A 55,708-nucleotide genomic window follows, 5' to 3' on the forward strand; every position below is an offset into this window, starting at 1 on the left:
GTGGCGGGGGCGGTGGGGCGCGGGCCGGGCGGGGGGCGGGGGGGGCGGCCCGGCCCCCCCCCCGGGGGGGGGGGGGGCCCGGGGGGCCCGGGGGGGGGGGCCCCCCCCGGGGGGGGGGCGCCCCCCGACGCCGTCTTCGCGTGCGTACGCCGCCCGGTCAGGGCCGTGACAGGCGCAGCGCCGCCGGCTCCACGGACGGGCCGGGAATCGACGGCAGGTACTCCCGCGCCGGCTCCGCCGCGGGGCTCCGTGGCGACCGGGTGAGCACCACGACTCCGTACGCCGCCACCATCGCGCCCGCCACCGCGGCGAGGATCCCGCCGGCGCCGCCCCGCAGCCGCTCGCCGAGCAGGGCCACGCCGATGACCGAGGCGGCCAGCGGGTTGGACAGGGTCACCACGGCGAGCGGTGCGCCGAGGCCGCCGCGGTAGGCGGTCTGCGAGAGCAGCAGACCACCGGCGGCGAACGCCGCGACGAGCAGCGCCACGATCACGACCTGCGGGCCGAGCAGCGGACCCGTACGGTCGGTCACGGCCACCGTCACGGTCTGCGTGAGCGCCGAGGCGACCCCGGAGGCGAAGCCGGACGCGGTCGCGTGCCGCAGCCCCGGCCGCGTGCCGGGGCGGGAGAGCATCCCGATGACCGCCATCGTCGCGGCTGCCACGACCAGCGCCTCGGGCACCGTCAGCGTGTCGTCCGGCGCCGGTCCCGAAGCGGTCAGGAGCAGCGCCCCGAGGCCTATGAGCGTGAGGCCGGTGCCGCGCCACTCCAGACGCGTGACCCGGCGCCCCGCGAGCCGCGCGCCGAGGGGCACGGCGGCCACGAGCGTGAGCGCCCCCAGCGGCTGGACCAGCGTGAGCGGCCCGTACTTCAGGGCGGCCACGTGCAGCAGCGCGGCGGCGGCGTTGAGCCCGACCGAGGACCACCAGACGCCGCTGCCGAGCATCCGCAGGGCCCCGCTCTCGCCCTCGGTGATCCGTGAGGCGAGCCGTTCCTGGGCGACCGCGGCGGCGGCGTAGGCGCCCGCCGAGACGAGGGAGAGCGCGACGGCGAGAAGAGTGGCGTTCACTGACCGGCCCCCGAGGTGATCAGTTCCGGCGTACGGGGGAGGGGGCCCGCCGAGGCCGAGGCCGAGGCCGTGGCCCGGGGCTCCGGCTCGGGACGCGCGTCCCCGGAGCGCCGTACGACCAGCGACCGGGCGGGTCGCGGCAGGCGGATGACCGCGAGCGCGACGCCGAGCAGCGCGGTCGCCACGAAAGCGTCGAGCCAGTAGTGGTTCGCGGTGCCGACGATCACCAACAACGTCAGCAGGGGGTGCAGCAGCCACAGCCAGCGCCACCGCGTCGAGGTGGCGACGATCATGCCGATGGCCAGCATCAGCGCCCAGCCGAAGTGCAGGGAGGGCATGGCCGCGAACTGGTTGGCCATGGTGTCGGTCGCGGGCTTGGCGGCGTACACCGAGGGCCCGTACACCTGCGCCGTGTCCACGAGGTGCGCGGCGTCCAGCATCCGCGGCGGCGCGAGCGGGAAGCCGAGGTGCAGGACGAGCGCGGCGGCGGTCAGTGCGGCGAGGACCCGTCGCGTCCAGACGTAGTGCCGGGGCCGGCGCAGGTACAGCCAGACCAGGAAGAGCAGTGTCGCCGGGAAGTGCACGGTCGCGTAATAGGTGTTCGCGACGTGGATCAGCGTGTCGCCGCTCAGCAGGGCGTCCTGCACGGCGCCCTCGCCGGGCAGGCGCAGCGTCCGCTCGGCGTCCCATACGCGGTGCGCGTTGTGGAACGCCTCGCCGGTGTGGCCGTTGGCGAGCTGCCTGCCGAATTTGTAGACGAGGAAAAGTCCTACGACGAGGAGGAGCTCGCGGACGAGGGGTGGCCGGACAGATGTGTCCGGCTCCCGTTCGGCAGGCTCGGTTCGGGATTCCATCCCCCGGCCCCTTTGCATGATGACTGGGTAGTGCGGTGCGGAGCGAGGAAGCGCCTCACTCATCGATACGCCAGTGTACCGATACGGCGGCGTACCGGTACACTGGCGTATCGATGAGGGCTGATCGAGCTGATCCGGCCGCCGTACCGAGGGGAAGAGCCATGACGTCGACGTCGAGCCGCTCGAAGATCACGCCCGAGCGTGAGCAGGAGTTCTACGACGCCGTCCTCGACCAGCTCCGCGCATGCGGGTACGAGGCTCTGACCATGGAGGGTGTCGCCGCCCGCACCCGGTGCAGCAAGTCCACGCTCTACCGCCAGTGGAAGTCCAAGCCCCAGTTCGTGGCCGCGGCGCTGCGGGCCAACCGCTGCGTGCGGTTCCAGGGCATCGACACCGGAAGCCTCGCCGGGGACCTGCGGGCGGCGGCCCGGGCGGCGGGCGAGCAGTCGGGGCGTGACACGATGCTGCTCCAGGCGCTCAGCCACGCGGTCCTCCAGGACGTGGACCTTCAGCGGGTGCTGCGCGAGACACTGGTCGAGCCGGAGCTCCAGGCCATGGACGCGATCATCCGGCGCGGTGTGGAGCGCGGCGAGATCGCCGAGGGGCACCCGGCGGTGGAGTTCGTCACGGTGCAGCTGTTCGGCGTGCTGCGGGCGAGGCCCATCATCGAGGGCGCCCACGCCGACGAGGAGTATCTGACCCGTTTCGTCGAGGCCTGCGTGCTGCCCGCGCTCGGCCTCACCTGATCGTGGGCCCGAGTCCATTGGATGGGGGACTCGGGCCTGCCCGCGCCGCACCGTGGGGACGGGGGCGGCGCGCACCCCCGGGCCGGACGGGGTTCCTCCTGAGCGGCGAGGAACCCCGCCCGGCCCATCGGGACCGCGTCCCGTCGGCGCTCCCTACACGTCCTGCCCGGCTCCGCCGCCCTCCCCGGCGGGCCCCGCCTTGATGCCCTTCGCGATCTGGTCCATGTAGGACGGCGAAGGCGCCCTGGGGTTGTCGTCGATGCCCATGCGGACGATGACGATCTTCGACTTCTTGGCGGGGGAGGGGAAGGCGAGCGACTCGACGTAGCCGTCGTCGCTCTTCTCCGTGACCGCCTTCCAGCGGACGTAGTAGCCCTTCTGGCCCGCGACGGTGATCGACCTGGAGGCCAGCACCTTGTGCGAGGTGATCTTGCCGTAGGTCTTGCCGCCGTAGCCTTCCTTGGCGTTCTTCTTGATGTCCGCCTTGGCGGCCGCCTCGGGGGTCTTCGCGTCGATGCCCAGTTCCTCGGCGGACTGGGAGTACGCGCTGCCGCGCGTGCACCGCTCGTCCGGGTTGCCCGGGCAGGGGATCGGCTGCGTCTGCACCCCGGCGCCCGCCCGGGTCCTCCCGCCGGTCCAGCCGTCCGGTACGGGGATCTGGATGCCGTTCACCGGATCGCTCACGAAACCGGGCTCCTGGCCCGGCGTCCGGGGTGTGTCCGGCCCGCCCGGGCCGTCCGGCGACCGGGGCGCCTGCGAGTCCCCGGGCTCCCGCGGGGCTCCGGACGACGGCTCCTTGGCCGCGGAGCCGCTCTCGCCACCGCTGTCGTCGTCGGCGGTCAGGGCGTACACCCCGCCGCCGATCCCGGCGAGGACGGCCAGCACCACGCCCGTGGCTATGGCGACGCGCAGTCCGCGCCGTGGCGCGGGCGGCTGCCCCGGGTGGGCCGGAAAGGCCGGCTGGGTCGGGTAGGCATGCGTGCCCGCGGCGGCGCGCACCTGATCCGTCCACACGTTCCCGTCCCACCAACGCTCGGTGGGAGGACCGCCGGCGGCTTGGCCGGGATCGGGGTACCAGCCTGGAGGAGTCATCTGCGTCATGGGCGCCAGCGTATGAGTACAGCGTGAAAGTGGCATGAGAGGGGCCCGGAAAGGAACACCGCCACCCTCCTTCCGGTGGGGCCGTCGCCCCGCCGCCTACCGCGCCCGGCTGCCATGGCCGTTGACGACCAGGCGGGCCGGGGCCTCCTTCTCCGGGAGCGTCTCGGGCCACGGAGTGCCCCGCCGCCCCGGCGTGATGGAGCCCAGCACGCTCGCGTGGCGTGCTCCCGTGCTTGTCGGGGCCGTCCCCGGCAGCCCGTGCAGGGTCAGGAAACCGAGGACGGCGAAGGCGTACGCCTCTTTCGCCGCGGCCGGCATACCGAGCTCGTCGGAGGTGCGCACGGGGATGCCGCCGCCCAACTCCGCCCGCAGGAAGGCCATCAGCACGGGGTTGCGGGTGCCGCCGCCGGAGACGATGACCTCCGAGGCCCGCACCGAGCGGACGGCGTCGGCGGCCGTGCGGGCGGTGAGCCGGGTGAGCGTGGCGACGACATCCTCGGTGGACAGCGCCTCGTACCCCTTCAACGCCGTACGCAGATAGGGCAGATGGAAGAGTTCCTTGCCGGTCGTCTTCGGTGCCGCGAGCGCGTAGTACGGCTCGGCGAGGAGGCGGTCAAGGAGCCCTGGGTGGACCGCGCCGCGGGCGGCCAGCTCGCCGTCCAGGTCGTAGGTGAGGCGGCCGCCGGTGGCCTCGCTCACCGCGGCGTCGATCAGGGCGTTGGCGGGGCCCGTGTCGAAGGCCGTGCCGTCGGCGGCGGTGATGTTGGCGATGCCGCCGAGATTCAGCGCGGCGGGGGCGCCGGGGCGGCCGCGCAGCCACATCCGGTCCACGAGGCTCACCAGGGGTGCGCCCTGGCCGCCCGCCGCGATGTCGCGCGGGCGGAAGTCGGCGACCACCGGCAGCCCCGTCGCCTCGGCGATCCACGCGGGCTGGCCGATCTGGAGCGTGCCGTGCACCTGCCCGTCCGCCACCCAGTGGTAGACCGTCTGGCCGTGCGAGGCGACCAACTCGGCCCGCCCGTCGCACAGCTCGCGGTCCGCCTCCACCGCGGCGGCGGCGAAGGCGCGGCCGATGGCGGTGTCCAGACGGCAGACGTCGGCGAGCGTGGTGGTCGCGGGCGGCAGCGCCGCGGCGAGGCCGGCGCGCAGCCGTTCGTCGTAGCCGCGGCTGATCAGCCCGAGGGGCGTGAGCGTCAGCCGGTCCCCGTCGAGGGCCAGATCGGCCGCGGCGGCGTCGATCGCGTCGTACGAGGTCCCTGACATGAGCCCGATCACGCGCACGTGGGGCCTCCTTCTCGGTCGGCTCGCCAATGATTTTGATCATCGCATCCCGCCGACGGGGGTTGACGCGCCTCCCCGGAAAGCGGCACGGGGTGCGGAGGCATCCCGGCCGGACGGAGACCCGCCGGAGCGTGCGACACGGGCCGTGGAGCGTGTTCCAGCGTCGCACGGAACGCGGCCGTGAGGGCGGGCGAGGCGCGAAGAGAGTCTCCCGCGCGGGGGCCCGGCCGAGCGCCCGGCCTCTGCGCCGCGCGTCCGCCGTGCGCTACGCGCGGCCGCGCGGGGCGGGGCGCGGTGGGGCGCCTCTGGGGTGCGTGTCGCGCCTGCTCGGCGGGGCGGATTGGCGGTGGAGGGCGTTGGTTCGGGCGGTGTTGCCGTGCGTTTGGTGGTGAGGTGGCTCAGGGGGGCATGGCGTTTGGCGAAGCGGGTCCGGCTGGGGTGTTCGCGTTGCGTTGCCGGGCGCTGTGCTCACTTTCCGTGCCACGCTGCCGGGACGCCCTCTCTCCGTGGGGCCCCGGCAACAGCGCGCACCGATCACGCGCCCCCGGTGAGGACCCTCCCCCGCCACACCCCGGGGTCCCCCCACGCACTCCGCAGCGCCCTCGCCTTGGTGAGCCACAGGGAGAGGTCGAACTCCGCGGTGTATCCGATCGCCCCGTGCAACTGGAGTGCGGCGCGGGCCGCTCCGTACGCCGCCTCGCCTGCCGTCACCTTGGCGGCGGCGATGTCCCGGGGGGCCATGGTCAGCGCCGCGCCGAGCACCAGGGGGCGGGCGAACTCCAGCCGCACCAGGACGTCCGCGAGCCGGTGCTTCACGGCCTGGAACGCCCCGATCCGCGTCCCGAACTGAGCGCGCTGCTTCACGTACGCCACGGTCCTGTCGAGCAGCGCCGCCCCAACACCGAGCGCCTGCGCGGCCGTGGCGAGCGCCGCCCAGTCCGTCGCGTGCCGCGCGGCGTCGGCCACGGCCGGGCCCGTGGCGAGTGGTTCACCGCCGGGCAGCGGGGCGGCGAGGCGGCGCGCGGGGTCGAGGGAGCGCCGCACGCGCGCGTGGCCGGGCGCGAGCCGCAGCTCACCGTCCGCCACGGCGAGGACCAGGCCCGCCGTGTCCGCGTCCAGCGCGTACGGCCCCCCGCCGGGGAGCGTCAGCGTCGCGCTCACGGCACCGGAGGCGAGCGAGGGGAGGAACCGCTTGGCCGGCCCGGGCTCGCCCAGCTCGGCGAGGCGTGCCAGCAGCGCCGCCACGGCCACTGTCTCGACGGCCGGGCCAGGCACGGCGTGCCGCCCCAACTCCACGAAGGCGACGGCCGTTTCGACGGACAGCGGGCCCACGCCGTCGTACTCCTGTGGAACCGGCAGCGCGAAGACCCCCGCCTCCGCGAGCCGCCCCCAGACCGCGCGGCCCGGCGCGTGGTCACCGGCGCTCCACGCGCGCGTGGCCGTCACCGTGTCGGCCGCCGCCAGCATCGCGTCGAGGGTCCGCGCGAACTCCCGCTGTTGGGCGTCCAGGAGGAACCTCATCAGCGGCGTCCCTTCGGCAGACCGAGCAGCCGCTCGGCGATGATGTCGCGCTGAATCTCATTGGTGCCGGCGTAGATGGGCCCGGCGAGCGAGAAGACGTACCCCTCCGTCCAGTCGACGTTGTCGGACCGCGAGAGGCCGGCCTCCGCCGTCGCGCGGCCGACCAGCTCGCCGTCCGCGCCCAGGAGATCCAGCGCCGTCTCGTGCAGCGCGATGTCGTACTCCGACCAGAAGACCTTGTTGAGGCTGGTCTCGGCGCCGATCCGCTCCCCGGCCGCGAAGCGCGACGCATTGGCCCACGTGAACAACTCGTACGCGCGCGCCCCGATGACGGCGTCGGCGACACGGTCGCGCAACGCGGTGTCCGCCGGGTCGCCGTGCGTCCGCCAGAGCCGCGTGAGGCGGTCCGCGGAGGCGAGGAAGCGGCCGGGGGAGCGCAGCATCAGGCCGCGTTCGTTGCCCGTGGTGGACATGGCGATGCGCCAGCCCTGCCCCGGCTCGCCGATCACGTCGTCGTCGGGCACGAAGACGTCGTCGAGGAAGAGCTCGGCGAAGGCCGGCTTCCCGTCCAGGCGCCCCACGGGGCGGACCGTCACGCCGTCGGCGTCGAGCGGGAACATCAGGTACGTGAGGCCCTGATGCGGCATGCTCACGGCCTCCGCGCCGGTCTCGCGCGGCTCACTGCGGAAGAGTCCGAACGCGCGATCCGCGAAGGCGGCCCGTGACGACCACGTCTTCTGCCCCTGGAGCAGCCAACCGCCCTCCGTGCGGCGGGCGGTGGAGCGCAGTGACGCGAGGTCCGAGCCCGACTCAGGCTCTGACCAGGCCTGGGCCCAGATCACTTCGCCGGTCGCCATGGAGGGCAGCACCCGCGCGCGCTGCTCGGCGGTGCCGAAGTCGAAGAGGGTCGGGGCGAGCAGGCTGATGCCGTTCTGCGAGACCCTGCCCGGCGCCCCCGCCGCGTAGTACTCCTCCTCGAACACCAGCCACTTGACGATGTCCACGCCCCGACCGCCGTACTCCTCGGGCCAGGAGACCACCGACCAGCGGTCGGCGGCGAGCTCGCGCTCCCACTCCCGGTGGGCCGCGAAACCCTCCTCGGTCTCCAGGGAGGGCAGCGGCACGCCCGGCACATGCTCGGTGAGCCAGTCGCACGCCCGCTGTCTGAATTCGCCCTCCCCGGCGGTGAAGTCGAGATCCATCAGCGCCCCACCTCCTCTTGGCCGTCGTCTACTTATTTCTTCCCTAACAAGTGTTTGGTAGATTACGTGAAGGCGGTGCGGGAGTCGAGAGCCAAAGCCCGTGACAAGCCTGCGACTAGCTCGCGACGACAGGTCGCGCTCCCGAACCAGCACCGAGACGGAGGGCCGCTCATGGACGCACCCGCTTGTCCGCCGGGACATGACCTGCTCGCGGGCCGCACCGCCGTGATCACGGCGGCCGCGGGCGCGGGCATCGGCGGCGCCACCGCGCGGCGCTTCCTGGAAGAGGGCGCGCGCGTCGTCATGGGTGACGCCCACCCGCGCCGCACGAAGGAGACGGCGGCGGCGCTGGCCGAGGAGTTCGGCGTCGACCGGATCGACGGCATTCCGTGCGACGTCACCGATGAGGCACAGGTCCAGAGCCTGTTCGAGCTGGCGGAGCGGCGGCACGGCGGCCTGGACATCGTCGTGAACAACGCGGGACTGGGCGGCATGGCCGAGCTGACGGAGATGACCGACGAGCAGTGGGACAAGGTCATCGACGTGACGCTGAACGGCACGTTCCGCTGCACCCGCGCCGCCCTGCGCCGCATGCGGGCGAGCGTTCGGGCCGACGCCGGCCAGAGCCACGGCGTGATCGTGAACAACGCCTCCGTGCTGGGCTGGCGCGCCCAGGCCGGCCAGGCCCACTACGCCGCGGCGAAGGCGGGCGTCATGGCCCTCACCCGCTGCGCCGCGATCGAGGCCGCCCCCCACGGCATCCGGGTCAACGCGGTCTCACCGAGCCTCGCCATGCACCCCCACCTCGCGAAGGTCACCTCCCCGGAGCTCCTCGAAGAGCTCACGGCCCGCGAGGCCTTCGGACGGTTCGCGCAGCCCTGGGAGATAGCCAACGTCATCGTCTTCCTGGCCAGCGGCTACTCCTCGTACATGACGGGCGAGACCGTCTCGGTCAGCAGCCAGCACGCCTAGGCGGAGAATGACCGTGTGTCGAAACCGAACCAGAGCACCGAGAACCAGAGCACAAAGAACCAGCGCACAAAGAACCAGAGCGCCGAGAACCGGAGCACCGGCGGGCCGAGCGGTACCACCAAGAAGAAGCCCCAGGTGAGCCCCTCGCCCGAGCGGCGCCGCGAACTCCTCGGCATCGCCGCGGAAGTCTTCGCCGAACAGGGGTACAACGCCACCACGGTCCGCAAGATCGCCGATGCCGCGGGAATGCTCGCCGGCAGCCTCTACTACCACTTCGACTCCAAGGAGTCGATGCTCGAAGAGATCCTCCGCACCTTCCTCACCGAGCTATGGGACGGGTACGACACCGTGCTCCAGGCCGGGCTCGACCCCCGCGCGACGCTCGAGGCGCTCGTCACCGAGTCCTTCCGGGAGATCGACCGGCACCGCGCCGCCGTCGCGATCTACCAGAAGGAGTCCAGGCACCTGGCCGCGCAAGAGCGCTTCGAGTACCTGTCCGATTCACAGCAGCGCTTCGAGAAGACGTGGCTGACGACGCTGGAGCGCGGCGTCGCGGATGGCGTCTTCCGTGACGACCTGGACATCCGGCTCGCCTACCGCTTCGTGCGCGACACCGTCTGGGTCGCCGCGTCCTGGTACCGCCCCGGCGGAGGCCACAGCCCCGAGGAGATCGCCCGGCAGTACCTGTCGATGGTCCTGGACGGCATCTCCGTACGTACGTAAGAGGGGCGCCGCCATGCGGCGCCCCACGACCGAGGAGCACGCAGTCATGGCCGAGGCCTACATCGTCGAAGCGGTCCGCACCCCCGTCGGCCGGCGCAAGGGAGGCCTCTCCGGGGTCCACCCCGCCGACCTGGGCGCCCACGTCCTGAAGGAGGTGGTCGAGCGCGCCGGCATCGACCCCGCCGCCGTGGAGGACGTCGTCTTCGGCTGCCTGGACACGGTCGGACCGCAGGCCGGGGACATCGCCCGCACCAGCTGGCTCGCGGCCGGACTCCCCGAAGAGGTGCCCGGCGTGACGATCGACCGGCAGTGCGGATCGTCCCAGCAGGCCGTGCACTTCGCGGTGCAGGGCGTCCTGTCCGGCACCCAGGACCTCGTCGTCGCGGGCGGCACACAGAGCATGTCGATGATCCCCATCGCCTTCGCGTCCCGGCAGGCCGCCGAACCCCTCGGCCTCACCGAAGGCCCCTACGCGGGAAGCGAGGGCTGGCGCGCCCGCTACGGCGACCGGCCCGTGAACCAGTTCCACGGCGCCCAGCTGATCGCCGCCAAGTGGAACATCTCCCGCCGTGACATGGAGGAGTTCGCGCTCCGCTCCCACCGACGCGCCGTGCGCGCCATCGACGAGGGCCGCTTCGACCGCGAAGTCGTCGCGTACGGCGGCGTGACCACCGACGAAGGCCCGCGGCGCGACACGACCCTGGAGAAGATGGCGGGCCTCGCACCCGTCCTCGCGGACGGCACCATCACCGCCGCCTGCTCTTCCCAGGTCTCCGACGGTGCCGCGGCCATGCTCCTCGCGAGCGAACGGGCGGTGCGGGAACACGGGTTGACGCCTCGCGCCCGCGTCCACCACCTCTCCGTACGCGGCGAGGACCCCATCCGGATGCTCTCCGCACCCATCCCCGCCACCGCATACGCCCTCAAGAAGAGCGGCATGCGGATCGACGACATCGATCTCGTCGAGATCAACGAAGCGTTCGCCCCGGTCGTCCTCGCCTGGCTGAAGGAGACCGGCGCGGATCCGGAGAAGGTCAACGTCAACGGCGGTGCGATCGCCCTCGGCCACCCCCTCGGCGCGACCGGCGCGAAGCTCATGACGACGCTCCTGCACGAACTGGAGCGCACAGGCGGCCGGTTCGGCCTCCAGACGATGTGCGAGGGCGGCGGCCAGGCGAACGTGACGATCATCGAACGCCTCTGACATCCCGTCCGTACCGCTCCCGGCAGCCATGCGGAAACCCCTCCGCGTCCACGAAACGGACTCTTCCTCACCCCTTGCGGGAGTACCTGCGCCGACAGCGCTCCACACCGGCCCCGACCCGGCTAGTCTCGACTTCTGTACGTCGATCGAGCGACTCCGGGAGGTAGCGCGATGACGCAGGGACGGCCCGGAGGAGCCGCCTGGGCCCCACTGTGGGAGCGCGACGCCGAACTCGCCGCGGCGACCCAGGCCGTCGAGGAACTCTGCGCGGACGCCATGAGCGCGGGCGGCCTGCTCGTCTTCCGCGGCGAGGCCGGCATCGGCAAGACCGCGCTGCTCGCCGAAGTGCGCCGCATCGCGGAAGCACGCCGCGCCACGGTCTGGTACGCACGCGGCGGTGAAGCCGTCACCTCCGTCCCCTTCAACGTCGTACGCCAGCTCCTCCAGCCCGCACTGGTGTCGTTCACGCCCGAGGAGGAACGCGAATACCTCGGCGACTGGTACGACATCGCGGGCCCGGCCCTCGGCATAGTCGAACCCGGCGGCAGGCAGGCCGATCCCCAAGGTGTCTGTGACGGCCTCGTCGAAGTGGTCTCCCGGCTGGCGCAGCTCAAATGGCCGCTGGTCCTGCTCATCGACGACGCGCACTGGGCCGACCAGGAGACCCTGCACTGGCTGGCCGCCTTCGCCCGCCGCCTGTCCGAGCTGTCCGTGCTCGTCGTGATCGCCCACCGGCCCGGCGAGGCCGGGGGAGACAGCGCACGCCATCTGGCGTCGGTCGCCGCGTCGGCCCGCTCCTTCAGCACGCTGCACGCGCTCACCCCGGACGCCGCCGCGGGGCTGACCCGCGCCACGCTCGGCGAGCACGCCGACGCCCCGTTCTGCCGCGAGGTGTGGGCGGTCACCGGCGGCAACCCCTACGAATCCGTCGAACTGCTCGCCAAGGTGCAGGACAGCGACCTCGAACCGGTGGAGAGCTCGGCGGACACCCTGCGTGCCCTCAACCGCACGGCCAAGGGCCAAGGCCTCATCGCCCGCCTCGAAGACCTCGGCACCGACGCCACCCGCTTCGCCTGGGCGGCCGCCATCCTCGGCACCGCCATCTCCCTGGACATGGCCGCCCGGCTCGCGGGCATGCCCCGCGCCACCGCCGAGCGCTGCGCCGAGCAGCTCTGCGCGGCGCGCATCCTGCTCCGCGACGAGGACGGCCTGGAGTTCGTCCACCCCCAGATCGAGAGCACGATCTACCGCTCCATCCCCTCGGCCACCCGCACCGCCATGCACGGCGTGGCCGCCGCCGTCGTCACGCAGGAGGGCCGGGGCGCCGCGGCCGCCTCCCGGCATCTCCTGGAGGTGCACCCCGAGGACGATCCCGACCTGGTCGAGCAGTTGCGCCAGGCCGCGGCCGAACATCTCGCCGTCGGCGCGCCCGACGCGGCCCGCCGCTGTCTCGAGCGGGCTCTGCGGGAACCACCACTGCCCGAGATCCACGCCCGCGTACTCTACGAACTGGGCTGCGCCACGCTGCTCACCTCGCCCGCCACCACCATCAAGCACCTGCGCGAGGCGCTCTCCATGCGGGGCCTCGACCAGGAGCTGCGCGTCGACGCGGTCTGCCGGCTCTCCCAGGCCCTGGTCCACAACGACCAGCTGGAGGAGGGCCTGCGGGCCATCGCCGAGGAATCGGCACGGCTCGACCAGGGGCCCGCGCTGCTGCGCCTCCAGGCCGTGCACTACATGTGGGAGGGCATCCACGCGGGCGAGGAGGACTCCCCGGCACGGTCGCGGCAGCTGGCCAAGCTCGCGGGCCCGCTGACCGGCCGCGACAACTCCGAGCGCGCCCTGCTGATCCTGCGCGCCTTCGACGCCATGACACGCGGTGAGAACGCGGAACTGGTCGTCGAACTCTGCGACCGCGCCCTCGTCAACGGCCGCCTCGCGCCGGGACTCGGCTGGACCGACACGGAGTGGAGCTTCGAGCTCCGTCTGATGCTCGGCGGTTCCTACGCCTTCGCGGACCGGCTCGACCGCGCGGAGAGCCTGTTCACCGAGGCCGTGCGCGCGTATGAGACGGCGGGCTGGAGCGGCGGGCACCTCGCACTCGCGCACGCCTTCCTCGGCTATGTGTACCGCAGGCGCGGGCGGCTGATCGACGCCGAGCACTCCCTGCGCGAGAGCCTGCGCCTTGCCGACCGCGTCGGCAAGGGCCTGCCCATGCACTGGGAGGCGGCCAGCATGCTCATCGACACGCTCCTCGCGCGCGGGCACATCGGCGAGGCGGGCGCCATCGCCGACCGCTACGGCTTCGCGCCGCCCTCCGCCTCCACGATCTACGTCCCGGACGCCATGACCGTACGCGGCAGACTGCTGCTCGCGCTCGGCCGCACGGACGAGGGGCTGAACGAACTGGAGGCCACCGCGAAGGCGTTGACCGCGCGCGGCCAGTACAACACGGTGCTCGCGCCGTGGGCGTACGACCTCGCCCGCGCCCTGGCGCACGAGGACCCGAAGCGGGCCGCGCACCTCGTCTCCGACGCCCGCATGCAGGCCGAGCGGTTCGGCACGGACACCGCGATCGGCGAGGCCCTGCGGTGTGCGGCCGCCCTGGAGACGGGCCCGCGCTCCATCGCCCTGTACCGCCAGGCGGCGACCTACCTGGAGGCGTCGCCCTGTGCGTACGAACACGCGGTGGCCCGAGTCGAGTACGGCATCGCGGCGGACGCCGTGCCGGAGCTGGAACGCGGTCTCACCCTCGCACGGACCTGCGGAGCCGACGGGCTTGCCGAGCGGGCGCTCGCACACATGTCCCTGGTAAAGGGCTGACGCCTGATCGCACCGCGGGGCAGCTGGGCGTCGGCTTTACCTCGGGGCGGGTCCGGCGCCCGCTGCCCCGGCGCGTGCGGCCTTTGGCGGGACTCCGGAGGCTTGCGCGCCCCTTGAGCCGGCCCCGCCTCGAAAGGCCCCGGAGCTTGATGCCGGGTCCCGACTGCTTCACCCCCTCGCCCCCAGTCGCCCCATCACCTCCCCCGCCTCCACCATCACCCGCTCTATCAACTCCGCACACGACGGCACGTCCTCGATCAGGCCGGCTATCTGGCCCGACGCCATCACCCCCGCGTCCGGGCGGCCGTCGACCATCGCCGACTTCAGCATCATCGGCGTGTTCGCCGCGAGGAGGACCTGGCTCCACGTCAGGTCCTTGCCGTGCCTCATCGCGAGGCCGTCGCGCGCCATCCGGGCCCATCCCAGCCCGGAGAGCCTGCGGAACGCCGCCGCATGCCGCACCGCCCGGGCCAGGGACGCGAGGCCGCCCGCCTTCTCCAGGCCGGCCACCAGCTCCGTGCGCAGCATCCGGTGCGGAAGGCCGTCCACTCGCGTGGTGACCGTGACGTCCTTCACGGAGGCCGCCAGATAGCGCGCCTTGACCGCGTCCGGCACCGGTGAGTCCGAGGTGAGCAGGAAACGCGTGCCCATGGCCACGCCCGCCGCGCCGTAGGCGAGCGCGGCCACCAGGCCCCGCCCGTCATAGAACCCGCCCGCGGCGACCACCGGGATGTCCACCGCGTCCACGACCTGCGGCAGCAGGACCGTGGTGGCCACCTCACCGGTGTGACCGCCGCCCTCGCCGCCTTGCGCGACGACCGCGTCCGCGCCCCACGCGGCGACCTTCTCCGCGTGCCTTCGCGCGCCGACCGAGGGGATCACCACCACGCCCGCGTCCTTGAGCTCGGCGATGAGCTCCCTGGACGGCGCCAGCGCGAAGGACGCCACGCGCACGCCCTCCTCGACGATGACCCCGACACGCTCCCGCGCATCGCCCGCGTCGGCCCGCAGATTGACCCCGAACGGCGCCTCCGTACGGGACCTCACCTCGCGCACGGCCGAGCGCAACTGCTCGACCGTCATGGTCGCGGAGGCCAGGATGCCGAGCGCCCCGGCGTTCGCCGTCGCCGAGACCAGGCGGGGGCCCGCCACCCAGCCCATGCCGGTCTGCACGATCGGATGCCGCACCCCGACCAGCTTCGTCAGCGGCGTCTCGATGACGGGCGGGGCCGCCGTCACGCGCGCACCTCGCGCTCGCGCAGACCCCGCGGGTCCACCACCTCGCGGATCAGCCGCAGTTCCTCGTCCGTCGGCTCGCGGGTGTACGGCAGACCGCCGTCCGGCACGGCGAGCGCGAAACCGGTGGCCTCCCGCACCTGGCCGAGCGTCACCCCCGGATGCAGGGAGACCACCCGCATCGCGTGATCGGGCGTCGCGAAGTCGAAGACGCCGAGGTCGGAGACGACGCGGCGCAGATCGTGGAAGCGGGTCGCGGAGGGACCCGCGGCGGCCGCGCTGTCGTACCCGACACCGCTGATCATGTCGACCTTCTCGACGAAGACTCGCGTCGAATGCCTCGGGATCCAGTAACTCACCGGGTTGTTGATCGTGTTGGCCGGGGCGCCGCGCACACCGAGCAATTGCCGTCGGGGGCGCGCCCAGTCGCCGATGCACGAGATGTTCTGGTTCCCGAAGCGGTCGATCTGGCTCGCGCCCATCATCACGTGCCGCCGCCCGCCCATGACCATCGTCAGGTGCTTGCGGTACGGCAGCCAGCCCTCGGTCACGCCCGACGCGGCGCCCAGTGCCGGGACGTCGCCGATGAGCAGCGCCTCGCCGTCCGTGAGCAGCAGGTCGGGGGAGAAGGTCAGCTTGGCGAGGCGCGCGCCGATGGACGGGATCGTGCCCATGGGGGACGCGAGGATCTCGCCGTCGTCCCGCCAGGCCTCGGCGCAGGCGATGACGCAGTACTCGGCGCGGGTGACGGTCCGCTCGGCGGCCGGGGTCATCGCTGCTCCTTGTGCCAGGTCCGGACGGCCAGGTGGTAGTCCCGCTCGCTGCCGGCCAGGAAGCGGGCGCGGAAGGCCGCCCAGGCCTCCGGGTCCGCGGCGGCGTCGGTGTACGCCTTCTGGAAGGGTTCGTCGCGGTCGTAGTCGGGGACGCAGGACGTGAAGTGCGCGCCGTTCGGCGTCTCGGCCACGCCCGTCACCGTGTGCCGGGAGATCAGCAGGGACTGCGGCGCCGCGTGCTCGGAGAGCCGCCCGGGGTCGACGACCTGCTCACAGGAGACGTACGCGGTGTCGGAGGCCTCGCAGAACAGGTCGTCGAAGTAGGGGTCCGGGCCCAGATAGCGGGCGTTGCCGAACCGGTCGGCGCGGTTCACGTGCACCAGCGCCGCGTCCATCCGCAGGGCGGGCACCGCGACCAGCTCCTCGCCGTCCTCGTACGGCGAAGTGACCGTACGCAGGTGGGGGTTGACCCGCAGCACGTCGGAGCCGAGGCCCGCGCGGATCGGCAGGAACGGCAGCCGCTGGGTGCCCGCGGTGAGGCCCTGCATGAGCATCGCCTCGTCCAGCTCGACGAGTTCGAAGGCGCCACGCTCGCGTGCCGCGCGGAAGTGCGGCTCCAGCGGGATCGAGTCGAGCGTGGTGAATGCCGTGATCAGCTTGCGGATGCGGCCCGCGGCGGCGAGCAGGCCGATGTCCGGGCCGCCGTAGGAGACGACGGTCAGGTCCGTGACGCCGGACCGCAGCAGCGCGCGCACCAGCGCCATCGGTTTGCGGCGCGAGCCCCAGCCGCCGATGCCGAGGGTCATCCCGCTCTCCAGACGCCCCACGATCTCCTCGGGCGTCATGATCTTGCCTGTCCTGTCGCTCATGTCCCGCCTTCCCCTCGCGCCCCGAAGCCCTCGCGGATGCGGTCGGCCAGGCCGCTGAGATTCGCCTCGAAGGTGAAGCCCTGCTCGAAGCGGTAGCTGCGGTGCACGTCGACCGGGTCGATGCCGTTGATGGCGGCCTTCGCGAAGCGCAGCAGCGTGCCGTCCTTGCGGGCGATCTCGCGCGCCAACTCCAGTGCGACATCGCGCAGTTCAGCACGCGGGACGACCTGCCACACGGAGCCGTGGGCGTGCAGTTCGGCTGCCGTCACGGTGCGCGAGGTGTAGTACAGCGCGCGCATCAGATGCTGCGGCACCAGGCGGGCCAGGTGGGTGGCGGCACCCAGCGCGCCCCGGTCCAGCTCGGGCAGGCCGAACGTGGCGTCCTCGCTCGCCACGATCGCGTCCGCGTTGCCCACGAGGCCTATCCCGCCGCCCAGACAGAAGCCCTGCACGGCGGTGACGACCGGCACCTCGCATTCGTACACCGCCGAGAATGCCGCGTAGCAGCCGCGGTTGGCGCCGATCAGCGCGGTGTGGCCGCTGTCGCGCCGCATCTCCTTGATGTCCACGCCGGCGTTGAACCCCCGCCCCTCGGCGGCCAGCACCACGCAGCGTATGGCGGGGTCGCGCCCGGCGGCGCGCACGGCGTCCGCCACGGCATACCACCCCCGCACAGGAAGGGCGTTGACCGGTGGGTAGTCGACGGTGACGACCGCCACGCCCTGCGCGGGCTCCGGGACGGAGGTGGAGACAGACATCAGAGGATCCGCTACCTTTCGACCACACGCCTTCAACCAAACATTTGTTAGTTGGAAAGGTAGCAGCGATGACTGACACCCGACAGGTGGCCGTCGTCACCGGCGGCACCCGCGGCGTCGGCGCCGGAATCGCCCGCGGCTTCCTCGCCGCCGGCGCCCATGTCGTCGTCTGCGCCCGCAGGCCGCCCGACGAGCCCGTCCAAGCCGCGGGCGCCACGGCGGAGTTCCGGCCGCTGGACCTGCGCGACGCACAGGCCGCGTACGCCTTCTTCCGCCAAGTGGCCGCCGACCACGGCTCCGTGGACGCCCTCGTGAACAACGCGGGCGGCACGCCGTTCGGTCTCCTCGCCGACACGGCCCCCGCCCGGCAGGTGAAGATCGTCGAACTGAACCTCCTCGCCCCGCTCTACGCCTCGCTCGCCGCCTACGACGTGATGCGCGCCCAGCGGTCGGGCGGCAGCATCACGATGATCGGCAGTGTCAGTGGCACCCGGCCCTCGCCCGGCAGCGGGGCGTACGGAGCGGCGAAGGCCGGCCTGGAGAACCTCGCCCGGACCATGGCGGTCGAATGGGCCCCGGCCGTGCGCGTGAACACGGTCGTCCTCGGCCTCGCCCGCACCGAGAGCGCCCACCTCCACTACGGCGACGAAGAGGGCGTCGCCAGGGTCGCCGCCACCGTGCCGCTCGGCCGCCTCGCCGACCCCGCGGACGTCGGCGACGCCTGTGTCTTCCTCGCGTCCGAACACGCCCGGTACATCAGCGGCGCCGCCCTCCACCTGCACGGCGGCGGCGAGCGCCCCGCCTTCCTGGACGCCGCCTCAGTCAACCGCTGAACGCCTCAACAGGGAGCTGCCCCATGACTTCAGCCGCCACATCCGGGATCTGCGCGGGCCGCGTCGTGATCGTCACGGGCGCGGGCCGCGGACTGGGCCGCGCCCACGCGCGCGGGTACGCCGCCGAGGGTGCCCGGGTCGTCGTCAACGATCTCGGCGTGGGGCCCGACGGCTCCGGGGGGTCCGGCGGGCCGGCGCACGCCGTCGTCGAGGAGATCCGCGCCTCGGGCGGCGACGCGGTCGCGCACGGCGGTGACATCGCGACATCGGAGGGCGCCGCCTCGCTGGTGCGCACCGCCCTCGACACGTACGGACGCCTCGACACCCTCGTCAACAACGCGGGCTTCCTGCGTGACCGCATGCTGGTCAACCTCGACGAGGACGACTGGGACGCGGTGATGCGGGTCCATCTCAAGGGGCACTTCCTCCCCTTGAAGCACGCGGCGGCCCACTGGCGGGCCGAGGCGAAGGCCGCACGCGTGCCGCACGCGTGCGTGGTCAACACGAGCTCGGGAGCGGGCCTGCTGGGCAGTGTCGGGCAGGGCAACTACAGCGCGGCCAAGGCCGGGATCCTCGGCCTCACCCTGGTCGCCGCCGCCGAACTGGCCGCCTACGGAGTACGCGTGAACGCCATCGCGCCCGCCGCCCGCACCCGGATGACCGAGCAGACGTTCGCCGACACCATGGTCGCCCCGCAGGACGGAGCCTTCGACGCGATGGCCCCGGAGAACGTGTCACCGCTCGTTGTCTGGCTCGGCTCCACCGCCTCCGCGGGGGTCACCGGCCGCGTCTTCGAGGCGGAGGCCGGCCGCATCACCGTCATGGAGGGCTGGCGCCCGGGACCGACCGCGGACAAGGGGGCCCGCTGGACCCCGGCCGAAGCGGGCGGGGCGGCCCGCAAGCTCCTCACCGACGCCGAGCCGCCCCGACCCGTGTACGGGGCACGATGAGCCCCGGCCTGTATGCGGGACACGCTGACCAGGGCTCAGTCACGTCCCTGCGGCCCCGCTTCGTGTTCTTCCTCCGCCAGCACGCGCTGAGCCACGCCGAACGCCGCGTTGGCCGCCGGCACCCCGCAGTAGACCGCCGTCTGGAGCAGGACCGCGCCGATCTCCTCGGGCGTGAGGCCGTTGCGGCGGGCCGCGCGGACGTGCAGGGCCAGCTCGGCGAGGTGGCCGTGGGCCACGAGCGCGGTCAGCGTGATCATGCTGCGCTCGCGGTGCGAGAGCGTGGGATCGGTCCAGATCTCCCCCCACGCGTAGCGGGAGATGAAGTCCTGGAAGCGGGCGGTGAAGGGCGTGGTGGCGGCCTGCGCGCGGTCGACGTGCGCGTCGCCGAGCACCGCGCGGCGCACGGCCGTGCCACCGCCGGCCGCCGGACCGGCGAAGTGGGCGCGCAGCGCGGCGCTCACGGCGGCGGGGCGCTCCGCGGGCGCCAGATGCGAGGCGCCCGCGAGTTCCACCAGGGACGCGCCCGCCACCGCGTCGGCGATCTCCCGGGCGTGGGCGGGCGGTGTCGCAGGATCCTCGCGCCCGGCGAGCACCAGCGTGGGCGCGGTGATCGACGCCACGCCGTCCCGCAGGTCGTACGCGGCCAGGGCGTCGCAGCACGCCGCGTACGCCCCCGGATCGGCGGCCAAGTGGTCGGCCACCAGGGCGGGAACCGTGAATCCGGGCGTGAACCAGCGCCGCGGCGCCGATTCCGCGAGCGCGGCCAGGCCCTCGCGGCGCACGGTCGCGGCCCGCTCCCGCCAGGCGTCCGCGCCGCCGAAGTGCAGCGACGTACAGACGAGGGCGAGGCTCGTCACGCGCTCCGGATGGTGGGCCGCGAGGTGCAGTCCGACGGCACCGCCGAGCGAGACACCGGCGTACGCGAAGCGGTCGATGCCGAGCGCGTCGGCGAGCGCGAGGACGAGTCCGGCGAGGTCGGCGACCGTGGCGCCGGGCCCGATCAGCTCCGCGGGGGAGCGGCCGTGGCCGGGCAGATCCCAGCGCACGACCCGGTGCGCGGTGGCCAGTTCGGGCGCGACGGCGTCCCACAGGGCGGTCGACGTGCCGAGGGACGGGCCGAGGAGGAGCGGGGCAGCGCTGTCCGGGCCCTCGATGGTGTGGTGCGGCAGCTTGCCGGTCGGGTGGGTCGTCAACGTCGCTCCAGGGCGCGGTCGGTGAAGGTGCCGGCGGAGCCGGTGTAGCGGGCGGGGTCGGTGAGTTCGGAGAGGCTGGAGGGGTCACACAGGGCAGCGAGGGCGGCGCGTGCGGAGAGGTCGGTCCCCTCCGGAGCGGGCTCCTCGGCCAGGATCTCGCCGAGCGTCTCTCCGATGACCTCCGCGAGTGTGCGCCCCTCGGCGCGGGTGCGCCGTGCCGTCTCGCCCACGAGTTCCTTCGCGCGGGCCCGGCCGAGCAGCGGGCTGAGGGTGGCGACGAGCCGCTCGGACACGATCAACCCGCCGGTCAGGCCGAGGTGTTCGCGCATGACCTCCGGGTGGACGCGCAGCCCTTCGGCGAGCTCGGCCGCGTGGCGGGCGGCGCCACCGGCCAGGCGAAGCAGGTCGCGCAGGGGTTCCCACTCGGCGTGCCAGGCACCCGCGGGCCGCTCGTCCTCGGCGGCGAGTGAGCCGAGGAGCGTGGCCGCGAGGGCGGGCGCGCGGCGCGCGGCGGCGGTGATGAGCGTGGCACGGACCGGGTTCGCCTTGTGGGGCATGGCGGACGAGCCCCCGCCGGAGCCTTCGGAGAGCTCGCCGATCTCGGTTCTGGAAAGCGTCGCCACGTCCACCGCCGCCTTGCCGAGGGCCCCCGCCGTGAAGGCGAGGGCGGACGCGAGGTCGGCGACGGGCGTGCGCAGGGTGTGCCAGGGCAGCAGCGGCTCGACGAGCGCCAGCTCACGCGCGAAGGCCGCCACGAGCGCTCCGGGCGGCCCTTGCTCGTGCTCCTCGCCGCGCACGGCCGGCTCCCCGCCCCCGTACGCCGAGAAGGCCGCCAGCGTTCCCGCCGCGCCCCCCAGTTGCACGGGCAGCGCCGCCCGCACCCCCGCGAGCCGGTCCCGGGCGTCGAGCACCAGCGAGCGCCACCCCGCGGCCTTCAGCCCGAACGTCGTCGGCACCGCGTGCTGCGTCAGCGTGCGGCCCGGCATCACCGTGTCCCGGTGCCGCGACGCGAGGCGGGCCAGGGCGCGTTCCGTGCGGGACAGGTCCGCGAGGAGCGGGTCCAGCGTGCGTGTGGCGACCAGCATCAGCGCGGTGTCGAGGATGTCCTGGCTCGTCGCGCCCCGGTGGACGTAGGGCGCCGCGTCGGCGGGCACCGCCGCCGTGAGGTCCGCCACCAGGGGGATCACCGGATTGCCGCCCTCCCGCGCGCGGAGCGCGAGGTCGCGCGCGTCGAAGCGGGTCGCGTCCGAAGCCGCCCTGGTGACCGCAGCGGCCGCCTCCGGAGGGGCGAGCCCCACCGCCGCCTGGGCGCGGGTCAGTGCCGCCTCGGTGTCCAGCAGGGCCTGGAGGAGGGCGAGGTCGCCGGTCGCCTCCTCGGCGGCGGAACCGACCCATCCGGGAGAGAACAGGCCGCTCACGGGAACTCCAGGAAGACCGTCTCGTCCGCCCCTTGGAGCCGGACGTCGAACCGGTACGTGCGGGGCGCCTCGCTCCGGGCGATCAGCGTGGCGCGCCGGTCGGCGTCCAGCGAGCCGAGCAGCGCGTCCCCGGGCTCCTCCACGAGGTACGCGCGCGTGTAGAGGTGATGCAGCAGCCCGCGCGCGAAGACGGCGAGCGAGATGTACGAGACACCGCCCGGCGGCAGCGTCCGCACCGCCCAGTGGCCGTCCGCGTCGGTCGGCACCCGGCCGAAGCCGGTGAACGCGACGCCGTCGCGCCCGATGACCCGCCCCGTCACGGGGTCGTGCCGCAGTGAACCGGGCGCGCCCGCGCGCGAACAGTCCGGGGCGGGCTGCCAGGTCTCGATCAGCGCGTCGGGGACGGGCTGCCCCGCGCCGTCGTACACGTACCCGTGCAGCGTGATGGTGTCCGGATGGCCGACGGGGGCGACATCACCGCCGCGCGGGAAGGGCAGCGCGTAACCGTAGAAGGGCCCGACGGTCTGGGAGGGCGTGGGAAGCGGCGTGGCGGCGGACGCGGGCATCAGTGGTGGTCGCCTTCCTCGAAGAGCGTCGCGGACGGGCCGTCCAGGACGATGTCCCAGCGGTATCCGAGCGACCACTCGGGAACGGACAGGGCGTGGTCGTAGGCGCAGACGAGGCGTCGGCGCGCGGACTCGTCGGTCACCGAGCGCAGCACGGGGTCGTACGGGAAGAGCGGGTCCCCGGGGAAGTACATCTGGGTGACGAGGCGCTGGGTGAAGGCCGTGCCGAAGAGCGAGAAGTGGATGTGGGCCGGACGCCAGGCGTTGACGTGATTGCGCCACGGGTAGGCGCCCGGCTTGACGGTCGTGAAGGAGTACGTTCCTTCGTCGTCGGTCAGGCAGCGGCCGAAGCCCGTGAAGTTCGGGTCCAGCGGCGCCGGGTGCTGGTCAAGCTGGTGGGCGTACCGCCCGGAGGCGTTGGCCTGCCACAGCTCGACCAGCTGGCCGCGTACGGGCCGCCCCCGGCGGTCAAGGACCCGTCCGCTGACGGTGATCCGCTCGCCGAGCGGCTCGCCCTGGTGCTGGCGCGTCAGGTCCCGGTCCAGGGCGGTGACGTCCGTGACGCCGAACGCGGGGCCGCTCAGCTCCACCGCCTCGGGGTCGCGCAGCGGGACCAGCGGCTGTTTCGGGTGACGGAAGTGGCTGCTGCGGTAGGGCGGGTAGTCGCGTGGCGGGTGGTGTCCGTCGGCCGACGCGGCCTGCGCCTTCGCGACTTCGGTGTCTATCGCGTCCTGGCTGAGCCCGTCGGGCAGGGGCCCGGCGGACCGCGAAGAGGAGGCGGAAGGGTCGGAGGAGTCGGATGGGGTGGGGGAGGCTGAAGGGGTGGAGGACGTGGTCGTGGTCGTCATGTGTGGCTGCGGCTCCGGAGTAGGGATCGGGTTTTCCGTGCTCACGAGGCGTACCCCGCCGGGAGGCGGACCTCCGCCGCGGTCTTCGCGACGACATCCTCAACCGTGCACCCCGGCGCCAGCTCGGCGAGCTCCAGGCCGGGTCCGCCCCGTTCCGTCACGTCGAGGACGCAGAGGTCGGTGATGATCCGGTCGACGCATCCCTTGCCGGTCAGCGGCAGCCCACACTCCTCGACGATCTTCGGGGAGCCGTCCTTGGCGGTGTGCGTCATGACGACGATGACGGTGCGGGCGCCGTGCACCAGGTCCATCGCCCCGCCGATCCCGGTGATCATCTTGCCGGGGACCGCCCAGTTGGCGAGGTCCCCGCGCGCGGAGACCTGCATCGCGCCGAGCACGGCGACGTCGATGTGGCCGCCGCGGATCATCCCGAAGGAGAGCGCCGAGTCGAAGAAGGAGGCGCCCGGCAGGACGGTCACCGTCTCCTTGCCCGCGTTGATCAGGTCGGGGTCGACCTCGGTCTCCTCGGGGTAGGGGCCCACCCCGAGGAGGCCGTTCTCGGACTCCAGGACCACCTCGACGCCCGGCGGGAGGTGGTTGGGGATCAGAGTGGGCAGGCCGATGCCCAGATTCACGTACTGGCCGTCGCGCAGTTCACGCGCGGCGCGGGCGGCCATCTGCTCACGGGTCCAGGGCATCAGCCGCTCACCGTCCGCTTCTCGATCCGCTTCTCCGCCGCCTGCTCCGGGGTGAGCGCGACCACGCGCTGTACGAAGATCCCCGGCAGGTGCACCGCGTCCGGGTCGATCTCGCCGGGCTCCACCAGCTCCTCCACCTCCGCGACGGTGACGCGGCCCGCCATCGCCGCGAGCGGGTTGAAGTTGCGGGCGGCCTTGCGGAAGACGAGATTGCCGTGCCGGTCGCCCTTGGCCGCCCGCACCAGCGCGAAGTCGGTGCGGATGCCGTGCTCCAGGACGTACGGGGTGCCGTCGAACTCCCGTACCTCCTTGGCCGGTGACGCGAGCGCGACGCCGCCCTGGCCGTCGTAGCGCCACGGCAGGCCGCCCTCGGCGACCTGTGTGCCGACCCCGGCCGGGGTGTAGAACGCCGGGATGCCGGCCCCGCCCGCCCGCAGCCGCTCGGCGAGCGTGCCCTGCGGGATCATCTCGACCTCCAGTTCGCCGCCCAGGTACTGCCGGGCGAACTCCTTGTTGGCGCCGATGTAGGAACCGGTCACGCGGGCGATGCGGCCGGCCGCCAGGAGCACCGCGAGGCCCGAGTCCAGCGCGCCGCAGTTGTTGGACACCACGCGCAGGTCCGAGGCCCCGGAGACGTGCAGCGCCCGTATCAGTTCGTTCGGTACGCCGCTCAGACCGAAGCCGCCGACCGCGAGCGACGCCCCGTCCCGGACATCGGCCACCGCCTCGGCGGCCGTGGCCACCACCTTGTCCATCCGCGCACCCCCCTCTCTTCCCGGCCCGCATCGATCAGGTCGACCAATGGGGCAATTAATCAGGGCACTGAGTAATTCTGCGAGGATAGGAGCCGCCCAACTGCCTGGCAAGAGTGGGCAGCACACAGGGGTGGGGACGGGTATTGTTCAGTGCACCGATGAACAGTCCCGGAGAAGCCAGAGAGCTCGGAGAACCCCCAGAACCCCGAGAAGCCCGAGAAGCGGAGGGCCCCATGGCCGCGGTGGACCTCGCCACCCATCCCGGGCACCTGGCCCGACGTCTCCAGCAGGCGCACTACCTCCTGTGGAACACCATGGTGTCCGAGGAGATCACCTCACCGCAGTTCGCGGTCCTCAACGCCCTCGTCGCCGAGCCCGGCCTCGACCAGCGCACCGTGGGGGAGCGGGTGGGCCTCGACCGGTCCACGGTCGCCGAGGTCATCAGCCGGCTGATCCGCCGTGAGCTGCTCGACAAGGTCCGCGACCCACAGGACGGCCGCCGCTATCTGCTGCGCCTCACGGACGAGGGCAGGAGCACGCACCGCAGACTGACCGTGCGGACCGCGCGGATGAACCAGGTGTTCCTCGCCCCGCTCTCCACCGACGAGCAGAGCGTCTTCTTCGACCTGATCCGGCGGGTCGCGGACGCGGCGGAGAGCCTGCGCAACCCCGCGGAGCCGTCGGCGTCCCGGCAGGCCTGAGCGCGCTCACGCCTGCACGTACACCACCCACACCTGCCCCTTCGCGAAGGGCAGCGGCTTGCCGTCGGGCGTCGTGAACGCCGTGCCGTCCGTGGCCGCCGCGCGCTTCCAGCGGGCGTCGAAGGCGCGCCCGTCCCGCAGGACGCGCGCACTGCCCTCGCCGACCGTCTCGGTGAACGGCGAGATGTTGCCCGAACGGTCGTGGAAGCGGGACTGCCGCACCTTCGTGTACTGCACGACGACCGTGGAAGCGGCCAGTTCCTTGCCGTCGGGGGTACGCGCCCGCTCGCCGTCCATGGTGATGCGCCAACGGCCCTCGTACTCCACCCAGTCGAAGGCGAAGCGGGCCGAAGGGAAGCGGACCGTCCGGTGCGTCTCCGGCGTGCCCCCCGCCGGCGCGGGCCCGAACCGGAAACCGGTGCTCTCCAGGGCGTCCGCGTGCGGGGTGACCTTCAGGGCCTTGGGGCGCAGGAAGAGATCGTGCGGCGCGGCCCTGGCGTCGTCCCGGTAGTAGGCGTCACCGGGTGCCTTGTCCGGCGGCACGGCCCGCAGGGGCGCGTCCGCGATCAGCGGCAGAAGCTTCGACTGCGCCCCGGAGAACGCGAGCACGGGCGCGTCGAACTGGCGCAGCAGTTCGAGATCCGTCTCCCGCGCGCTGCGCACCGGCCCGATCACGGGCGGCAGCCGGGACGCGTATACGGCCATCAGGCGGCTCAGCCCCGCCTCCACCTGTTCGGCGTACACGACGTCCGCGGCGTCCAGGCCCGTCTGCGGGCGCGCCTGAGGAACGTTGTCGATCTTCACGGCGACCGCGGCGGCGCCGGCGGGGCTGCCGCCGGGGCCGCCGCTCGGGCCGCCCAAGGGCGGCTCCGGCTTGTCGGTCTCCACCGTGCAGCCGGCCGCCAGTACGACCAGCACCACCGCCCCGAGCCCTGCGCGCGTCCGCATCAACCGTCTCATGCGTACGTCTTACCCCGAAGACGCCCGCTATCAGCCGAAATCGAGCGCGTTGCGCAGCCCGAGTCGGTAACGGGTGCGGTCGTGGCGCTTGGCGAGTTCGACGGCCGGGGCGCGGTAGAGCGGTCGCACCGTGCACGGCTTCTGGTCGGAGCCCACCCGCTCCAGCAGCGCGTTGACCGCCTGGCGGGCCGCGGCGTTGGCGCCCTCCATGGTCGCGAGGTCGATGTCCACGGATACGTAGTCACCGGAGAGGAAGAGGTTGGGGATCCTCGTCGCGGCTGACGGGCGGTTGTGCAGGGTGCCCACCGGGTGGATGAGGAGTTCGTCCTCGTTCGTGGGGTTCGGCGTGCCGAGGCCGTCGACGCCCGGGTCGAGGAACCACGAGTGCAGCTTGCCGTCGCTCAGGACCGTCTTGCCGGTGTCGTTGAGCGCCGCCTTGAGCTGTGCCCACACCTCCTTGGCGACCTCCTCGCGGGTGCACTGCTTGGCCGTCTTGCCGTACAGCATCCCCGGTTTGTCCCACTCGGAGATGTCCACCGACAGGCAGTCGACCGCCACACCGTCGCCGTAGTCGGCAGGGAAGTCGCGCTCGGGCCAGTGGCCCGCCTGCGCGATGCCGGTCAGCGACCAGGGCGAGTCGACGCAGTTGAAGTGGCCCTTCACCAGGGGCGGGCGCTCGGTCAGATAGAACTGGATGCCCGTCATCCAGTCCGTCTGCAGCTTGTCGCAGCGTGCCAGCTGCGGGTCGGCCGCCTTCATCGCCGCGCTCCACGTCCTGCGCGCGTGCTCCACCGGCATGGCCTGCACGTAGTGGTCGGCGGTGATGTCACGCCGTACGCCGCCCGGGTCCTCGATCACGGTCTTGGTGATGCGGCCGTCACCGAACGCCAGCTCGCGGACCGTCCAGCCGACGCGGAACTCGACGCCGAGCGACTTCAGGTGGGTCACCCAGGGGTCGATCCACGCCTCGTTCGTGGGGGCGTTCAGGATCCGGTCGGGCGGGCCGTCGGCGCCCTGGCCGAGCGCGTTGAAGACGAAGGCCTCGCCGAGGGTGCCCACCGTGCGGGTGCTCGCCTCCTCGGCCTTCGTCGCCACGATGTTGCGGGTGACGCCGATCGCGAGGAGACGCTGGTAGTCCTTCGACATCTTCTCGGCGCGCACGAAGTCCCACCACGGCGTCGACTCCCAGTCGTCGTCGCGGCGCTCGTCACAGCTGGTCAGGAAGACCAGGGCGCGGTTCACGAAGTACGTGACCTCGTGCGCCGGCAGGTTGAAGGCCGTGTCGAGCAGCGCGGTGAGCGCGCGGGCGATGTCGTCGAGGCTGAGCTGCTCCGGCTGACTGCCGGGCCACGGGATCGGCATGCGCAGGTCCTCGCGGCCGGTGCGCGCGAACGACATCTCGCGGGGCGCGACGAGGTTGTCCCATACGCCGTTGGCGTTCCCGGGGAAGGGGATGCGGCGCATGGTGTCCGGGAGGTTGTGGTAGATCCCCGGGATGAAGCGGAAGCCGTGCTCGCCGGGCAGCGGTCTGCGGTTGCCCTTGGCGCTGTTCGGCACGTCCATGCTGCGGGCCTTGCCGCCGAGCGCCCGGCGTTCGTAGACCGTGACGGCGAAGCCGCGCTCGGCCAGTTCGTGGGCGGCCGTCAACCCCGCGACACCGCCGCCGAGTACGGCCACGGAGTGCTTCGCCCGCGGTGCTCCCGCCGCCGCGGCGGCGGGCACCGCGGCCACGCCCACTCCTCCCGCTCCCACGCCCAGCGCGGTCGCCCCGCCGACCGCGGCGGCCCCCGCGACGAATCCCCGCCGCGTGCTTCCCTCGGCACGACTGTGCCCCATGCCCCAGCCCCCCTTACCGTCGGTAACTGACGTGTCAGGCGCAGGAGCCTACGGTCGTGAGGGGTGAGGGGGAAGGTGCGGGGGAGCAGCTTCACACATTGGCGTGATTCCGGTGGCGGGAGGGTTTCCCGTCTCAGTAGTGCCTTGTGGTGAGCCGCCTCGCGGTGTGCCGGCTCAGCGCGGGCGTGCCGAGTGGCGTCCCGTGGGGCGCCGCGCGAGCCGGAGCAGCCGCTGTAGGGGGCCACGTGTCGGGGAGGCGCCTCGCGGAGGCGTTCGCGAAGGGGTGGGGGACACCCGAGGGATGAGTGTGCGGCCGTCCTCCGCTTCCAGGAGGACCGCCGGTCCGCCGTCGGTCGCGGCGGACCAGTCGACCCGGAGCGTGAAGGGCCGTGGCTCGTCGTCGGGCGTCTCGGCCGTCAGTACCGTGACGCCGCGACGGCGCTTCTGGCAGGTGGCGACGACCTTGCCGTCGACCAGGACTTCGACCGGGTCCCGTGCGCCGCCGACGCACACGGTGATCGAGTGTCCGGCCCGGTCGAGGTGAAAGCGGGAGTCGTGCGACATCGGCCACCTCCCCGTCCCCGTCGTCGCGCGTCAGCGGCGCACCCGGCCGGTCTTCCGCTCCCAGCCGCCGCGCGTCCAGACGATGTGCGCGGACTCGGGGACGTACTCCTCGCAGCGCGGATTCTGGCATGGCCCCGCCACCCAGGCAGGGACGAAGACACCGAGGCTCTTGTAACGCACCACCACGGCGTCGACAGGTTGCTTGCACGAGCCGCAGACATGCCCTGACGCGGTCGTCGTCCGGTGTTTCCGCTCGCCGTTCATGACATCACTTTACTATTACTTGGTGTTTTTTGGCATCCTTTTGCGGTCTATTTCGGGCGCAGCAGGCTCAGTCCCACGGAGATGGCCAGGACGACGGAAATGACGGCAAGGCTGATCGGTGACGGAATCTCGGGGATGGCGTCGCTGATCGTCTTGTGCGAGGCCTGCAACACGAGTTTGACGCCGATGAAGGCGAGGATGATGGCCAGGCCCTTGCTGAGGTAATGGAAGCGGTCGAGCAGGCCCGCGAGCATGAAGAACAGGGCGCGCAGACCGAGAATGGCGAAAGCGTTGCTGGTGTAGACGATGAACGCGTCACTGCTGACGGCCAGCACGGCGGGCACGCTGTCCACGGCGAAGACGAGGTCGGCGGCCTCGATCGCGGCGACGACGGCCAGCAGGGGGGTGGCGACGCGTTTCCCGGCCTCCTTCACGAAGAAATGCGTGCCCGCGTATTCGTCCCGGACGGGAATGACCTTGCGGAGCAGGCGTACGGCGATGCTCTTGCCCGGGTCGAAACTGTCCTCCTCCTCTTTGAGGATCTTGTAGGTGCTGTAGAAGAGGATGATCGCGAAGACGAACAGCACGGCCGTGAAGCGGCTGACCACGGCCACGCCCGCGGCGAGAAAGATGCCGCGGAAGACCAGGGCGCCGAGTACGCCGAAGAACAGCACGCGGTGCTGATAAGCGCGCGGCACCTTGAAATAGCCGAAGATCAGCGCGAAGACGAAGAGGTTGTCGACCGACAGGCTCTTCTCCAGGAGCCACGCGGTGGTGTATTCCACCCCGGCGGTCGTGCCCACCACGAGGAAGACGACGGCGCCGAAGGCGATCGCCAGCCCGACCCAGACCCCGCTCCAGGCGGCGGCTTCCCGGAAACCGATGACGTGGGCGTGCCGGTGCGCGAGGAGGTCGACCGCCAAGGACACCAGCACGGTGACGACGAAGACCATCCATAGCCAGAACGGCACACTGTGCATGGCCCCAACCCCTCGGCTGCGACAAACCGGACATCTCTTTCGAGTGTGCGGTGCGCGGCCGTGACTGTCCTCCCGGCGGCGCCACTCCCGCGTGTACTCCTCTAGGCGGCGCTCAGCCCGGCGGCGGGCCCAGCACGTCCGTGAGTGAGTACCGCACTGGTTCCTCCAGTTGGGCGTAGGTGCAGCTCCCCGGGGCACGGTCGGGGCGCCACCTGCGGAACCGCGCCGTGTGGCGAAAGCGCCGCCCGCCCTCCATGTGGTCGTACGCCACTTCGCACACCCACTCGGGGCGTACCGGCACCCACGACAGGTCCTTCTTCCCGGACCAGCGGCTCGGCGCGCCCGGCAGCCGTGCCGTCTCGTGCGCCGCCTCGTCCGCCCAGGCGGCCCACGGGTGCCCCTGCGCGGACTCCATCCGCAGCGGCTCCAGCTCGTCGATCAGCTCCGCCCGTCGCTTCATGGAGAAGGCCGCGGCGACACCCACGTGCTGGAGGGCGCCCCCCTCGTCGTAGAGGCCGAGGAGGAGCGAGCCGACGACGGGGCCGCTCTTGTGGAGGCGGTAGCCCGCGACCACGCAGTCCGCCGTGCGCTCGTGCTTGACCTTGAACATGACGCGTTCGTCCTGGCGGTAGAGCAGATCCAGCGGCTTGGCGATGACCCCGTCGAGACCCGCGCCCTCGAACTGTTCGAACCAGCGCCGCGCCACCTCCGTGTCGGTCGTCGCCGGTGCGACATGGACGGGCGGTGTCACCCCGGACAGCGCCGTCACCAGGCGCTCGCGGCGTTCCGCCATGGGGGTGGCGGTCAGCGACTCGTCCCCGAGGGCGAGCAGGTCGAAGGCGACGAAGGACGAGGGCGTGCGCTCGGCGAGCGTCGCGACGCGCGAGGCCGCGGGGTGGATGCGCTCCGTGAGCGCGTCGAAGTCCAGCCGTCCGTCCCTGGCGATCACGATCTCGCCGTCCATCACGCAGCGCGCCGGAAGCCGCTCCCGCAGCGCGTCCGCCAACTCGGGGAAGTAGCGGGTGAGGGGCTTGCCCGTGCGGCTGCCGATCTCGATCTCGTCACCGTCGCGGAAGACGATCGCACGGAACCCGTCCCACTTGGCCTCGTACTGCATGCCCGGCGGGATCTTCGCCACGGGCTTGGCGAGCATGGGCTTCACGGGCGGCATCACCGGCAGATCCATACTCCGATTCTGCGGTGGTCCACCGCATATCGCCCGGTATGCGGTGAATGACCGGGCCGTTTAGCGTTGCTCCATGGGTGAAACCAAGGGCACGAGCGCGGCCGTGGAGATCGACACGGGGGAGCGGACGGTCCGCCTGTCCAGCCCGGACCGGGTCGTCTTCCCCGAGCGCGGCTACACCAAGCTGGACCTCGCCCAGTACTTCCTGGCCGTCGGTCCCGGCATCCTGCGCGCGCTCAGGAACCGTCCCACCACCTTGCAGCGCTACCCGGACGGGGCGGCCGGCGAGTTCTTCTACCAGAAGCGGGCGCCGAAGAACCACCCCGACTGGATTCCCACCGCCACCATCACCTTCCCCAGCGGCCGCACCGCCGACGAGATGTGCCCCACCGAGGTCGCCGCCGTGATCTGGGCGGCCCAGTACAACACGCTCACCTTCCACCCCTGGCCCGTACGGCGCGACGACATCGACCACCCCGACGAACTCCGCATCGACCTCGACCCGCAGCCCGGCACGGACTACGCCGACGCGGTGCGCGCCGCACATGAACTGCGCGCCGTCCTGGACGAGTTCGGCGGCCTGGCCGGCTGGCCCAAGACCTCCGGCGGCCGGGGACTGCACGTCTTCGTGCCCATCGAACCGCGCTGGACCTTCACGCAGGTGCGGCGGGCCGCGATCGCCTGCGGGCGCGAGCTGGAGCGGCGCATGCCGGAGCAGGTCACGACGGCGTGGTGGAAGGAGGAGCGCGGCGAACGGATCTTCGTCGACTACAACCAGACGGCCAGGGACCGCACCATCGCCTCCGCCTACTCGGTACGGGCCCGCCCGCACGCCCCCGTGTCGGCGCCCCTGCGGTGGGACGAGGTCGACGACGCCGCGCCCGAGGACTTCGACATCGCCACCATGCCGGGACGCTTCGCGGAGGTCGGTGACGTCCACGCGCGCATGGAGGAGCGGGCCTACTCCCTCGAAGCCCTCCTCGAACTCGCCACCAAGGACGAGAAGGACCACGGGCTCGGCGACCTGCCTTACCCGCCGGAGTACCCGAAGATGCCGGGCGAACCGAAACGGGTGCAGCCGAGCCGCGCCAAGCACGAGGACTAGGGCCTGTCTGACAGTTCCCGTCGTCGCCCGGAGGGCGGCCTCGCGGCGTCAGGTGCGTGCTCTCGGCGTGCCGGGCGTAGGGCCTCGTACTGGATGTACTTGGCTCTGCGCCCGGTGCGGCGAGAGTGCGTGCATGGCGTCGCGAGGCAGGCGGGAATTGTCAGACAGGCCCTAGCCCAGAGCAGCTGTCAGGCGGCGGCAGCTGTCCAGCAGGTCCTCGTCCGCGGCGACGTCGTAGCGCATGTTGCTCCGTGTGCCGGTGTTGTCGTGGCGCCGCGCCGACGTCAGCTCCCGGCGGATCAGCGGGAGCGCGGGAGCCGCCGCCCGGCCCATCGAGACAAGGCAGGCGGCCGCGGCGGGGCGGGAGCCCGGGGTCGTCGTCCACTGGTCGAGGAGGACCGGAAGCACCTCCGCCGCGTCCCTCCGTATGTGCCACAGAGTGATCGCCGCCTGCGCCGGGCAGCCCTCGGTCCCCGTGGTCAGCGCACGCACGCGGGGCGCGAGCGGCGCCGCATCGGGGCCGAGCGCGGCCGCGATCAGCAGCGCGCGCTCACGGGCGTACCACCGGTCTCCCGCGAGGGCGTCGCGCAGCACGGGCAGCACATGTGTGGCATCGCCGCTCACCGCCCAGAGGGCCTCCGCCGCGCTCAGCCGGCCGTGCTGGTCGGCCGAGGAGGTGTCGCGGGCCAGCTCCCTCAGCCGGGGCGCCGTGTCCGCCGCGGCGGGGCCGTACCGGGCGAGGGCGCCGAGGGCCGTGCCGTAGTGGTCGCCGTACAAGGCGGTGGTGATCAGGGGCAGCGACGCGGCGGGCGCGCAGACGCCGAGCGCGTCGGTCAGCCGGGCCCGGACCGCCCCGCCCGCGCGGGACCCCATGCGGGCCAGCCTGTCGTGCAGCGCCGGCGCCAGCCGGGCCCGCGCGCGGGGGCCCATGGCCTTGACCCAGCGGTCAAGACGCTCCGGAACGCCGCCTCCGCCGTCCAGGACCGCCGCCAGGCAGGGGACCGCCCGCGCGTCGCCCTGGAGGGCCAACGCCTTGAGTGCGCCGCCGAAGAGCGACCGCTGCCAGTCGGCGGGGTCCCAGTCGTCCTCCCACTCGACCAGGCAGGCCGCCAGGACGTCCGCCGTCACTCCGGCGATCGGGTGGACGTACGCCAGCTCGCTCAGCGCCGCCCGGGACAGGTCCTCGTCGTGTTCGGCCAGTTGCCGGGCGAGCAGTGCCACCGCGAGGTCGTTCGGCGCGCGCCAGCCGGTCAGGAGGCGGCCGGCCTCCTGGACCGCGGCCAGGCGCTGACCCCGGTCCGGAGTGCGCAACTGCGCGTGGAGCAAGCCGAACCGCTCTTCCGTGCGGTCGTCGAGGGCGAGGTGCAGCTCCCGGAGGAGGTCGTGGGCGAGACCCGCGTCGATGCCCGGCTGGTGGGCCGCCTTGAGCTCGCGCAGGTACGACACCATCGTGTCCGTCCGCGGCCGCTCCTGGTGTCCGTCCGTGGCGCCGGGGCCCGCTTCGTGTGCGCGCCGCATCGCGTCGACCGCTGACTCCACGCTGTCCGCGGGCAGCAACTGCGGCGCGCACCGCGCCAGTTGGGTCAATGCCGTCAGGCACACCGCCGGGTCCGCTCCGGCGGAGGCGAGGACGTCGGCGAGGCACCGGCCGGCCTCGGGGCGCAACTCCTCGTGCGCCACGCCCAGCGCGCCGATCGCCTCGGCGAGGGAGCGTACGACGGAGCCGTGCCCCTCGACCGGGACACGGGAGCGCAGCGCGGCGAACGCACGCGCCGGGTCGGAGTGCAGCTGGGCGAGGGCGCCAGGGACGGCGGCGCGCAACTGCGGGTCGGGGTCGGCGAGACGCTCCAGGAAGAAATCGGCGCGGCCCCGTACGAGGGCGGCGGCGGTCACGAAGTTCGCCACCCAGGCCGCGTCCTCATCCTCGTCCTCGAAGAGGCCACCGATCTCGTCCGGGTCCGGCTCCTCCTCGCCCGCGATGCTGCGCAGCAGGCCCACGATCGCGCCCCTGTCCTCGACCGCGGCGTCGCCCGCGAGGGCGAAGAGGAAAGGGACGCAGGCCACTGTCGAGTCGTAGACATCCCCCTGGTGGTGCACCGCCCCGTACAGCCCGTCCAGCGCGATGTCCCGCTCGGCGGGGTCCGCCGAAGCCAGGCCGCGCAGCAGCTCCGGCACGTCCGAAGCGTCGCCGTACGCGTGGCTCAGCGACGCCCAGTCGACGTCCTCGACCCCCGCGAGCATCCCCGTCGCCGTCCCTGCCACCGCCGCACCCCCGTACCCGTGCCACCCATCCACCGCTTGATCACAGCATGCCGCACACCACTGACAACGCACGGCGCCCCCGCCCCGAGCGGGGCGGGGGCGCCGGGGCGCGACGCCTTGCGGCACGACGCCCTACAGCTCCTTGATCCTGATGTCCCGGTACGACACGACGTCCGTCACCCCGTGGACCTGGAGCCCGAGATAGCCGGACGCGTAACGGCGCCCGTCCGTGCCCGGGTCGTCACCGCGCGGCGGCGTGAAGTCCTGGCCGCCGACGTTGTCGAACTCGTTGAGCAGGACGCCGTTGCGGTAGACCGAATAGTGCTGGTCCACCACGCGGATCTCGTAGTCGTTCCACGTGCCCTTCGGGGTGACGCCGGCGCCGGCCAGACCCACCCGGTCGAAGCCGTAGATCGACCCCGTCTTGTACATGTCGCCGTCGGGCCGGTCGAGCACCTGCACCTCATGCCCGTACTTGATGGCCACCCACTCCGGACGCGACTCCTCCGGGTGGTCGTGGACCTGCGGGAAGCGTACGAAGACCCCGGAGTTGGTGTTGCCGTTGCCCGGGGCGTCGTCGCGCCACTGGAGCTTCAGCGAGAAGTCGCCGTACTTCCGCTGCGGGAACCACAGCATGCCCATGCCCTGGACGGCGGTGCTGCTGGTGATCGTGCCGTCGTCGTTGAGCCCGAACTTGCCGCCGCCCACCTGCTCCCACTTGTCGAAGGACTCCTTGGTGCCGTCGAAGATCTTGCGGTAGCCGTCCGTCTGGCCCGGCTTGCCGATGCCCGACTGCTTGGCGGCGCGGTTGATCTTGTTGTACTCGCGCTGGTCGATCTCGCCTTCTTTAAGAAGCCTGTCGGTAACGGCCTTGACGTGCTTCAGGAAGAGCGCGTGCGAGGTCCACTCCTTCTCGTCCTCGATCAGTTCGTTGATGCGGCAGCGGTTGTTCGTGACGCGGTTGGGGACGCCCGTGTCGACCGTGCCCACGATCACCGTCAGCCGCTCGTCGAACTCCGGGCAGTTGGGCGCCGGGACGCCGCCGCCCTCGGAGACCGTGAAGGAGACCGTCCTGGCCTCGGCCGTGTTGCCCGCCTTGTCGCTCGCCCGGTACGCCACGGCGTGCCGCCCCACGCGGTCGACGACGACCGGCGCCTCGTACGCCAGGTACGGGCCGCCGTCCAAGGAGTACTCGATCCTCGCGATCCCCGAGCCCGAGTCGGTCGCGGTGACCGTCACCTTGGCCCTGCCGATGTAGGCGCCGTCGGAGTCCTTGTCGCCCTCGACCTTCGCCGACGTCTCCGGAGGCGTCCTGTCCTCGACCGGAGGCGCGACCACGGTGAACTCGACGGACTTCTCGGCCGCCTGGTTCCCCGCCTTGTCGGCGGCGCGGTAACGGACCTTGTGGGTGCCCGTCTCGTGGACCATGACCGGGCCGGTGTACGCCTTCCAGGCGCCGCCGTCACCGATGGCGTACTCGATCGTGTTGACGCCGGAACCGGTGTCGGACGCCGTCACCGTGACCGTGGCCATCGCGACGTACTGCCCCTGGTCGTTCTTCTCACCGGACACCGTGGCCGATGTCTCCGGAGGCGTCCTGTCGTCCGTCGACGGCGCGACGACCTTGAAGTCGACGGACTTCTCCGCCGCCACATTGCCCGCCCGGTCCGAGGCCCGGTAGCGGATCTTGTGGGAGCCGACCTGGTCGACGACCACGGGCGCGGTGTACGGCTGCCACGCGCCGTCCGCCCCGACCGCGTACTCGATCCTCTCGACGCCCGAGCCCTCGTCCGTGGCGCTCACCGCCACCGAGGCCGAACCGACGTACGCGCCGTCGGCGTTGGTCTGCCCCTCCACCTTCACCGACGTCTGGGGAGCGGTGGTGTCCTCGCCGCCGCCCTCGGTCACCACCAGGATGCCCTGCATCGCTCCGTGGCCCGGGATCGTGCAGTAGTAGCGGTAGCGGCCGGGGGTGAGCGTGACCTCGGCCGTGTGCTTGCCGCCCTGGTCGTCGTTGGGGTTGGCCAGGATGTTCAGCGGAACGTCGTTGTTGTACTCCGGGTCGGAGACGTCGAACGTCAGCGTGTGCGGCATGCCCGTCGTGTTGCCGGTCGCCTCACTGTTCTCGAAGACGATCGTCGTCGGTCCCGCCACCGCCGTGGTGGGCGCCGACTTGTACTTGTCGATGTCGTTGTCGGCCGTCCACGTCAGGGTCTGTGCCGCCGCGAGACCGTTGTTGTCGTCGCGTGCCGTGGCCGCCGTCGACGTCAGGCCGAGCACCATGAGGAGCGAGGCCAGTAGCGCCGTGTACAGTCTTCGCTTCCGCACGGTCCGTGCCGCGAAGCCAGCCATCGGGGAACGCCTCATCCCGCCCTCCTCGCCAGATCGCCGGCGGCCGGGGTCGGCCCGCCGCCCTTGTACGTCACGCGCCACAGCGCGGACTTGGAATCCGAGGTGAAGAAGCCGCGGCCGTAGTCCAGGACGTACAGGGAGCCGTCCGGCGCGAACTTCCAGTCCATGAGGTTCTTGATGCCGTCGTTGCCGATCGGGATGATCTTCTTCAGCGATTCGGCGTGCACCGGCAGACCGCCGTCGCCGACCGTCTTCGGGTCGGTGAGCACCGCGTGCCGCGGCTGGTCGCCGTCGTAGAAGTCGCCGACGAACCACTTGCCGTCCCAGTACGAAGGCCACGTGCCGGCGCTCGCGCCCGCCGCGTCGTAGCGGTAGACCGGGCCGTTCATCGTGGCCTGGCCGCCGCCCTTGAGCCACGGCAGGAGCTGCTTCTGCTCCTCGGTCTTGTAGCTCGGCACGCCGTTCGCGTCGCGCGGGTAGTCGATGCCGCCGCCCTGGGGCGAGTACCAGATGTTGTTGGGCTCGGCCGGCGGGATGTTCACCAGGCCGTCGTTGTTCGGCGACTCGTTCTTGAGGTTCTCGCAGTCGTACCAGCCGAGCGGCTTCGACGGGTCCGGCAGGTTCCGGTCGCGATAGGGCTGGTTGTTGCCCATGCAGTAGGGCCAGCCGCGGTTGGAGGCATGCGTGATCGCGGCGAACGTGTCGTACTTCGCCGGGCCCCACGTCGTCGACGGCGCGGACGCGTCCGGGCCGACCCACCCCGCGTACAGGATGTCGGTCTTCTTGTCGATGGAGATGCGCGCGGGGTTCCTGACACCCATCACATAGATCTCGCCGCGCGTCTTGCCGCCGCCCTCGTCCTGCTCCTTGCCGGTGAAGAGGTTCCCTTCGGGGAGCGTGTACGTCCCGTCGGGCTCCGGGTGGATGCGCAGGATCTTGCCGTTGAGGTTGTTGGTGTTGCCGGCCGTGCGGCGGGCGTCGGCGAAGGAGACACCCTTGAAGTTCGGCTCGGGGTTGTTGCCCGAGTAACCGTCCGTGAACCGCGAGGAGTTGTTGTCGCCGGTCGCGATGTACAGGTTGCCCTTGGAGTCCCAGGCCATCCCGCCGCCCGAGTGGCAGCAGCTGTGGATCTGCACCGGCCACTTGAGCAACACCTTCTCGCTGCCCATGTCCAGCTTGTTCGTGGCCCGGTCGAGAGTGAAGCGGGAGACGTACCGCTCGGCCATGTGCGTCTCGCGGTTGATCTGCGCGTGGGGCGTGTAGTGCAGGTACACCCACCCGTTCTGCTCGAACCTCGGATCGATCTCGATGCCGAGCAGGCCCTCCTCGACCTTGATCAGCTCATCGCCGCCGCCCTTGTTGCCGAAGACCGACAGGGCGCCCGCGAGCGTCACCTTCTTGGTCCTCGGGTCGTAGACATGGATCTCGCCCTTGCCCTTGCCGATGTCCGGGTTGTTCCAGTCGGTGATCACCGGCTGGGAGGAGTCGGCACCGCCGCGCCCGATGTAGAGGACCCGCCCGTCGGGGGCGGTGACCAGGCCGTGCGGCTCGCCGATCTGGTCGTTCTGCCCCGGCTGATTGGCCTGGGTGAGGCGCTCCGCCTGGTAGTTGGCGTTGATCGTCGCCTTGCAGTCGGCGCGCGCGATGCGGGTCGTCCACAGCAGGGCGCCGCGCAGATGGCCGCGGAAGTCCGCCTCGTCGTACGAGGACGCGGTGCCGCCCATGCCGGTGTAGAAAGAGCGTCCGCCGTCGTAGTCGCGGCACCACGACACCGGGTGGTCCCAGCCGTTCTTGCCGGTGCCGGGCCGGTACGTCGACTCCCGTACGCGGGCGACCGTGTGTACGTCGCCCGAGGGGTTCTTCGTCCAGTTCAGCCACCGGTCGGGCCGCTTCCACTGGAGGGGCAGGCCCTTGGTCGCCGGATGCTCGCGGTCGCCGACCTCGACGGTCGCCCGCTGGACGTCCGCCGGGCTCGCGTCGGCGGGCCGGGCGCCGATCAGGCCGGTGAACCAGGTCGAGTACGGCTCGGCGCGGGCCGCGTCATGGACGCCGAGGAAGCCGCCACCGGCCTCCATATAGGCCTCCAGGCCCGCCTCCTGCTCGGGGTCGAGGATGTCGCCGCCACCGGTCAGGAAGGCCACGGCGTTGAAGGTGCCGAGTCTGCGCTCGTTCGTGAAGACGGCCGGATCGTCCGTCGCCACGGTCTTGAACCGCTGGGCGGGCGGACCCGATTGGCCGATCTCCTCGATCGCCTCGATGCCGGCGTTGACCACGGGGGACTCGTCGCCGCCCGCCGCCGAGCCGTGGAAGACGAGGACCTTGACGTTGGCGCCGCCGGGTGGTGACGGCAGGGACATCGTTGTCAGCGGCGGTCCCGGGTACGGCCTCGCGGAGGCGGCCTGTGCCGAGAGTGCCCCGGTGACCAGGGCTCCCGACAGCAGCGCGGCCGCCCAGGCCCGGCGTGAGCGGTTCGGTCTGCGTCGTGTTCTGCTCAACCCTCGTACGGTCAAGGGCTCTTGATGCGGTGTGCGCCGCATGAGTACACCCACCCCTCGTCGGTCACAGCAACAGCGCCGACGAAGCTAGACCTCTTTTCGCAACTCGCCAATAGGTATCACCGCGATAGCACGAACTTTGTCCTGCGTGTGGATAAACAAAGACTCGGCCGATACCGTGTGGCCGTCCGGGGGCCTCCTGCGCCCCGTCAGTCTCCGTACCGCAGTGGGGAGTTCGGCATGGACAGACGGAGCTTCAACCGGAGGGTGCTCGCGGGCGGCGCGGCGGTGGCGGGGGTGACATCGTTGTCGGTCGTGAGCGCGCCCGACGCGAGCACGGCCGAGGCCCCGCGGACGGCGCCCGCGGGTGGTGAGGTCAAGCGCATCAAGATGTACGCGGAGAAGCTCCCCGACGGGCAGATGGGCTACGGCCTGGAGAAGGGCAAGGCGAGCATCCCGGGCCCGCTCATCGAGCTGAACGAGGGCGACACCCTGCACATCGAGTTCGAGAACACCATGGACGTGGCCGCCAGTCTGCACGTCCACGGCATGGACTACGAGATCTCCAGCGACGGCACCAAGCACACCAGGAGCGAAGTCGAACCGGGCGGCAGACGCACCTACACCTGGCGCACCCATGCCCCGGGCCGCCGCAAGGACGGCACCTGGCGGCCCGGCACCGCCGGGTACTGGCACTACCACGACCACGTGGTCGGCACGGATCATGGCACCGGTGGCGTACGGAAGGGGCTCTACGGTCCGCTGATCGTGCGCCGCAAGGGCGATCTGCTGCCCGACAAGACCTTCACGATCGTCTTCAACGACATGACGATCAACAACAGATCCGGCCACGACAGCCCCAACTTCGAGGCCACGGTGGGCGAACGGGTCGAGTTCGTCTCGATCACCCACGGCGAGTACTACCACACGTTCCACGTGCACGGTCACCGCTGGGCGGACAACCGCACGGGCATGCTGACCGGCCCCGACGACCCCAGCCAGATCCTGGACGACAAGATCACGGGCCCCGGCGACTCCTTCGGCTTCCAGGTCGTCGCGGGGGAGGGGGTGGGCGCAGGGGCCTGGATGTACCACTGCCATGTGCAGAGCCACTCGGACATGGGGATGGCGGGGCTGTTCCTGGTGAAGAAGGCGGACGGGACGATTCCGGACTATGAGCCGCACCATCGGGGCGGGGGCGCGGCGAAGTCCGGGGGGTCGTCGAAGTCCGGAGCGCCGTCGCGGGATGCCGCCGGGGGACACGCTCACCACTAGGCCGTGTCCGACGGGTCGAGTGACTCGCCGAGGGGTGAATCGTTCCGTTTGATGTGGGGCGTGGTGATCTTTCCGATGCCGAGTGGGCTCAGCTGGAACCGCATCTGCCGACGAACGTCGGGCGAGGTGGGCGTTGGCACTGCCATCGGCGCGTGATCAATGGAATTCTCTTCCGGCTGCGGACCGGCTTGCCTTGGCGGGACCTGCCGCCTTATTTCGGGAAGTGGCAGACGGTCTATGACCGGCATCGCAGGTGGTCGGCCGATGGCACGTGGGAGAAGATCTTGCATGCCATCCTCGCCACTGCTGACGCTGCGGGCCGGATCGACTGGAGTGTGGTGAGCGTAGATTCCACGGTGTGCCGAGCTCACCAGCATGCGGCGGGGGCTCGTCGCCGGCCGGCCCGCGTGCCGGGGCGACGCCGCCGCCCCGCAGAGCATCGCTCTGACGAGGCGGTCGGCCGCTCGCGGGGTGGCCTGACGACGAAGATTCACCTGACCAGTGACGGAAGCCGACGTCCACTGTCAGTTCTGATAACCCCAGGACAGTGGGGTGACGCTCCGCAGTTGATCACGGTCTTGGACCGCATCCGCGTTCCGCGTCCAGCCGGTGGCCGCCCACGTACGAGACCGGACCACGTCTGCGGGGACAAGGCATACAGCTCGCGTCGAAACCGCCAGTACCTGCGACGACGGCAGATCCAGCACACGATCCCCGAGCGTCGAGACCAGCGAGCCAACCGCCGACGACGTGGGAGCCGAGGCGGTCGCCCCATCGCTTTCGACCGGTCTCGGTATGCCCGCAGAAACGAGGTCGAGCGGTGCATCAACGCGCTCAAAGGATCCAGGGCCGTGGCGACTCGGTACGACAAAAGAGCCTACGTATTCCACGGCACGGCGACTCTGGCCGCGCTTCGCCTGTGGCTCCTCCCCTGATTCCTCGAATGCCCTTCCACAGCAGCCATGCCCACCGACTCAGTCGTCGGCCGCGACGAGGAGAGTGATCCGTCCAGCTGAGCGGTCGATGAGCACGAACTCGTGGAAGTCCTCGTGCACACGCCCCCAGTCATGAATGGCCTCATCCCCGAGCCCGCTCAGGTAGGAGATGTGCTCGGCCGCAGCCAAGCGGTCGAACACCTCCTGCTGCAGATCCGCCTCCAGCCTGGCAGGCATGTCCTCGAACTTGTTCGCCCACCCCCACAGGATGTGCGCGCTCTTCTCCCAGCTGACGGCTTCGTAGACGTCGGGGGTGACCAGGCTCAGCCAATACGGGCCGTGCCTGGATCCCTCCGGCAGGACTCCACCACCTGCGTAGTCGTCCCGGAACTGTTTATGCCCGATGAGCGCCGCGAGCAGTTCCTGGGCGTCGCCGGGCTCAGCCGGGATCCGCAGATGCTTGATGTCAACCCACCTGTAGCCGTGCGACCTTGGATCCTGGAACTTGTAGTTCCGGAAATTGATGAAGGCACTGGCCTCATGGGTGAGCTGGTTCTCCATAGCGCCACAGCTTAGGAGCCGGCCAAGGTCACTCTGCAGCCCCGTCGGACAGGCTCTAAGGTGCGGAGTTGCTCAGCCTGACCTCAGGAGGGCGAGCGTGGCGGTCCGTAGCCATGTTGCGGCTTCTTCCACTGACATGCGGTCTGCCCTGACTTCGTCGCCTGCTGCGTGGCCGAGAGCGGTGACCGCGGCTACCAGCCAGGTGGCTGGCGGTGCGGGGTCGAACTCGCCTGACGCCTGACCCTTCTCGATCAGCCGGGTGAGTCGGGCTGCGACGGGCTCATGCCGGGCCAGATCGGCGTCGGCGCTGGCGCGGGTGCTTCCGAGCTGGAGGAGCACGGGGTTGCGTTCGAACAGCCGCCAGCCGATGTCCTGCAGTCCTAGGAGCGAGTCCAGGGCCGAACCATTCTTCTCTTCCGCCTCGTCCATCGCGGCCATGGCCTGGTCCGTGATCCGGTCGGCGACAGCGTCAAGCAGCGCCTCACGAGTGCCGAAGTGGGCGTATACGGTCTGGCGGGTGACGTCGGCCGCGGCGGCGATGGCGGCCATACCGGCGTCGGGCCGCTCGGCCAGCAGCCGGACCGCGGCGCCCAGCACTGCGGCCCGACTGCGCTCGGCGTCGGCGCGACGGCGGGGCTGAACTCGCGGGGAGTCGCCGGGGGTCTCGAAAGCAGTCAACTCTTACAACCTTGTCAGAGATAGATGGCTCGCTATATCTTACGGATGCGTAAGAGATCGTTGCGCGGGTGGCCCCGCACGTACGGCAGGAGCATGGTGAATCCCCTCCACGCGAAGCCTCCCGAGCAGTTCATCGCCGACTTCTTCACGACCTTCACCGACGCCGTCATCCATGGCTCGGAAGACGCCTCAGGCCTGATGTCCAGGTACTACACCCGTGACGTCGTTCAAGTCGCCGACGGCGTGCCACTCGACTGGGAGCGTCTCGTCGCTCACCTCCGCCCGGTGCGCAAGAACCTGCGCGAGTTCCGTTTCGAGGTGCACGAGGCGTTCGCGGACGGAGACCGGATCGCGACCCGCTTCACGATTCACGCCCGGATGCGCAAGGGCGGACCGATTTCCACACGGGTCCACATGTTCGCGGAGTTCACCCCCGACGGCCTGTTGCGACGAGCTGAGCAGCTCACCCGAGCCGTCGCCCCCGACGAACCAAAGAGCGGGGCCGTGGGTGAGGGGGTTGTCGGTCCTTGCGAGCCTGTCACGGAGGAGTGAACGTCAACCGGCCCGACAAGCACCGCGTCCCCGCCGTCAGCCTCAGTTCTCAAACAGACACTGAGAGTTCCACTGCGGTGTCGGGGTTCGATGAGCGGGCCGCTGCTGCTGCAGACCGCAACGAAGAGGACCTGGGCGATGACGATGATGACTAGGGCTTGTCCGGGGGAACAGAGCCCAGGGGGCGGAGACCCAAGCCCGCGACGGATGTCGAGGGCGGAGCGCCCTCGGTCAGTAGAAGCGTGGTGATCGCGTCGGCTGGGCCGGGCGTGAAGTGCACCTCCCCGCCAGGCAACGGCACCACGTTCCTCGCCTGGTCGACCGGGATGCCGAGGAGCTCGCCCAACCACGTGGCGGATGCTGCCGGGTCGGGTGTTTCGATGACGAAGCCGGCCAGGTCGTGCGGCCCGCGCGCGACCCGCCCCGAGCTGTACCGGTCGAGTATGACCTGTCGGTCCGGGGTGTACGTGATGAAGAACGGGGCCCATGTGGGGGCCTCCTGCAGCACGGCCTCGGTGAATGACACCGGTGAGCCTTCACGGGCGAAGACATGCAGGTCCACCTTGTGTCCGGCGCGGCGTAGCCGCTCCGTGGTGGCGTTCACGTCCGTCACATGCGTGGCGAAATTGAGTGCGCCTCCGCCTGCGGCGAGCAGCGCGTCGACGTGCGGCATCCATGCAGTCATGGCCTGGCCGAAGGGTGAGTTGGTGAACTCGGCGCGGTCCACCACGGTGAGGATCTCGACATAGCGGGCGTCGAGCCGCCAGGCGCCGTTCCGGAAGCCCAGATACGGCTGGTTGGCGTGTGCCGGAAGGCCGGCCGCCGTGTACGCCTCGGTGGCCGACTCGACATCAGGGACGCAGTGCAGAAGGTGGTCGAACTCCGGTGACTCGGGCTGCATTTCACGCTCCTGGAGGGTTCCGTGGGCGGCGATCATGCCATCATGCCACCGGCAGTGTGCCTTGCAGCGGAAGCCGGTAGCAGAAGGCCCCGGAGGAGGCCGACGATCCTGGCGTGTGGTGATGGGTTGGGGTGGAGACTGGCATCCGGCTTGACCCATCAGACAGTCCCTAGCACTGGTCAGGGCGGGCTTACCGGCAGGGCGGGCTCGCAGGGCCTTCGCGATCAGGTCGTGGACGAGGTGCTCGCCGGGTGCCCGGTTCTCCTTGAGACGGGGAAGGTCTCCGGGGCCGAACCAGTCGTAAGCGGTGTGCTTGGGCCATTCCGGCGTGGGATGGTCCAGGTCGCCGTCGACCTCGACGAGGTGGCCGGCCTCGTGCCGCGTTCCGGTCCCGTCGTCGCCGGTCCAGACCGCAGGTGCCGGCCGGTTTCCTCGGCGACCTCGCGGGCGAGCGTGTCCAGCGGGGACTCGCCGGGCTCGACATGGCCTCCGACGATGTCCCAGCAGTCGGGGAAGAGCCGCCGGCCGGGGCCGCGTCGCTGGGCGAAGGCGGCGCCGTCCCGTTTGAGGATGACGGCGTCGACTGCCCAGCGGCCGCCGTCGGCGGGGACAGGGCTCTCGATGTCGTCCTCCACGGCCACGCGGTACTCATCGTCTGACATGCCCTCACGGTAGGCCCGGCGCCCGCACCCCTCGCCGAGGCGGCCGCCGCGCCGATACGGGAGGATGCCCCCTGACACCGTCAGGGAGGAGTGACCGAAGGTGACCGAGGAACCGCGCCCGACCCTGGAGGCCGTGGCCGCCCGCGCCGGGGTCTCCAGAGCCACCGTCTCCCGCGTCGTCAACGGCGACCCCGGGGTGCGCGAGACGCTCGCCGAGAGGGTGCGTCACGCGGTCGACGAACTCGGTTACGTCCCCAACCGCGCCGCCCGCAGCCTGGTCACCCGGCGCCACGACGCGGTCGCCGTGGTGATCGCCGAGCCCGAGACGCGGGTCTTCGCCGACCCGTTCTTCGCACTGCAACTCCGCGGCATCAGCAAGGAGTTGGCTGCCCGGGACGTGCAGCTGGTCCTGCTGCTCACCGAGGGGCGGGACGACCATGAGCGGGTCGGTCGCTACCTCGCCGGCGGTCACGTCGACGGCGCCCTCGTCTTCTCCCTGCACCTCGACGACCCGCTGCCCGGCATCATCCGGCGTGCCGCGGTGCCGACCGTGTTCGGCGGCCGCCCCGGCTGGCCGGACGCCGCCGCGGACGAGCAGGCGGCGCCGTACGTCGACTGCGACAACCGCGGCGGCGCGCGCGAGGCGGTGCGCCACCTCGTGGGGCTCGGCCGCGGCCGCGTCGCGCACATCACCGGTCCCCTCGACCAGACCTCCGCGGTCGACCGGCTCGACGGCTACCGGGACGTACTGGGCGACGTGGATCCGCGCCTGATCGCCGAGGGGGACTTCACACCCGCGGGAGGGGAGCGGGCGATGCGGGAACTCCTCGACCGCGCGCCTGAGTTGGACGCCGTCTTCGCGGCCAACGACCTGTCGGCGTCCGGCGCCCTCCGGGTGCTCCGGGAGCGGGGCAGGAGGGTGCCGGACGACGTGGCGGTGGTCGGCTTCGACGACATGCTGCCGGTGGCCGAGCAGGCCGATCCGCCATTGACGACGGTCCGTCAGGACATTGAAGAAATGGGCCGGTTGATGGCCCGGATGCTCCTGCGGGACAGGGGCGGCGAGGACGTCGCCTGCGAACCGGCGAACGTGGTGCTGCCCACGGCCCTGGTGCGCCGGGCCTCGGCGTAAGGCCGATGAGGCGTCCGAATGGGCGCGCGGTCAGGACCCCACGCTCACCGTGAACCGCCGCGGGTTGCCGTCGTGCGCCGCCCCCGACACGTCCGGCTGCCCGTCGGGACGTACGTCGTCGTACGGGAACGCGTACCCGATGGGGGAGTTGGCGTGTACGACACGTGACCAGTGGTTGGTCACCTCGCCCCGGTAGTAGTCGGCGGCGGTGGCGCCGCCCGGCTGCTGGGGATGCGTGAGCATGATGCTGCGGTTGAACCCGGCGGCGAGCCGCGCGAGGAGGCCCTTCTTGTCGTCCGGGTCGCCCGGGTTGTTGGCGAAGGGACCGTGGTTGCAGGTGAAGATGTCCTTCGACGTCGGCTTGGTGAAGGAGTGCCCGCCGTTGAACGTGAGTACGTCACCGCTGACGCGCCCGGTGAACACGCCCCGGCCGCCCTGGAGGTCGATCCTGAGATCGGTGGAGCGGTACTTGTCCCACACCTGGTCGATGTAGCGGTTCCAGACGTCGCGGAAGGGCATCTGGTCCGGCCGGTCGAAGTAGGGCGCCATGAGGTTCTGCGGCGAGATGACGCGCAGCACGCCTCCGTCGTCGGCCCTGATGACCAGGTCGTCCCACGGCTGCCCGTCCTTCGCCGCCTGCGCGACGAGATCAGAGGCGATCCTGCCCACGGCGCCGTCGGGCAGCGGGGCGACGGTGTGGGTGCCGTCGCCCTCCAGGGTCAGGCCGATGGGCAGCGCGGTGACGAGGTCGACGTAGCTGATGTTGGCGTAGAGCTGCTGGGGGTTGAAGGTGAACTCGCAGAACGACCACGTGCGGCCGTAGTTGGGGTCCGCCCGGGTCGCGAAGGCGGGCTCGACGAGTGAGGGGCCCGGGTTGAGGAAGAAGTCCAGCTTGGCGTCGCGCACGAAGTAGACCCGCGCGCCGTACATCTGAGGGAGCGTCAACACCTTCGGTGCCGAGCCCGCCGCGCCGAGGGGGATGGCGCAGTCGACGGGCAGCGGGGTCTGCGGTGCCGACGGCGAGTCGGGGCGGTAGACGCCGCCGTCGGGCTTGAGCAGTACCCAGCGGCCGGTGCCCTGTTCGTGGCCGGTGACGTAGGCGTGTACCCGGCCCGGGAGCGACTTGTTCTTCAGGGCGAGTTCGCAGGTGGCGGGCGCGGGCTTGCCGCCGGCCCGGGCGCTGGGGCTGAGAGCGCTGCCCCAGAGGGGGTAAGTGAGGGCGCCCGCGGCGCCGGCGGTGGTGGTCAGGAACATTCGACGCGATATCACGGAAGGTCTCCTGCACGGTTGTGGGGGGTGGTGCACCACTGTCGCGGCGGGTGATTGAGGCGTCAAGAGTTGTGACTGAGAGCGCTCTCAAAAATCTTGCTCGTTCACGAAGTGACGACAGGCGGACTGTCAGTGGTGGATGCCAGACTCGAAGAGGCGGTGGACAGACAGGCACGACACCGGCAGAGATCAGACAGGCACGACACCGGCAGAGATGCGACAAAGGAGTCGATCATGCTTAGTACCCGTTTCGCTGTGGGAGCTCCGGTCTGGGCGGACATGTGCGCCCCCGACCTCGGCACCGTCAGCGATTTCTATCGTGAGTTGTTCGGCTGGGAGCTCCAGCAGGGCGGCCCCGAGGTGGGGGGCTACAGCGAGTTCCAGCTCTCCGGCAGGACCGCGGCGGGAGCGATGGCGATGGCCGCGGACGTGGCGCCGCCCGCCTGGACGCTCTACTTCCGCACGGTGGACGCGGACGCCACGGTCAAGTCGGTCGAGCAGGCCGGCGGCAGGTCGCTCTTCGAAGCCGCGGACGTCCTCGACCTCGGCCGCATGGCGGGCCTCGCCGACGTGGCCGGTGTGCCGTTCTCGGTGTGGCAGCAGGGCCGGCTGGCGGGCCTCGATGTCCTGAACGAACCGGGTGGCCTGGTCTGGAGCGAGCTGTACACCCCGGACGTCTCCGCGGCCACCTCGTTCTACGGCTCCGTGTTCGGCTGGCAGACCACCGAGATGGCCTTCCCCGGAGGGACGTACACGATGGTGCATCCCGCCGACGGCACCCCGGACGACATGTTCGGCGGCATCGTGCCGCTCGACAGCGACCCCTCGGAAGAGGGGGCGTACTGGCTGCCGTACTTCCAGGTGGCGGACTGCGACGACACGGTCGCCAAGGCCGGGCGGACGGGCGGCTCGGTGCGGATGGCGACGGTGGAGATGGCGGGCGTGGGCCGCTTCGCGAAGCTGGCGGACCCGGCGGGCGCGCGGTTCGCGGTGCTTCAGCCGGCCCCTCCCGGCGAGCAGATGGAGTCGTAGCCGCCGGGGGATGGATTGTCCGGTGGCTCCGGGGTGAGGGTTTCGCGGCGGTGTCCGAAGGGCAGCGCTTATCGGGACGCCGGACGGCCCGGCGGTGTGCGATCGTGATCGGGCCCTTCGCCCGGGCCGGGAGCGAAACGCGGGCCGGGCGGTCGTTGATCGTTCGTTGATCGTCTGTTTCGCGCGCCGGGGCAGTATCGACGGCATGCAGATCGACATGACGGCCCAGCCCGAACTCGCCTGGCAGGAGCAGGCGCTGTGCGCGCAGACCGGAGCGGACTTCTTCTTCCCCGAGCCCGGGAGCTCGGTGCGCGAGGCGAAGGACATCTGCCGGATGTGCGCGATGCGCCCGGCCTGCCTGGAGTACGCACTCGCCAACGACGAGAGGTTCGGCGTCTGGGGCGGCCTCTCCGAGAAGGAGCGCTACGCCCTCAGACGTGTGCCTCGCGGGTGACTCGCGCGTATCTCGCACGTGACTCGCGCTTGATACGTCCTTGCGTGGGCGTGGGCCTGGGCTTGATGGTGGGCCTTGGGCATGCCGGGGGCCTCGGGCTCGGCGAGGCGCGGCGCCGGTGCCCTGGGGTTCGACGGTGCCCTGCGGGCGGCGGCGCCGTCACTCGCGTGGTGGGCGCCTCGCGTGTGACGGTGCGTGTCTGAGGCTCGCCGACCGCCCTGAACCGGCGGCCCGCCCGTGTTGAGCGGTAGGTCTCGCGCCCGCCGGACGGAATCGGCGCCTTTGCTCTGCCCCGTACATCGATGCGGGCCCGCCGCACGACCCGGGCTGGATGGCCCCCGGGTCGCGCGGCGCGGTCCCTCGCGGGCGGATCAGGCCTTGCGTGCCGCCATCCGGGCCTTGCGCGCTGCCAGCCTCTCGTCGAACTTCGACGCCTCGGAGTCGAGACCGCCCATGTAGAAGCCCAGCTCCTCCTGGGCCTGGAGCCCCTCGGGGCCGAGCCCGTCGATCTCCAGGACCTTCAGGAAGCGCAGCACGGGCTGGAGCACGTCGTCGTGGTGGATACGCAGGTTGTAGACCTCGCCGATGGCCATCTGCGCGGCGGCCCGCTCGAAGCCCGGCATGCCGTGGCCCGGCATGCGGAAGTTGACCACCACGTCCCGCACGGCCTGCATCGTCAGGTCCGGCGCGAGCTCGAAGGCGGCCTTGAGCAGGTTGCGGTAGAAGACCATGTGGAGGTTCTCGTCCGTGGCGATGCGCGCCAGCATGCGGTCGCAGACCGGGTCGCCGGACTGATGTCCGGTGTTGCGGTGCGAGATGCGGGTCGCCAGCTCCTGGAAGGCCACGTACGCCACCGAGTGCAGCATCGAGTGGCGGTTGTCCGACTCGAAGCCCTCGCTCATGTGGACCATCCGGAAGCGTTCCAGCTCGTCCGGGTCGACGGCGCGCGAGGCGAGGAGGTAGTCGCGCATCACGATGCCGTGGCGGCCCTCCTCGGCGGTCCAGCGGTGCACCCAGGTGCCCCAGGCGCCGTCGCGGCCGAAGAGGGAGGCGATCTCGTGGTGGTAGCTGGGGAGGTTGTCCTCGGTCAGCAGGTTCACGACCAGGGCGATGCGCCCGATGTCGGTGACGGGGGACTGGCCCTTCTCCCACGCCTCGCCGTCCTCGAAGAAACCGGGGAAGTTCCGGGCGTCGGAGAACGGGACGTACTCGTGGGGCATCCAGTCCTTGGCCACCTTGAGGTGGCGATTGAGTTCCTGCTCGACCACTTCCTCCAGCGCGTAGAGCAGCCGGGCATCGGTCCAGCTGTCCGTGCTGCCGAGGTGGGGAGAGGTGATCGTCACGTGGGCTCCATAGCGGGACGGGAGTACTTACGAGCAGTGCGAGCGGTGCACTACCTACGGTGTCGTAGGTTACGTTGCCGTAGGTTAAGCCCTCCGTAAAGAGGCAGTGAAACCGGCCCCCGCCCGTCTCCCCCGCAACAAGGGCCTCAATACTGGTCAGGCGTACAGATCGCGGAGTCGGACTGAGAGGCACGTCACACAGCCTTCGAGTTTCTCGAATTCGCTGATGTCCACCGGAACCGGGTCGAAACCAAGATCGGCGAGCAGCTCCGCGCTCTTCGGCGCACTCGCCGCCATCAGCAGTTTTCCCCCGCCGAGGAGGACCACGTGCGCGCCCGGCTCCTCCGGCACGGGCAGGAAGCGCGGAAAGAGGGAGGGGCTCCCGACCAGCGGCTCGTACCCGATGACCGTCCCGTCGGGCAGCGCCGTCACCGCGGACTTCAGGTGCAGGATCTCGCTGAAGGGTGTGGCGAGGGGCACAGTGACCACGCGCGCGCCGAGCGGTTCGAAGGCGGCCCGCAGCTGCCGCACTCCCTCGGCGTTGGTCCGGCCGCCCCGCCCCACGTAGACCGTGTCGCCGACCTTGAGGACGTCACCGCCCTCCAGCGTGCCGGGCTCCCAGATCCAGTTCACCGAACAGCCGAGCCTCGCCACGGCCTCCTCCACGCCCGGCGTCTCGTCCCGCCGGGGCTCGGCCCCCGGGCGGGTGATCAGTGCCACGTTCCGGAAGACGACCACCGCGTCCTCGACGAACACCGAGTCCGGGCAGTCGTCCGCCGGCTCCACCTCCAGCGTCTCCCAGCCGTGGGCGTCCAGCGCCGCCACGTACGCCTCCCACTGCCGTAGCGCGAGTTCCACGTCGACCGGGGTGCGTTCCAGGTGGGTGACCAGGCCTTCGGCGAGGCGCGGGCTGGGGCGGCGGACCAGGGCCTTCTTGCTGGGCACGGCACTCTCCTCACGCGGGCGGGGCAGTGCCGCACATCATGCAGCGTCCGCCCGCCTCTGGCCCAGAGCGCCTCGGAGATGGTCGGCGGTGAACGACCCCTCGGCCTCCAGGAGTTGGGCGGGCGTTCCCTCGAAGACGATCCGCCCGCCGTGCTTGCCGCCGCCGGGGCCGAGGTCGATGACCCAGTCCGCGTGCTTGACGACATCGAGGTTGTGCTCGACGACGAGTACCGTGTTCCCGGCGTCGACGAGCCGGTCGAGGAGCGCGAGCAGCCCGTCCACGTCCGCCAGGTGCAGGCCGGTGGTCGGCTCGTCGAGGATGTACGTCGTGCCGGTGCGGTGCAGCTGCGTGGCCAGCTTGATGCGCTGGCGCTCCCCGCCGGACAGGGTGCTCAGCGGCTGGCCGAGCGTGAGGTAGGTGAGCCCCACGTCCCGCAGGGAGCCCAGCCGGCGGCGAAGCGCCGTGTCGTCGAAGCGTGCGGTGAAGTCGAGGGCGTCCTCTGCCGTCATGGCCAGGAAGTCGACGACGGACCGGCCGTCGACGGTCAGGCGCAGCACCTCGTCCTTGAAGCGCCGCCCCTCGCACGCCTCGCACGTCGTGGTCACCGGGTCCATGAACGCCAGGTCGCTGTAGATGATCCCGCGCCCCTGGCAACGCTCGCACGCACCACGCGAGTTGAAGCTGAACAGGCTCGCCTCGGCGCCCGTCTCCCGCGCGAAGAGCTTGCGTACGGTGTCCATGATCCCGAGGTACGTCGCCGGGGTCGAGCGGCCCGAGATGCCGATGGACGACTGGTCGACGACCACGGTGTCCGGGTGCGCCTCGGTGAACGCCTTCGACACCAGCGTGCTCTTGCCCGATCCCGCGACGCCGGTGACCGCCGTGAGCACCCCGGCCGGCACCCGCACGCTGACGTTCTTGAGGTTGTGCAGACCGGCGTCCTTGATCCAGTGCCCGCCGGTCGCCCGGCGCGGGTTCTCCTTGACGCCCCGGACGCGGCGCAGGTGGCGGCCGGTGAGCGTGTCTGCCCGCCGTAGCTCGGCCGGGGTGCCCTCGAAGACGACCAGGCCGCCGCCGGTGCCGGCCGCCGGGCCCATGTCGACGACATGGTCGGCGATCGCGATCACGTCCGGGTCGTGCTCGACGACCAGGACGGTGTTGCCCTTGTCGCGCAGCCGCAGCAGCAGGTCACCCAGGCGCCCCACGTCACGCGGGTGCAGACCGACGCTCGGTTCGTCGAAGATGTACGTCATGCCGGTGAGGCTGGAGCCGAGATGGCGCACCATCTTCAGCCGCTGTCCCTCGCCGCCGGAGAGCGTGGACGTCTCGCGGTCCAGACTGAGATAGCCGAGGCCGATCGCCTCGATCCGCTCCAGGGCGGCGACGGCCGCCGCGGCGATCGGACCCGCCACGGGATCGTCGACGCGCCCCAACTCCTCGATGAGGTCGGTGACTTCCATCCGCGTGCAATCGGCGATCCCCAGACCGTTGATCCGGGTGGCGAGCGCCGCCGGGTTGAGGCGGGCGCCGCGGCACGCCGGGCACGGGCCCTCGTGGAGAAAGGCCTGCGCGACGTCGCGGGTCTTCTGGGAGAGGGAGGAGAGGTCGCGGTTGAGGTAGAGCCGCTCGAAGCGGTCCGCGAGGCCCTCGTAGTCGGTGTCGCGGGAGCCTCCGGTGTTGTGGACGGGCACCTTCCTGGCGCGCGGCTTCCCGCGGCCGTCGCGGCCGCCCCGCAGCAGGAACTCCCGCTCGGCGTCGGTGAACTGCCCGACCGGCTTGTGCGGGTCCAGGTCGGGCGTGTTGGTGTAGGTCTGGCCGTGCCAGGTCCCCGCGGCGAACGGCGGGAAGAGGATCGCGCCGTCCGCCAGGGACCTGGTGGGGTCGAGGATGCGGTCGTAGTCGGGCCGCACGCTGAGGCCGAGGCCGTCGCACTCGGGACACATGCCCGACGGGTCGTTGAAGGAGTACGCCGTCGCCGGGCCCGCCCTGGGTGTGCCGTGCCGGGAGAAGAGCACCCTGATCACGGAGTAGATGTCCGTCATCGTGCCCACGGTGGAGCGCGAGTGGCCGCCGATCGGCTTCTGGTCGACGACGATCGCGGGCGAGAGATCCTCGATGGTGTCCGCGTGCGGCCGCTCGTACTTCGGCAGCCGGTTGCGCACGAACCAGGTGAAGGTCTCGTTCAGCTGGCGCTGTGACTCGACCGCGATCGTGTCGAAGACGACCGACGACTTGCCGGAGCCCGACACCCCGGTGAAGACCGTGAGGCGGCCTTTCGGGATGCGCAGGTCCACCTCCCTGAGGTTGTTCTCGCGGGCTCCGGCGATGGTGATGTGCTGGTGTGTGTCATGTCGGGTGTCTGGGTGCATACGCGCGAAGCTAGCCGGAATACCCGACAGCCTCTGTCTTCTTTTCCTGGGTGATCTCCTTCAGCTCGCCGTCCAGGAGCAGCCATCGCGTGATGCCGATGGACTCCAGGAACGGCAGGTCGTGACTGGCCACGATCAGCGCGCCCTGGTACGACTCCAGAGCCGTCGAGAGCTGCTTCACGCTCGCCATGTCGAGGTTGTTCGTCGGCTCGTCGAGCATGAGCAGCTGCGGCGCCGGCTCGGCGAGGAGCAGCGCCGCGAGCGCCGCCCGGAACCGCTCGCCGCCCGACAGGGTCGCCGCCCGCTGATCGGCCTTGACCCCCTTGAACAGGAAGCGTGCCAGGCGGGCCCGGACGCGGTTGTTGCTCGCGTCGGGAGCGTACGCCGCCACGTTCTCGACGACGGTACGGTCGTCGTCGAGCACATCGAGCCGCTGGGGCAGGAAGCGCAGCGGTACGTGCGCCAGTGCCTCGCCGGAGACCGGTTGCAGCTCCCCGGCGATCGTGCGCAGCAGCGTCGTCTTGCCCGCGCCGTTGCGCCCGATCAGCGCGATCCGCTCGGGGCCGCGCAGCTCGAAACAGCCCTGGACGCGGGCCCCGTAGCACAGTTCCAGACCGCCGAGGGTGAGGACGGTGCGGCCGGGGTGCACCAGGGTGTTCGGCAGGTCGACGCGGATCACGTCGTCGTCCCGTACCGCCTCCACGGCGTCGTCGAGGCGCTCCTTGGCCTCGGCGAGCTTCTCCTCGTGCATGATGCGGTGCTTGCCCGCGGACTCCTGGGCGGCCCGTTTACGCGCGCCCATCACGACCTTCGGCTCGCGCTTCTGGTCCCACATCTTCTGGCCGTACCGCTTGCGGCGGGCCAACTTGACGTGCGCGTCCGCCAGTTCGCGCTTCTGCTTGCGCAGGTCGGACTCGGCGACGCGCACCATGCGCTCCGCCGCCTCCTGCTCGGCGGCGAGGGCCTCCTCGTATGCGCTGAAGTTGCCGCCGTACCAGCTGACCTCGCCCTCGCGCAGATCGGCGATCTGGTCAACCAGGTCGAGGAGTTCGCGGTCGTGACTGACCACGACGAGGACTTTGTGCCACGCCTCGACGGCCGCGTACAGGCGCCGACGGGCGTACAGGTCAAGGTTGTTGGTCGGTTCGTCGAGCAGCAGGACGTCCGGCCGGCGCAGGAGCAGCGCGGCCAGGCGCAGCAGCACCGACTCGCCGCCCGAGACCTCGCCCGTGGTGCGGTCGAGACCGATATGGCCGAGCCCGAGCTGGTCGAGGGTCGCGAGGGCGCGCTCCTCGACGTCCCAGTCGTCGCCGACGACGGTGAAGTGCTCCTCGCGCGCGTCGCCCGCCTCGATGGCGTGCAGGGCGGCGCGCGTCGCGGCGATGCCGAGGACCTCGTCGACGCGCAGTGCGGTGTCGAGGGTGACGTTCTGCGGCAGGTAACCGACTTCGCCGGCGACCTTGACCGCGCCGTCGGTGGGCGTCAGTTCACCGGCGATCAGCTTCAACAGGGTTGATTTCCCCGAGCCGTTGATGCCGATGAGGCCGGTCCTGCCGGGTCCGAAGGCCACCTGGAGCCCGTCGAAGACGCCGGTGCCGTCCGGCCAGGCGAAGGTGAGCGACGTGCAGGTGACGGAGGTGGGGGAGGTGGGGGAAGTAGACATACAGGCCTCGCGGTTGCGTGGTGTGGAGCGCGGTCAGGGGCAACGCGTTCGAGACACCGCGGCGGTGCTGAGGCCATGGAAGGGAAAAGGCCTGTGCCGGGGGACGGGACGGCTCGTATGCCGAGGTCGCACGCGACGTACACGGCAGCGAAAGCTGCGTGACGCGGTGTCTCATGACCTCAGACGAGCAACGTCCTTCTCCTATCGACGGCAACAGAACCGAGTACACGGTAAGAAGGGCCGCTGGGCCCTGTCAACGCTTTTATGGGCTACGGGCTACGGGCTAGGGGCCATGCAGAGGCGGGACCGGCCGCTCGAAGAAGGTCTCCAGGGCCACCGTCGCCTGGGTCCCGCTCACGCCCTCGATCGCGTACAGCCTGCGCAGCACGTCCTGGAGCTGCTCCGTCGTCGCGGCGCGCACCTTCACCAGGACCGAGGCGCTGCCCGCGATGACGTGGGCCTCCTGGATCTCCGGGATCGCGGCGAAGGCGTCGGCCGAGTCCCCCATCCAGGCGGCCGATTCGACCATCACGAAGGCCAGGACGTGCCGGCCGAGCGCCGCCGGGTCCACCTCGATGGTGGTGCGCCGGATCACGCCCCGCTCGCGGAGCTTGCGCACCCGTTCGTGGGCGGCGCCCGCCGAGAGACCGACCTCCTTGCCGAGCGCGGCGTACGCGGTGGTCGCGTCCCGCTGGAGCGCCGCGATCAGCTTCCGGTCGACGTCGTCCATGTCGTTCACCGTTCCCCCATGTCGTTCACTATCCCCATGGCGGAACCATATAGCGTTCTGGCATAGTCCACGACAGCCATACGACATTCAGTCGCAGCACGCTTGGGG

At 71.4% G+C, this 55,708-nt stretch carries 50 protein-coding genes; 15 read left to right on the top strand and 35 right to left on the bottom strand.

Translation table 11 applies throughout. The annotated features are described in order from the left end of the window. Positions 1 to 157 precede the first annotated feature (157 nt). Together ACF062_RS11570 and ACF062_RS11575 are read right to left on the bottom strand one after the other, a co-directional pair. A complete protein-coding gene (locus tag ACF062_RS11570) occupies positions 158 to 1,069 on the bottom strand; it encodes a DMT family transporter (protein ID WP_392137529.1) in 912 nt (303 codons plus the stop codon). After that, a complete protein-coding gene (locus tag ACF062_RS11575) occupies positions 1,066 to 1,923 on the bottom strand; it encodes a phosphatase PAP2 family protein (RefSeq protein ID WP_392137530.1) in 858 nt (285 codons plus the stop codon). The genes ACF062_RS11570 and ACF062_RS11575 overlap by 4 nt, the downstream gene beginning before the upstream one ends. Positions 1,924 to 2,084: 161 nt before the next feature. On the opposite strand from ACF062_RS11575, the gene ACF062_RS11580 reads away from it, so the two are divergent. Then, on the top strand, positions 2,085 to 2,669 hold the full coding sequence (locus tag ACF062_RS11580) for a TetR/AcrR family transcriptional regulator (protein WP_356578960.1): 585 nt from the start codon (positions 2,085 to 2,087) through the stop codon (positions 2,667 to 2,669). 153 nt (positions 2,670 to 2,822) lie between these two features. On the opposite strand, the gene ACF062_RS11585 is transcribed toward ACF062_RS11580, so the two are convergent. The 4 genes from ACF062_RS11585 to ACF062_RS11600 all read right to left on the bottom strand — a co-directional run bounded on the left by ACF062_RS11585 (position 2,823) and on the right by ACF062_RS11600 (position 7,774). Further along, positions 2,823 to 3,770: a DUF2510 domain-containing protein gene (locus tag ACF062_RS11585; RefSeq protein ID WP_392137531.1), complete on the bottom strand. Its 948-nt coding sequence runs from the start codon at positions 3,768 to 3,770 to the stop codon at positions 2,823 to 2,825. 96 nt (positions 3,771 to 3,866) lie between these two features. After that, positions 3,867 to 5,051, bottom strand: coding sequence for an anhydro-N-acetylmuramic acid kinase (locus ACF062_RS11590; protein ID WP_392137532.1), 1,185 nt, complete (start codon positions 5,049 to 5,051; stop codon positions 3,867 to 3,869). A 534-nt stretch (positions 5,052 to 5,585) separates the two neighbouring features. Next, positions 5,586 to 6,572: an acyl-CoA dehydrogenase family protein gene (locus ACF062_RS11595; RefSeq protein ID WP_392137533.1), complete on the bottom strand. Its 987-nt coding sequence runs from the start codon at positions 6,570 to 6,572 to the stop codon at positions 5,586 to 5,588. After that, on the bottom strand, positions 6,572 to 7,774 hold the full coding sequence (locus tag ACF062_RS11600) for an acyl-CoA dehydrogenase family protein (protein ID WP_392137534.1): 1,203 nt from the start codon (positions 7,772 to 7,774) through the stop codon (positions 6,572 to 6,574). The genes ACF062_RS11595 and ACF062_RS11600 overlap by 1 nt, the downstream gene beginning before the upstream one ends. 171 nt (positions 7,775 to 7,945) lie before the next feature. Between ACF062_RS11600 and ACF062_RS11605 the strand changes: the two genes are divergently transcribed. The 4 genes from ACF062_RS11605 to ACF062_RS11620 all read left to right on the top strand — a co-directional run bounded on the left by ACF062_RS11605 (position 7,946) and on the right by ACF062_RS11620 (position 13,496). Then, the gene (locus ACF062_RS11605) at positions 7,946 to 8,746 is read left to right on the top strand and encodes an SDR family oxidoreductase (protein WP_392137535.1); all 801 of its coding nucleotides are present in this window, start codon (positions 7,946 to 7,948) and stop codon (positions 8,744 to 8,746) included. 135 nt (positions 8,747 to 8,881) lie between these two features. Next, positions 8,882 to 9,469 (top strand): TetR/AcrR family transcriptional regulator, encoded by a 588-nt coding sequence (locus tag ACF062_RS11610; protein ID WP_392137719.1) that lies wholly within the window; start codon positions 8,882 to 8,884, stop codon positions 9,467 to 9,469. A gap of 46 nt (positions 9,470 to 9,515) precedes the next feature. Then, positions 9,516 to 10,673 carry an acetyl-CoA C-acetyltransferase gene (locus tag ACF062_RS11615; protein ID WP_392137720.1) on the top strand — a complete coding sequence of 386 codons (1,158 nt, stop codon included), beginning with the start codon at positions 9,516 to 9,518 and terminating at the stop codon, positions 10,671 to 10,673. Positions 10,674 to 10,844: 171 nt separating this feature from the next. Beyond that, a complete protein-coding gene (locus ACF062_RS11620; RefSeq protein ID WP_392137536.1) occupies positions 10,845 to 13,496 on the top strand; it encodes an ATP-binding protein in 2,652 nt (883 codons plus the stop codon). A 168-nt stretch (positions 13,497 to 13,664) separates the two neighbouring features. Here the strand turns inward: ACF062_RS11620 and ACF062_RS11625 are convergent, their stop codons facing one another. From ACF062_RS11625 to ACF062_RS11640, 4 genes are read right to left on the bottom strand one after another with little or no spacing between them, the layout of a single operon-like run. Then, positions 13,665 to 14,714, bottom strand: coding sequence for an NAD(P)H-dependent flavin oxidoreductase (locus ACF062_RS11625; protein ID WP_392137721.1), 1,050 nt, complete (start codon positions 14,712 to 14,714; stop codon positions 13,665 to 13,667). A 17-nt stretch (positions 14,715 to 14,731) separates the two neighbouring features. Continuing rightward, entirely contained in the window at positions 14,732 to 15,505 is a 774-nt protein-coding gene (locus ACF062_RS11630) for a CoA-transferase subunit beta (RefSeq protein ID WP_392137537.1), read from the bottom strand. Further along, positions 15,502 to 16,374, bottom strand: coding sequence for a CoA transferase subunit A (locus ACF062_RS11635; protein WP_392137538.1), 873 nt, complete (start codon positions 16,372 to 16,374; stop codon positions 15,502 to 15,504). Before ACF062_RS11635 ends, ACF062_RS11630 begins: the two co-directional genes overlap by 4 nt. Further along, positions 16,371 to 17,132 (bottom strand): enoyl-CoA hydratase family protein, encoded by a 762-nt coding sequence (locus ACF062_RS11640; protein WP_392137539.1) that lies wholly within the window; start codon positions 17,130 to 17,132, stop codon positions 16,371 to 16,373. The genes ACF062_RS11635 and ACF062_RS11640 overlap by 4 nt, the downstream gene beginning before the upstream one ends. 68 nt (positions 17,133 to 17,200) lie before the next feature. Here ACF062_RS11640 and ACF062_RS11645 point away from each other — a divergent pair, with 68 nt between their 5' ends. Both ACF062_RS11645 and ACF062_RS11650 read left to right on the top strand, forming a co-directional pair. Further along, positions 17,201 to 17,965 carry an SDR family oxidoreductase gene (locus tag ACF062_RS11645; RefSeq protein WP_392137540.1) on the top strand — a complete coding sequence of 255 codons (765 nt, stop codon included), beginning with the start codon at positions 17,201 to 17,203 and terminating at the stop codon, positions 17,963 to 17,965. Between the two features lie 23 nt (positions 17,966 to 17,988). Beyond that, the gene (locus ACF062_RS11650) at positions 17,989 to 18,915 is read left to right on the top strand and encodes an SDR family oxidoreductase (RefSeq protein WP_392137541.1); all 927 of its coding nucleotides are present in this window, start codon (positions 17,989 to 17,991) and stop codon (positions 18,913 to 18,915) included. Positions 18,916 to 18,950: 35 nt separating this feature from the next. Here the strand turns inward: ACF062_RS11650 and pcaD are convergent, their stop codons facing one another. Genes pcaD through ACF062_RS11680 form a run of 6 tightly spaced genes read right to left on the bottom strand, consistent with a single transcriptional unit; the run spans position 18,951 to position 24,393 of the window. Continuing rightward, complete coding sequence (pcaD, locus tag ACF062_RS11655; RefSeq protein WP_392137542.1) at positions 18,951 to 20,108, bottom strand: 3-oxoadipate enol-lactonase; 1,158 nt, start codon at positions 20,106 to 20,108, stop codon at positions 18,951 to 18,953. Beyond that, complete coding sequence (gene pcaB, locus ACF062_RS11660) at positions 20,105 to 21,526, bottom strand: 3-carboxy-cis,cis-muconate cycloisomerase (RefSeq protein ID WP_392137543.1); 1,422 nt, start codon at positions 21,524 to 21,526, stop codon at positions 20,105 to 20,107. The genes pcaD and pcaB overlap by 4 nt, the downstream gene beginning before the upstream one ends. Further along, the gene (gene pcaG, locus ACF062_RS11665; RefSeq protein WP_392137544.1) at positions 21,523 to 22,092 is read right to left on the bottom strand and encodes a protocatechuate 3,4-dioxygenase subunit alpha; all 570 of its coding nucleotides are present in this window, start codon (positions 22,090 to 22,092) and stop codon (positions 21,523 to 21,525) included. The genes pcaB and pcaG overlap by 4 nt, the downstream gene beginning before the upstream one ends. Beyond that, positions 22,092 to 22,940 (bottom strand): protocatechuate 3,4-dioxygenase subunit beta, encoded by an 849-nt coding sequence (gene pcaH / locus ACF062_RS11670; protein WP_392137545.1) that lies wholly within the window; start codon positions 22,938 to 22,940, stop codon positions 22,092 to 22,094. The genes pcaG and pcaH overlap by 1 nt, the downstream gene beginning before the upstream one ends. Positions 22,941 to 22,981: 41 nt before the next feature. Further along, a complete protein-coding gene (locus ACF062_RS11675) occupies positions 22,982 to 23,638 on the bottom strand; it encodes a CoA transferase subunit B (RefSeq protein ID WP_392137546.1) in 657 nt (218 codons plus the stop codon). Continuing rightward, entirely contained in the window at positions 23,638 to 24,393 is a 756-nt protein-coding gene (locus tag ACF062_RS11680) for a CoA transferase subunit A (RefSeq protein ID WP_392137547.1), read from the bottom strand. Before ACF062_RS11680 ends, ACF062_RS11675 begins: the two co-directional genes overlap by 1 nt. Before the next feature lie 233 nt (positions 24,394 to 24,626). On the opposite strand from ACF062_RS11680, the gene ACF062_RS11685 reads away from it, so the two are divergent. Beyond that, the gene (locus ACF062_RS11685; protein WP_392137548.1) at positions 24,627 to 25,094 is read left to right on the top strand and encodes a MarR family winged helix-turn-helix transcriptional regulator; all 468 of its coding nucleotides are present in this window, start codon (positions 24,627 to 24,629) and stop codon (positions 25,092 to 25,094) included. Between the two features lie 6 nt (positions 25,095 to 25,100). Here the strand turns inward: ACF062_RS11685 and ACF062_RS11690 are convergent, their stop codons facing one another. The 6 genes from ACF062_RS11690 to ACF062_RS11715 all read right to left on the bottom strand — a co-directional run bounded on the left by ACF062_RS11690 (position 25,101) and on the right by ACF062_RS11715 (position 30,884). Continuing rightward, a complete protein-coding gene (locus ACF062_RS11690; RefSeq protein ID WP_392137549.1) occupies positions 25,101 to 26,042 on the bottom strand; it encodes a DUF3048 domain-containing protein in 942 nt (313 codons plus the stop codon). Positions 26,043 to 26,084: 42 nt separating this feature from the next. Further along, on the bottom strand, positions 26,085 to 27,890 hold the full coding sequence (locus ACF062_RS11695; RefSeq protein WP_392137550.1) for an FAD-dependent oxidoreductase: 1,806 nt from the start codon (positions 27,888 to 27,890) through the stop codon (positions 26,085 to 26,087). 174 nt (positions 27,891 to 28,064) lie between these two features. Beyond that, positions 28,065 to 28,454 carry a hypothetical protein gene (locus tag ACF062_RS11700; protein ID WP_392137551.1) on the bottom strand — a complete coding sequence of 130 codons (390 nt, stop codon included), beginning with the start codon at positions 28,452 to 28,454 and terminating at the stop codon, positions 28,065 to 28,067. A gap of 30 nt (positions 28,455 to 28,484) precedes the next feature. Beyond that, complete coding sequence (locus ACF062_RS11705) at positions 28,485 to 28,718, bottom strand: hypothetical protein (RefSeq protein WP_392137552.1); 234 nt, start codon at positions 28,716 to 28,718, stop codon at positions 28,485 to 28,487. A 47-nt stretch (positions 28,719 to 28,765) separates the two neighbouring features. After that, the gene (locus tag ACF062_RS11710; RefSeq protein ID WP_392137553.1) at positions 28,766 to 29,698 is read right to left on the bottom strand and encodes a TerC family protein; all 933 of its coding nucleotides are present in this window, start codon (positions 29,696 to 29,698) and stop codon (positions 28,766 to 28,768) included. A 112-nt stretch (positions 29,699 to 29,810) separates the two neighbouring features. Beyond that, positions 29,811 to 30,884, bottom strand: coding sequence for an ATP-dependent DNA ligase (locus tag ACF062_RS11715; RefSeq protein ID WP_392137554.1), 1,074 nt, complete (start codon positions 30,882 to 30,884; stop codon positions 29,811 to 29,813). Between the two features lie 73 nt (positions 30,885 to 30,957). Between ACF062_RS11715 and ligD the strand changes: the two genes are divergently transcribed. Then, on the top strand, positions 30,958 to 31,989 hold the full coding sequence (gene ligD, locus ACF062_RS11720) for a non-homologous end-joining DNA ligase (RefSeq protein WP_392137555.1): 1,032 nt from the start codon (positions 30,958 to 30,960) through the stop codon (positions 31,987 to 31,989). A 171-nt stretch (positions 31,990 to 32,160) separates the two neighbouring features. Here ligD and ACF062_RS11725 read toward each other — a convergent pair whose 3' ends face one another. The 3 genes from ACF062_RS11725 to ACF062_RS11735 all read right to left on the bottom strand — a co-directional run bounded on the left by ACF062_RS11725 (position 32,161) and on the right by ACF062_RS11735 (position 39,140). Continuing rightward, positions 32,161 to 34,251, bottom strand: coding sequence for a HEAT repeat domain-containing protein (locus ACF062_RS11725; RefSeq protein WP_392137556.1), 2,091 nt, complete (start codon positions 34,249 to 34,251; stop codon positions 32,161 to 32,163). A gap of 132 nt (positions 34,252 to 34,383) precedes the next feature. Beyond that, the gene (locus ACF062_RS11730; RefSeq protein ID WP_392137557.1) at positions 34,384 to 36,618 is read right to left on the bottom strand and encodes an OmpL47-type beta-barrel domain-containing protein; all 2,235 of its coding nucleotides are present in this window, start codon (positions 36,616 to 36,618) and stop codon (positions 34,384 to 34,386) included. Then, entirely contained in the window at positions 36,615 to 39,140 is a 2,526-nt protein-coding gene (locus ACF062_RS11735) for a ThuA domain-containing protein (RefSeq protein ID WP_392137558.1), read from the bottom strand. Before ACF062_RS11735 ends, ACF062_RS11730 begins: the two co-directional genes overlap by 4 nt. 198 nt (positions 39,141 to 39,338) lie before the next feature. Here ACF062_RS11735 and ACF062_RS11740 point away from each other — a divergent pair, with 198 nt between their 5' ends. Together ACF062_RS11740 and ACF062_RS11745 are read left to right on the top strand one after the other, a co-directional pair. Continuing rightward, a complete protein-coding gene (locus ACF062_RS11740; protein ID WP_392137559.1) occupies positions 39,339 to 40,373 on the top strand; it encodes a multicopper oxidase domain-containing protein in 1,035 nt (344 codons plus the stop codon). Between the two features lie 53 nt (positions 40,374 to 40,426). Then, a complete protein-coding gene (locus ACF062_RS11745; RefSeq protein WP_392137560.1) occupies positions 40,427 to 41,308 on the top strand; it encodes an IS5 family transposase in 882 nt (293 codons plus the stop codon). Positions 41,309 to 41,347: 39 nt separating this feature from the next. Here the strand turns inward: ACF062_RS11745 and ACF062_RS11750 are convergent, their stop codons facing one another. Together ACF062_RS11750 and ACF062_RS11755 are read right to left on the bottom strand one after the other, a co-directional pair. Then, the gene (locus tag ACF062_RS11750; RefSeq protein WP_392137561.1) at positions 41,348 to 41,869 is read right to left on the bottom strand and encodes a hypothetical protein; all 522 of its coding nucleotides are present in this window, start codon (positions 41,867 to 41,869) and stop codon (positions 41,348 to 41,350) included. Positions 41,870 to 41,941: 72 nt separating this feature from the next. Then, positions 41,942 to 42,547 carry a TetR/AcrR family transcriptional regulator gene (locus tag ACF062_RS11755; RefSeq protein WP_392137562.1) on the bottom strand — a complete coding sequence of 202 codons (606 nt, stop codon included), beginning with the start codon at positions 42,545 to 42,547 and terminating at the stop codon, positions 41,942 to 41,944. Positions 42,548 to 42,640: 93 nt separating this feature from the next. On the opposite strand from ACF062_RS11755, the gene ACF062_RS11760 reads away from it, so the two are divergent. After that, positions 42,641 to 43,099, top strand: coding sequence for a nuclear transport factor 2 family protein (locus ACF062_RS11760; RefSeq protein ID WP_392137563.1), 459 nt, complete (start codon positions 42,641 to 42,643; stop codon positions 43,097 to 43,099). 151 nt (positions 43,100 to 43,250) lie between these two features. Here ACF062_RS11760 and ACF062_RS11765 read toward each other — a convergent pair whose 3' ends face one another. Both ACF062_RS11765 and ACF062_RS11770 read right to left on the bottom strand, forming a co-directional pair. Beyond that, entirely contained in the window at positions 43,251 to 44,036 is a 786-nt protein-coding gene (locus tag ACF062_RS11765; protein WP_392137564.1) for a VOC family protein, read from the bottom strand. 188 nt (positions 44,037 to 44,224) lie between these two features. After that, positions 44,225 to 44,662 carry an NUDIX hydrolase gene (locus ACF062_RS11770; protein WP_392137565.1) on the bottom strand — a complete coding sequence of 146 codons (438 nt, stop codon included), beginning with the start codon at positions 44,660 to 44,662 and terminating at the stop codon, positions 44,225 to 44,227. Positions 44,663 to 44,762: 100 nt separating this feature from the next. Between ACF062_RS11770 and ACF062_RS11775 the strand changes: the two genes are divergently transcribed. After that, a complete protein-coding gene (locus tag ACF062_RS11775; protein ID WP_392137566.1) occupies positions 44,763 to 45,794 on the top strand; it encodes a LacI family DNA-binding transcriptional regulator in 1,032 nt (343 codons plus the stop codon). A 30-nt stretch (positions 45,795 to 45,824) separates the two neighbouring features. On the opposite strand, the gene ACF062_RS11780 is transcribed toward ACF062_RS11775, so the two are convergent. Beyond that, positions 45,825 to 47,063 (bottom strand): glycoside hydrolase family 64 protein, encoded by a 1,239-nt coding sequence (locus tag ACF062_RS11780; RefSeq protein ID WP_392137567.1) that lies wholly within the window; start codon positions 47,061 to 47,063, stop codon positions 45,825 to 45,827. A 234-nt stretch (positions 47,064 to 47,297) separates the two neighbouring features. Here ACF062_RS11780 and ACF062_RS11785 point away from each other — a divergent pair, with 234 nt between their 5' ends. After that, positions 47,298 to 48,095, top strand: a complete 798-nt coding sequence (locus tag ACF062_RS11785) for a VOC family protein (protein ID WP_392137568.1) — start codon at positions 47,298 to 47,300, stop codon at positions 48,093 to 48,095. A 205-nt stretch (positions 48,096 to 48,300) separates the two neighbouring features. Continuing rightward, positions 48,301 to 48,549, top strand: a complete 249-nt coding sequence (locus tag ACF062_RS11790; RefSeq protein ID WP_127909663.1) for a WhiB family transcriptional regulator — start codon at positions 48,301 to 48,303, stop codon at positions 48,547 to 48,549. 371 nt (positions 48,550 to 48,920) lie between these two features. On the opposite strand, the gene ACF062_RS11795 is transcribed toward ACF062_RS11790, so the two are convergent. From ACF062_RS11795 to ACF062_RS11815, 5 genes are all read right to left on the bottom strand, one after another. Then, positions 48,921 to 49,892, bottom strand: coding sequence for an acyl-ACP desaturase (locus tag ACF062_RS11795; protein ID WP_223778066.1), 972 nt, complete (start codon positions 49,890 to 49,892; stop codon positions 48,921 to 48,923). 156 nt (positions 49,893 to 50,048) lie between these two features. After that, positions 50,049 to 50,837 carry a dimethylargininase gene (gene ddaH / locus ACF062_RS11800; protein ID WP_392137569.1) on the bottom strand — a complete coding sequence of 263 codons (789 nt, stop codon included), beginning with the start codon at positions 50,835 to 50,837 and terminating at the stop codon, positions 50,049 to 50,051. A 36-nt stretch (positions 50,838 to 50,873) separates the two neighbouring features. Further along, positions 50,874 to 53,207 carry an ATP-binding cassette domain-containing protein gene (locus ACF062_RS11805; protein ID WP_392137570.1) on the bottom strand — a complete coding sequence of 778 codons (2,334 nt, stop codon included), beginning with the start codon at positions 53,205 to 53,207 and terminating at the stop codon, positions 50,874 to 50,876. A gap of 10 nt (positions 53,208 to 53,217) precedes the next feature. After that, entirely contained in the window at positions 53,218 to 54,870 is a 1,653-nt protein-coding gene (locus ACF062_RS11810) for an ABC-F family ATP-binding cassette domain-containing protein (RefSeq protein WP_392137571.1), read from the bottom strand. Between the two features lie 283 nt (positions 54,871 to 55,153). Beyond that, on the bottom strand, positions 55,154 to 55,600 hold the full coding sequence (locus ACF062_RS11815) for an Lrp/AsnC family transcriptional regulator (protein WP_392137572.1): 447 nt from the start codon (positions 55,598 to 55,600) through the stop codon (positions 55,154 to 55,156). Positions 55,601 to 55,708: the final 108 nt, after the last annotated feature.

The sequence above is a fragment of the Streptomyces sp. NPDC015345 genome, from assembly GCF_043078805.1.
Classification (GTDB): Bacteria; Actinomycetota; Actinomycetes; order Streptomycetales; family Streptomycetaceae; genus Streptomyces.

What these genes read in the sequence shown, in the direction of transcription:
- ACF062_RS11575 (WP_392137530.1), bottom strand. Translation starts at nt 1,923, where the DNA reads ATGGAATCCCGAACCGAGCCTGCCGAACGGGAGCCGGACACATCTGTC.
- ACF062_RS11580 (WP_356578960.1), top strand. Translation starts at nt 2,085, where the DNA reads ATGACGTCGACGTCGAGCCGCTCGAAGATCACGCCCGAGCGTGAGCAG.
- ACF062_RS11585 (WP_392137531.1), bottom strand. Translation starts at nt 3,770, where the DNA reads ATGACGCAGATGACTCCTCCAGGCTGGTACCCCGATCCCGGCCAAGCC.
- ACF062_RS11595 (WP_392137533.1), bottom strand. Translation starts at nt 6,572, where the DNA reads ATGAGGTTCCTCCTGGACGCCCAACAGCGGGAGTTCGCGCGGACCCTC.
- ACF062_RS11600 (WP_392137534.1), bottom strand. Translation starts at nt 7,774, where the DNA reads ATGGATCTCGACTTCACCGCCGGGGAGGGCGAATTCAGACAGCGGGCG.
- ACF062_RS11605 (WP_392137535.1), top strand. Translation starts at nt 7,946, where the DNA reads ATGGACGCACCCGCTTGTCCGCCGGGACATGACCTGCTCGCGGGCCGC.
- ACF062_RS11615 (WP_392137720.1), top strand. Translation starts at nt 9,516, where the DNA reads ATGGCCGAGGCCTACATCGTCGAAGCGGTCCGCACCCCCGTCGGCCGG.
- ACF062_RS11620 (WP_392137536.1), top strand. Translation starts at nt 10,845, where the DNA reads ATGACGCAGGGACGGCCCGGAGGAGCCGCCTGGGCCCCACTGTGGGAG.
- ACF062_RS11630 (WP_392137537.1), bottom strand. Translation starts at nt 15,505, where the DNA reads ATGACCCCGGCCGCCGAGCGGACCGTCACCCGCGCCGAGTACTGCGTC.
- ACF062_RS11635 (WP_392137538.1), bottom strand. Translation starts at nt 16,374, where the DNA reads ATGAGCGACAGGACAGGCAAGATCATGACGCCCGAGGAGATCGTGGGG.
- ACF062_RS11640 (WP_392137539.1), bottom strand. Translation starts at nt 17,132, where the DNA reads ATGTCTGTCTCCACCTCCGTCCCGGAGCCCGCGCAGGGCGTGGCGGTC.
- ACF062_RS11645 (WP_392137540.1), top strand. Translation starts at nt 17,201, where the DNA reads ATGACTGACACCCGACAGGTGGCCGTCGTCACCGGCGGCACCCGCGGC.
- ACF062_RS11650 (WP_392137541.1), top strand. Translation starts at nt 17,989, where the DNA reads ATGACTTCAGCCGCCACATCCGGGATCTGCGCGGGCCGCGTCGTGATC.
- pcaG (WP_392137544.1), bottom strand. Translation starts at nt 22,092, where the DNA reads ATGCCCGCGTCCGCCGCCACGCCGCTTCCCACGCCCTCCCAGACCGTC.
- pcaH (WP_392137545.1), bottom strand. Translation starts at nt 22,940, where the DNA reads ATGACGACCACGACCACGTCCTCCACCCCTTCAGCCTCCCCCACCCCA.
- ACF062_RS11675 (WP_392137546.1), bottom strand. Translation starts at nt 23,638, where the DNA reads ATGCCCTGGACCCGTGAGCAGATGGCCGCCCGCGCCGCGCGTGAACTG.
- ACF062_RS11680 (WP_392137547.1), bottom strand. Translation starts at nt 24,393, where the DNA reads ATGGACAAGGTGGTGGCCACGGCCGCCGAGGCGGTGGCCGATGTCCGG.
- ACF062_RS11685 (WP_392137548.1), top strand. Translation starts at nt 24,627, where the DNA reads ATGGCCGCGGTGGACCTCGCCACCCATCCCGGGCACCTGGCCCGACGT.
- ACF062_RS11690 (WP_392137549.1), bottom strand. Translation starts at nt 26,042, where the DNA reads ATGCGGACGCGCGCAGGGCTCGGGGCGGTGGTGCTGGTCGTACTGGCG.
- ACF062_RS11695 (WP_392137550.1), bottom strand. Translation starts at nt 27,890, where the DNA reads ATGGGGCACAGTCGTGCCGAGGGAAGCACGCGGCGGGGATTCGTCGCG.
- ACF062_RS11700 (WP_392137551.1), bottom strand. Translation starts at nt 28,454, where the DNA reads ATGTCGCACGACTCCCGCTTTCACCTCGACCGGGCCGGACACTCGATC.
- ACF062_RS11705 (WP_392137552.1), bottom strand. Translation starts at nt 28,718, where the DNA reads ATGAACGGCGAGCGGAAACACCGGACGACGACCGCGTCAGGGCATGTC.
- ACF062_RS11710 (WP_392137553.1), bottom strand. Translation starts at nt 29,698, where the DNA reads ATGCACAGTGTGCCGTTCTGGCTATGGATGGTCTTCGTCGTCACCGTG.
- ACF062_RS11715 (WP_392137554.1), bottom strand. Translation starts at nt 30,884, where the DNA reads ATGGATCTGCCGGTGATGCCGCCCGTGAAGCCCATGCTCGCCAAGCCC.
- ligD (WP_392137555.1), top strand. Translation starts at nt 30,958, where the DNA reads ATGGGTGAAACCAAGGGCACGAGCGCGGCCGTGGAGATCGACACGGGG.
- ACF062_RS11730 (WP_392137557.1), bottom strand. Translation starts at nt 36,618, where the DNA reads ATGAGGCGTTCCCCGATGGCTGGCTTCGCGGCACGGACCGTGCGGAAG.
- ACF062_RS11735 (WP_392137558.1), bottom strand. Translation starts at nt 39,140, where the DNA reads ATGCGGCGCACACCGCATCAAGAGCCCTTGACCGTACGAGGGTTGAGC.
- ACF062_RS11740 (WP_392137559.1), top strand. Translation starts at nt 39,339, where the DNA reads ATGGACAGACGGAGCTTCAACCGGAGGGTGCTCGCGGGCGGCGCGGCG.
- ACF062_RS11750 (WP_392137561.1), bottom strand. Translation starts at nt 41,869, where the DNA reads ATGGAGAACCAGCTCACCCATGAGGCCAGTGCCTTCATCAATTTCCGG.
- ACF062_RS11760 (WP_392137563.1), top strand. Translation starts at nt 42,641, where the DNA reads ATGGTGAATCCCCTCCACGCGAAGCCTCCCGAGCAGTTCATCGCCGAC.
- ACF062_RS11765 (WP_392137564.1), bottom strand. Translation starts at nt 44,036, where the DNA reads ATGATCGCCGCCCACGGAACCCTCCAGGAGCGTGAAATGCAGCCCGAG.
- ACF062_RS11770 (WP_392137565.1), bottom strand. Translation starts at nt 44,662, where the DNA reads ATGTCAGACGATGAGTACCGCGTGGCCGTGGAGGACGACATCGAGAGC.
- ACF062_RS11785 (WP_392137568.1), top strand. Translation starts at nt 47,298, where the DNA reads ATGCTTAGTACCCGTTTCGCTGTGGGAGCTCCGGTCTGGGCGGACATG.
- ACF062_RS11790 (WP_127909663.1), top strand. Translation starts at nt 48,301, where the DNA reads ATGCAGATCGACATGACGGCCCAGCCCGAACTCGCCTGGCAGGAGCAG.
- ACF062_RS11805 (WP_392137570.1), bottom strand. Translation starts at nt 53,207, where the DNA reads ATGCACCCAGACACCCGACATGACACACACCAGCACATCACCATCGCC.
- ACF062_RS11810 (WP_392137571.1), bottom strand. Translation starts at nt 54,870, where the DNA reads ATGTCTACTTCCCCCACCTCCCCCACCTCCGTCACCTGCACGTCGCTC.
- ACF062_RS11815 (WP_392137572.1), bottom strand. Translation starts at nt 55,600, where the DNA reads ATGGACGACGTCGACCGGAAGCTGATCGCGGCGCTCCAGCGGGACGCG.